This is a genomic window from Streptomyces sp. NPDC059166, from assembly GCF_042755185.1.
Taxonomy (GTDB): Bacteria; Actinomycetota; Actinomycetes; order Streptomycetales; family Streptomycetaceae; genus Streptomyces.
In genome coordinates this window covers 113551-160128 of record NZ_JBHZCI010000013.1, presented here as the reverse complement: position 1 = coordinate 160128, position 46578 = coordinate 113551, and the positions used below count along the sequence as shown (strand labels likewise).

Sequence of the window (46578 nt, the reverse complement as noted above, 5' to 3'; positions counted from 1 at the left end):
GGCGGCAACGACGACCGTGAGAAGCCGGACTCGTGGAAGCACGAGAAGCCGGAGGGCGGTGTGCACGCCGGTGGCGGTGCGCTGGCCGGTGTGTCGTCCGACGACTGGGAGAAGAAGGGGGACAAGGAGTCCGGCGGCAACGACGACCGTGAGAAGCCGGACTCGTGGAAGCACGAGAAGCCGGAGGGCGGTGTGCACGCCGGTGGCGGTGCGCTGGCCGGTGTGTCCTCCGACGACTGGGAGAAGGACAAGGAGTCCGGTTCCGGCAGCGGCACGGACGGCGAGAAGACCTGGAAGCACGAGAAGCCCGAGGGCGGTGTCCACACCGGTGGCGGCGCGATGGCGCTGTCCGGCAGCGGCCTGGCCGCCGGTTCGGTGCTGATGCTCGGTGGCCTCGGTGCCGCGGCCTACAAGCTGCGTCGCCGCAACGCCTCGGGGACCGCCGCGGTCTGATGCCCCAAGCGCGACCGTAGGAATTCTGTCGTGGCCGCCGCCCTCCCCAGGGCGGTGGCCGCGCCGATTTTCCCCTCCGCCGCCCTCGCCCGCCGTCGTCCAGCCACTCCGCACGTCCAGCCCGTACGTCACTCCGCACGTCCAGCCCGTACGCGAAAGGCAGCATCCGCATGGCCGCCCCGCAGCCGTCCGAACCAGCCCCCGCCTCCCCTGCCCTCGGCCGTTCCCTGCTGTGGCCCCTGGTGGCGGTGGGGCTGGGCTTCCTCCTCGTCTACAACTCCTTCGACGCTTCGGCAGGGGGCGCCCCGGCCCCCTCCGTGGTGTCCATCCCGTCGGTTCCGGCGCCCTCCCCCTCTGCCTCGGTACCGATGCCCGTGACCGGCCTGCCCGCATCGGATCCCGAGCGGATCCGCATCAAGTCGATCGCGGTCGACGCTCCCTTCACACCGCTCTCGATCGGCCCCTCGGGGCAGCTCGACGCCCCGCCCCCGAGCGACCCCAATCTGGTCGGCTGGTTCAAGGACGGTGCGACCCCGGGGGAGCGCGGTACCTCCGTCGTCGCGGGACACGTCGACACCAGGACGGGCCCCGCCGTCTTCCTGCTGCTCAGCACCCTCAAGGCCGGCAACACCGTCGACATCACCCGCGAGGACGGTGCCGTCGCCACCTTCGAGGTCGACTCGGTCGAGACCTTCAGCAAGGCGGAATTCCCCAGTGACCGGGTGTACGCGGACAACGGGACGGCCCAGCTGAGGCTGATCACCTGCGGTGGTGTCTACGACAAGAAGAAGAAGGACTACGAGGACAACGTGGTCGTGTTCGGACACCTCGCCGCGGTCCGGACCCCCTGACGCGCCGCGTCCGTCCGGCTCGCGCCCGTGGTGCACGGGGCGGCAGCCCGGGTGCGGCACGCGCGGTGTCCGGGCGGAGCGCCGTCCCCGCCGGGACACCGCGCCCGGCGGGAGCCCCGGCACCCGCGTTCCCACCTCGCCGACCGCGACACCGGGAAGGACTTCCGGCCGGGGCGTGCGGCCTGCCGCGCGGGCGGAGTACGTCCTGACCGGTCAGCCGCCGCTCCCGCGAGCTGCCACGGCGACCTGGTGCAGGGTGCGTCCGGTGCGGGCGGACCGAGCGTGGTAGGGATCGGGTGTGCCCGGCCGGTCGTGCACGGCCTGCCGGTCGTCGGCCTTGATCAGCAGCCAGGCCTCCGGCCCCCGGACCCCGTCCTCGTCGTCGATGTGGAACCGGGTGAGGGCGAACTCGCCGCGCAGCTTCGTGCCCTCCAGCCGGAACGTGGCGTGTCCGTTCTCCAGTGACTCGGCGAAAGGCACCGGGGCACCGTCGAGGTCATGGCTGGTCGGGCTGTAGGTGCCCTGGTCCCAGACGATCACCGTGCCGCTGCCCTGCTCGTCGTGCGGGATGACACCCTCGAACTCGCTGTACTCGAGAGGGTGGTCGTCCGTCGGCACGGCGAGCCGCTTGTCGCTCGGGTTGTCCGACGGGCCGCGCGGCACCGCCCATGACTTCAGGACGCCGCCGACCTCCAGACGGAAGTCGAAGTGCATGCGCCGGGCGTCATGGATCTGCACCACGAAACGCAGTGATCCGCTCTCGCTGTCCACGTCTGGTCCTTCCGCCGGTGCGCGGTGGGACGGCGCGCGACCGCCCGCTCTGCCCCCGCGTGCTCCCTGCCTTCTCCAGGCGTCGCCCCGGTCCCCACGATGCCTGACGTGCCGGGCCGGCATCCGGCGAGCCGGTGCGGGAGGCGGGCAGCGCCGGTCCCTCCCTCCACTGTGCTGCCGAGGACCGTCCGCCGCATCGCGAGGCCGGGGTGATGCCGCGCTTCCTCCCCACCGGTCCGTACCAACTCCTTGACTGGGGCACGGAGGCTGCCTTAAATCAAGTGTTGAACGAAACGCGTGGCGCAGCCGCGTCGCACGTTCACCTCTCGATGCACATCTGTCATGCGCATGACAGTAATGCGTGTGACGGCACTTCCCCCCACCGGAAAAGATGTGATGACTGTGCCCTCCCCCCAGGTCGCTCCGCGCCGCTCTCCGAAGCGCCGCCGTACCACGCTCTACACCGCACTCTCGCTGCTCTGCTGCTCCGTGGTCATGACCGCGCTGCCCGCCGGAGCCTCGGCCGCGCCCGGACCCCACGCCGACGCGTCCGCCCCGGCCGCCAGGACGATGGCCGTCGCCTTCGAGGACGGCTTCGACGGCCCCGCGGGTTCCGCCGTCGACGGCGGGAAGTGGCTGACCGAGACCGGCGACAACGTCTCCAACCACGAGCGGCAGTACTACACGGCCGGCACGGACAACGCCGCCCTCGACGGCCAGGGCAACCTGGTCATCACCGCACGCAAGGAGAATCCCGGCAACTACCAGTGCTGGTACGGGACCTGCGAGTACACCTCGTCCCGGCTCAACACCTCCGGCAGGTTCACCGCGACCTACGGCCACGTCGAGAGCCGGATGAAGATCCCGCGCGGGCAGGGCATCTGGCCCGCGTTCTGGATGCTCGGCGCGGACATCGGAAGCGCCGGCTGGCCCAACAGCGGCGAGATCGACATCATGGAGAACGTCGGCTTCGAACCCGGCACCGTCCACGGCACCATCCACGGCCCCGGCTACTCCGGCTCGGGCGGCATCGGCGCCGCCTACTCCCTCCCGGGAGGGGCCGCCTTCGCCGACGACTTCCACACCTTCGCCGTGGACTGGGCGCCCGACTCCATCACCTGGTCCGTCGACGGAACCGTCTACCAGCGCAGGACCCCCGCCGACCTGAGCGGCAACCCCTGGGTCTTCGACAAGCCCTTCTTCCTCATCCTCAACCTCGCCGTCGGGGGCTACTGGCCGGGTGACCCGGACGGCAGCACCGCCCTTCCCCAGCAACTCGTCGTCGACTACGTCCGCGTGACGACCGGCGGGTGAGCGCACGCCAGGTCCGGCGGCGGTGGCCGCCGCCGGACCTGGCGCCCGGCGTAGCATGATCCGCATGGAGCAGCGCACACTCGGCAGGACCGGCCGTGACGTATCGGTCGTGGGGCAGGGCACCTGGCAGCTGGGCGGGGACTGGGGCGAGGTGGAGGAGGCCGACGCCTTCGGCGTCCTCGACGCCGCCGTCGAGTCGGGGGTCACCTTCTTCGACACCGCGGACGTCTACGGCGACGGCCGGAGCGAACAGCTCATCGGCCGCTACATGAAGGACAGGCCCGACGCCGGCGTCTTCGTCGCCACCAAGATGGGCCGACGCGCCGAACAGTTGCCCGAGAACTACGTACTGGACAACTTTCGCAGCTGGAACGACCGTTCGCGCGCCAATCTCGGCATCGACACCCTCGATCTCGTACAGCTCCACTGCCCGCCGGCCGCGGTGCTCTCCTCCGACGCCGTGTACGACGCCCTCGACACGCTGGTCGCGGAGCAGCGGATCGCGGCCTACGCGGTGAGCGTCGAGACGTGCGCCGAGGCGCTGACCGCGATCGCCAGGCCGGGCGTCGCCAGTGTCCAGATCATCCTCAACCCGTTCCGCCTCAAGCCCCTCGACGAGGTCCTTCCCGCGGCGCTGGAGGCAGGTGTCGGGATCATCGCCCGGGTGCCGCTGGCTTCCGGGCTCCTGTCCGGGCGGTACACCGCCGACACGGTCTTCGCCGCCGAGGACCACCGCACGTACAACCGCCACGGTGAGGCGTTCGACCAGGGTGAGACGTTCTCCGGCGTCGACTTCCGGACGGGAGTCGACGCCGCCGCGGAGTTTGCCGCTCTCGCCCCCGAAGGCACGACCCCGGCGCAGACCGCGCTGCGCTGGATCGTCCAGCAGCCTGGTGTCACCACCGTGATCCCCGGTGCGCGCTCGGTCGCGCAGGCCCGTGCCAATGCCTCGGCCGCAGCCCTTCCCCCGCTCCCGCAGGGCACGCTGGACGCCGTACGTGACCTCTACGACCGCCGGATCCGCGCTGAGGTACACCCGCGCTGGTGACCCGAGGGGTCAGTCGTCCCCCTCGCCCCGGTCCCCGCCGGGATCCGTCACGGGTGGCGCCGAAGGCGCGTCGATGCCGGCGGTCGGTGAGGAACCGGGGTCCGGGGTGCCGGCCGCCCCGGTGTCCGGCGCGAAGATGACGGATCCGAGGTAGACCGCCGCCAGGAACGCGACCGTTCCGGCCACCGCGCTCGCCACCCGTGGACGGCGGCGGATGGCTTCCCCCGTGCTGAACCGGCGTGCCGCCGGACGGCCCGCCGATCTGGACGCGCGGGCCGGGGGCGCGGCCCGCCGTCGGCCGGTTGCCGGCGACAGCCGGTGCCTCGAAGCGCCGCCGTCCGCCGGGGCGGCCGGAGCCGGAGCGGACACCTGGGCGACCCGCGGTCCGTCGAGCGGCTGCGAGTGCCGCGGCAGAGGCTTCGGGTGTCCTCGCCAGGCGTCGGTCCGGAACCAGTCAGCGGCCTGCTGCGCGGTCGGCCGGTCCTCCGGCCGCTTCGCGAGCAGGCCGAGCAGATAGGAGTCGAACGCGGGGGAGATGTCCACGCCCCGCTGCCGCACCGGCACGGGTGGTGTGTCCACGTGCTGGTACAGCGTCGCCGTCGCCGTGTCGGAACGGAACGGCGGCTGACCGACCAGGAGCTGGTAGATCACGCAGCCCAGCGAGTACATGTCCGAAGCCGAATCGGCGGTCCGTCCGAGAGCCCGCTCAGGTGCCAGATACAGGCTGGTGCCCACGATGTGGCCGGCCGTGGTCAGTGCCGTCGCGGGGTCGTCCACGAACTGCGCGATACCGAAGTCCCCGATCTTCACGGAGCCGTCGGCGTCCAGCATCAGGTTGCCCGGCTTGATGTCCCGGTGGACGATGCCCTGCCGGTGGGCCGCGGCGAGGCCGGCGGCGGCCTGCCCGGCGATGTGCGCGACCTGCTCGGGCAGCACTCGTTCCTGACTCTCCAGCAGGTCCCCGAGGCTCTGGCCCTCGACCAGCTCCATCACCAGGAAGAAGCGGTTCTCCCAGGCACCGAAGTCGAACACCGCCACCAGGTGAGGATGACTCAGCCGCGCCGCCGTCTGCGCCTCCAGGCGGAAACGAGCGGTGGACGAGGCGTCGGCCTCGTCGCCCAGCAGCAGCTTCACCGCCACGGAGCGCCCCAGCACCTCGTCGGTGGCGCGCCACACCTCACCCATTCCGCCACGGCCGATGGGGGATATCAGCCGGTACCGCCCAGCAACCAGCACCTGTGCACACCAATCTCGAATCGTGGCCCGCTCCGACTGCCGCGGCGGTGACCCCATCGGACTCATCGCCCCGGTGCGGTGCTTCGGGGTGCGCGGCATGATCAGGATATCCGTACCCACGGCCGCAGTTCGCCCGGCCTCGGCCGGAGGGGCGGATCGGTGTCGCCCGTTCCGGCACGAAACGGCGGTTCTCAGCCGCCGGCCAGCCAGGAGAGCACCGCCTCGGCGGTGAATTCGTCCTGCCCGCCCGGGAAGAGGAGATCCACCGCGCCGAACGCCGCTGGATCCGGCGGCACTTCGGTACCGGGGACCGCCACGCAGCGCATGCCGGCCGCCAGGGCGGCCCTGACGCCCGGCACGGCATCCTCCAGAACCACGCAGGAATCCGGTGCTGCCCCCAGCCGCCCGGCGGCTTCCAGGAACACGTCCGGGGCCGGCTTGCCGTGGGCCACCTCATCGGCGGAGACGAGGACGGGCAGGTACTCCCGCAGCCCGGTGACCCCGAGCACGATCTCGATGGCGGCCCTGGACGACCCGGAGGCCACCGCCATGGCGACCCCGTTCCCGTGCAGGCGTTCCACCAGGGCGCGCATCTCGGGGAAGGCGGTGACGGAGTGTTCGGCGAGCTCCAGGTACAGGGCGTTCTTGCCGGCCAGCAACTCGTCCACGGGAGCCTCGATCCCGTACTCCTCGCGCAGCACGGTGAGCGTCTCGCGCGTGCCGATGCCGAGGAAACGCGTGTGGTTCTCCCAGCTGAAGTCCCGTACCCCGTAGCGGGCGAGGAGCCGGCGCCCCGCTTCGTAGTAGGCCGGCTCGCTGTCGACGAGCGTGCCGTCGAGGTCGAAGATGACGGAGTGGGCCGGGGGCTGCTGGATCTCCATGGATCCCAGCATGCCCGAGCGGTGGTCAGTCAGGGGCGCCCGACGTCCGCCCCACGGCCTCCACCAGCGGCAGGACGCGGTGGGCCACGCGCTCGCGCAGCGCCACCTCGGTGCGGGTCCGCACCACCCCGGGAAGCTGGATCAGCCGCTGGATCACGTCCTCGAGGTGGCCGTTGTCACGGGCCACGACGCGGGTCAGAAGGTCGCCGCCGCCCGTGGTGGAGAACGCCTCGATGATCTCCGGTACGGCCGCGAGCGCGTCCCCCACCTCGTCCAGATGCCCCTGGGTGACCTCCAGATGGACGAAGGCCAGCACCGGGTGGCCGAGAGCGGCGGGGGAGAGGGAGGGTCCCGTCCCCGTGATGACCCCGTCCCGCTCCAGCCGGTCCAGCCTGGCCTGGAGTGTGCCGCGCGCGATGCCCAGGACACGTGCGTACTCGCGCACGCTGGTGCGCGGCTGCTCGATGAGCAGCCGCAGGATACGGGTGTCGAGGGTGTCCACCGCCATGCCCGGCTGTACTCCTCCGGCTCGGTGATCGGGTCGCCCGACTCTACCCGGAGTGCCGGGCGCGACGGGCCGGCCGGGACCGGCGGGCCGGGGCCTCCCCCTCGGCCGGTGACCTGACAGGTGCTCATCGCCGGTGGCCGGCCCGGGAAGGGGCGGCGAGGGGCCCCTCCCGCCGCCCCAAGGTGCGTGTGTGAGGAGTGCGGCCGGGGGAGCCCCGCCGCTCAGACCGCGGACCAGCCGTTGTCGACGGGCAGGATCGCCCCGTTGATGTTGCCGGCGGCCGCGGACGCGAGGAAGACGATCGCGGCCGCCTGCTCCTCCGCCTGCGCGGGCTTGCCGACGTTGCCCATGTACGGGGCGAGGGCGGCCGGCCCGTGCGCCCCGCGGTCCGCGTCGACCCGGATGTTGGTCACGGTGCCGCCCGGAGCGATGGCGTTGGTGCGAATGCCCCGGTCGCGGTACATGACGGCCAGTGACTTGGTCAGGCCGGCGATGCCGTGCTTGGACGCGGTGTACGCGGCGCCCGCCGCGCTGCCCCTCAGGGACGCCTCGGACGCGGTGAAGACGATCGCGCCGCCGCCGGCCGCCAGCATGTGCGGGAGCGCGGCCCGGGTCAGACGGAACGGTGCCGTGAGGTTGATGCCGATCACCCGCTCCCACTCGTCGTCGCCCGTGTCGGCCGCCGCCGACATGCTGTCCATGACCCCGGCGTTGTTGACGAGCACGTCTATCCCGCCGAACTCCTCGACCGCGGTCGCCACGACCCGGTCGACGACCGACTGCTCCCGCAGGTCCCCGACCGCCGTCACCGCGGTTCCGCCCGCCCTCTCCACCTCGTCGGCCGCCGACCGTGCCGAGGCGCCGTCCACATCGGCGATCACCACACGGGCCCCCTCCTTCGCGAACAGCAGGGCTGTGGCCCGTCCGATGCCCGATCCGGCTCCGGTGACGACGACGCTCCGGCCGGGGGTGGCGGTGGTGACGCTCACGTGATGCTCCTCGTGTTCGTGGGTGGAGCCGCACGCTAGCCTTTATTGGCGCTGAGCGCCAAAATGGCGTGTGGTGACAGAAAACGGAGGGCGAGGTCCGTCCCGCGATGCCCGTTGACCCGGCACCCGGCTTCGCACACGGCGGTCGCGAGGCGGCGGGTCATCCGCGGCACGGGATGGGCGCGGTCGTTCCGGCGGCGCGGCCGGGTGCCGTGCCCGGAGGTCCCGCGCCCGCCGGGCATCGCGCGACAGCTCTTAGGATGAGAGCGGTGCGGGAGAGGGAGGTGACCGGAAGCCATGGACGCCGTGCACGTCGGAGGGGCTCAGGACCCCGTGGTGGCCGGGGGCGGGCCGGCGGCCCGCGGTGGAACCCGCCTCGGCCGCCCGCCGCTGACCGAACGACGCAAGGCCGCGACCAGGCTGGACATCGCCCACGCGGCCGTACGCCTCTTCGCCGACCGCGGAGTCGCGGCGACGACCGCGGAGGAGATCGCCACGGCCGCGGGTATCTCCCAGCGGACCCTCTGGCGCTACACCTCCTCCAAGGAACTCTGCGTCCGACCGCTCCTGACGTACGCGCTCGACGTCGTCACCTCGCTCATGAGGTCATGGCCACGCGACCGGCCCCTGGTGCGGGCCGTCGTCGGTGACTCGGCCTCGCTCCCCGCCTCGGCCACCGATACCGGCGCACTGCGCGACCTGGTCCTGCTCACCCGGACCGAACCGGGCCTGCGCGCCGTATGGCTCCAGGTCCACCGCGACGCCGAGGCGGTTTTCGCGGAGGTCATCGCCGAACGGACGGGACGGTCCGCCGACGACCTCGCGCCGCGGGTGCAGGCGACCGTACTCAACGGAGCGCTCCGTGTCGCCGTCGAGCAGTGGGCGGGTGGAGCGGACCCGCAGCCGTCCGAACTGCCGCGGACCATCGCCCGCGCGCTGGAGATCGCCCAGCCGGGCCTGCCCGGCTGACCCACCTCGTCCACGGACCCGAACCGGAACCTCAGGGACGTGTCCGGCCGCCCGGAGCGTCGTTGACCAGGCATGAACCTCCGGTCGCTGTCCCTCGTGCTGATCGCCCTGCTGAGTACGGCCGGCTGCGTGTCCGTCCAGCCCGAGACGGTGAGGCCCGCTCCGGCGGCCGATCCGCGCTCCGGCGCCGCGGCGGCGACGTCCGCCCCGCCTGTCGCGCCACCGGCGGCCCACGACTCCCTCGGCACCTCGGAGGAGCGGCCGGCCCACGGCAGGGCCGGGAGACGGGAGGAGGCGGAGCGGGGGAGCGGGCCTGCCCGGCAGGCGGAGGAGGCCGCCCCGCCCGCCCGCCGCGCGATCCGGGGTGCGCCCCGGGTCCAGGCGCCGCCGTATCAGGTGCCGCGCCGCGCCGACCGCCCCCGGGCCCGTCTGCCACGGCCGCCGCACGACATGCGCTCCGTCTGCGCGACAGGCCGGGGGGTCGCTTCGGCGGATGTCGTCGACCTGTGCAGGGCCGCCTACGGCCGCTGAGCGCCACACCCCCGGGCTGCCGGTGTTGGGCAGGCCGCGCGCGACGGGCGGCCGAGGTGAGCGGACCCCGGGCCTGGACGCCACCGGCTCCCCGCCACCGGCAGCGGATCCGCTCCCGAGGCGTCCCATGCGGACGGGCCAGGCGGTGCGAGGTCATCCGTCCTGGTCCGTTGGCTCTGTCATGGTGCAGCCCGGCGGGAAAAGCGTGTGCCATTGGCCCAGGTGTACCGACGTGAGTTGAACCATCAGCAGGTCGGATGCTGAAATGATGAGGTCAATGGCGCTGCGGGTCCCGACGGGGATCTCTGTAGCGCCTTTCTCATGTCCAGGCCGTCCCCTGCGCGAAAGGTGCGAGACAACTTGCTGAAGAGGGCGTTCTTCGCACCCGACCCGGGGCTGATCCGGCTGCGTTTCGCATCGCGGGCCGTGCTCGGTATAGGGCTCGCCGTCACGCTGTGCGGTGTGCTGGGGCACTCGCTGGAGGCGGCCATCGCCGGTGGCCTCGCCGCGCTGCTCGCTCTCTTCACGGTGACGGATCCGACGGTGCGCGGGCAGGCCGTGACGACCGCCCTCCTCCCTGCCGTCGGACTTCCTGTCCTCACGCTCGCCGCCCTGCTGCACGATGTCCCCGTGGCCCGCGACCTCGCGTTCCTCGCCGTCGTGGGTGCGGGGGTCTACGCGAGGCGCTGGGGGCCCCGCGGGCACTCTCTCGGGGTGTTCGGCTTCATGGCGTACTTCTCGGCACAGTTCCTGCACACCGTGCCGGACCGCCTGCCCGAGCTGTACGCGGCCGTGCTGCTGTCCCTCGCCGCGTCGTCGGCGGTGCGCTTCGGGGTGTGGTGCTACGAGCGGCGGATCCCGGTCCCGGCGGCGGTGGCGCTGCCCGGATCCGCCACAGGGCTGGGGCGGATCACCACGAGGCAGGCGGTCCAGGCGACCGCCGGAGCCGCCTTCGCGCTCGGAGCCGGACAGGTGCTGTCCGATCAGCGCTGGTACTGGGCGGTCGGCGCCACATGGTGGGTGTTCGTCGCGACGGCCTCGCGCGGGGAGACCGTGGTCCGGGGGTTCCGGCGCTTCCTGGGAACGGTGCTCGGGATCGGCCTGGGCTTCGTCCTCGCCGTGCCGCTGCACCACCAGCCGGTCGTGGTCGCGGTGGTCGTGGCGGCGAGCCTGTTCGGGATCTTCTACACCGCCGCGGTCTCCTACACCTGGATGATGCTGGCCGTCACCGTCATGGCCAGCATGCTCTACGGACTGCTCGGCGTCCTCGACACGGGACTGCTGATCCTGCGGGTGACCGAGACGGCGGCGGGCGCGCTGGGCGCCGTGCTGGCGGTCCTGCTCGTCCTTCCCGTCACCACGCACTCCGTGACCGAGGCGTGGGTCGAGCGCGCCCTGCGGTGCGTGCACACCTGCACGGAGGAGGCCGCCGCCCGGCTCGCCGGGAGCGATGACGCCGACCCGCCCCGGCGTGTGGCCGAGCTGGAGGCGATCCTGGGCCGGGTGCGGCTGTCGCTCGCACCGCTGGTGCACCCGCTCAACCCGCTCAGGGCCCGCAAGCGCCGGGCGCGCACGGTACTCGCACTCCTCGACGACTGCGCACGCGAGGTGCGCGGCCTGGCTTCCGTGGCCGCCGATCCGGAGGCATCCCACGACATCCGGCTCGCGGCCGCGTGCTGGAGGGTGGAAGCCGCCGTCCAGGCACTCACCGAGGCGGCGCCGGCAGACGCGCGGCAGCCGGGCCGCCCCGAGGACGCACCGGCGACCGAGCCTGCGGGTGCCGAGCAGGTGCTCGCCCACCTCCACGCGCTGGAGCGCGCCCTGCTCGAACTCGCCGTGCCCCTGCGCAGGCCCGGCCGGGTTCCCGCCGGCGCCTGAGACCGGCAGCCCGGCGCGGGTCGAGCGGCCGCACGGCGGACGCGGGACACCGTGCTCCCGGCTCCAGCGGCAGGTGACCTTCCCCGAACCGCCGCCTTCGCCGGGACCCGGAGTCCCCGGCCACCGCGGCTCCGGGCCCGGCTTCGCTCCGGGCGGCGACGGCCTGCCTGCTACCGTCGGCCGGGAAGATCGTGACGGACGTGAAGAGGGGTAGCGCGATGGGCGCCGACCACGCACAGCGGGCATTCATAGGGTCGTTCACCTCGGCGGGCGGCCGCGGGATCATCGTCGCGGAGGTCGACAGGGACACCGGGGAGCCGGTCGTGCTCGCGGTCACGGACGCCGTGGCCGACCCCTCCTTCCTCGCGGTCGGCCAGGCGACAGGCGCCACCGTGCTCTACGCGGTGAGCGAGACCTCCCCGGGTGCCGCAGCCGCCTTCACCATCGAGGACGACGGCACTCCGCGCCCTCTCGGAGAGGTAAGGCCGGTCGGCGGGAGCGGTCCCACGCACCTCTCCCTCGCCGCCGGGCATCTGCTCACCGCCAACTACGGGTCCGGCAGCGTCACCGCACTGCCGCTCGGTGAGGACGGTGCTCCCGGACCGGCCGGCGACGTGCTGCGCCACGAAGGCAGCGGCCCCGACGACAGCCGGCAGTCGGGCCCGCACGCACACCAGGTCCTCGCCGATCCGACCGGGGCATGGGTGCTGAGCGTGGACCTCGGCACGGATTCCGTGCGCGTCTGCGCCCTCGACCCCGCCACCGGGACTCTGCGGCTGCACACGGAAGCGGCCCTGCGCCCCGGGACCGGGCCCCGCCATCTCGCGTTTCACCCGTCCGGGCGTCACCTCTACGTCCTCAACGAGCTGGAACCGACCGTCACCGTGTGCCGCTGGGACGCCGTCGAGGGGCGGATCGAGCCTTTGGGGGAGACGCCGGTGCTGCCCGAGCACGACGATCACGGGCGGACCGCCGCACGCACCTACCCGTCCGAGGTGGTGGTCTCGCACGACGGCCGTTTCCTCTGGACCGCGAACCGGGGCCACGACAGCATCTCGGTGCTGACCCTCGACGAGTCGGGTGAGAAGGCCGTCCTGGTGGCGGCGGTCGGCTGCGGTGGCCGCTGGCCGCGCGATCTGGCCCTCGATCCCTCGGGGCAGTGGCTGTACGCGGCCAACGAGCACTCCGGGAACGTCAGCTGGTTCGCGGTGGACGCGGAGACGGGCGTTCCCGCACACGCCGGCTCCATCGATGCTCCGGCGGCCTCCTGCGTGGTCTTCGCCTGAGGGCCGCCACGGGCCGCGTGCCCCCGTCGCACGCCAGGGAGGCGCGGACCGGTTCTCCGGTCCGCGCCTCCCTGGCATGCGTGGTACGGGTCAGTGCGCCTGGGCGCCCTGGGGCGTGGCCGGGGTGATCCCCAGCGCCGTCGCGTAGAGCGACAGGACCAGCTTGCCGATGGCCGGGTAGGCACCGAGGGGCTCGGCCGTCGCGCAGCCCGCCTCCTTCGCCGCCGCTTCCAGCAGCTCCGTCCCGATCTCGGGGCCCACCAGGTACGGCGCCAGAGCGAGCTGCGCGGAGCCGGAGTTCTGCAGCTGCTCCGCGATCGACGCGACCGAACCGTCCACGTCCAGGGCCGCGGCCATCACCGGCACCGCCAGACGGGCGGCCAGCAGCATGCCCGTGATCCCTGCGGCCTGCACAGCCTCCTCGCCGCCCACCGTGGCGAGGATGATGCCGTCGGCCGCCGTGGCCACGGTGAACAGCCGTGCGCGGTCGGCGCGGGCGAGACCGGCCTCCGAGAGCCGCACGTGCAGCGCCTCGGCGAGCAACGGGTGCGGGCCCAGCACATCGGTCAGCTCGGCCTGGGTGCCGCTGTCCATGACGGCCTGCCGTATGCGCCTGATCAGGGCGCTGTCCGGACCGGCGAGCAGCGGGACCACGACGGCGGACGGGCCCGAGGGCTCGGCCACCTCACGGCCGGCGGCGACCGCCTGCTCGTAGCGCGCCGTACGCTCGGCGGCGGTGTGCGTGAGCACGGAGGCGAGCGTCGGATACTCGGCGTCGTCACCGTCGAGATAGCCGATACGCGCGTTCAGGCCGGGCAGCTCGGAACGCGCGATGCTGATCACTTCCTCCGCCAGGCCGCGCGAGGCCGGGGAAGGTGTGCCGGGAAGGGCGAGAACGAGCGCGGCGGCGCCCTCAGGTGCGACCACGGGCTCCGGGCGGCGGTGCCGTCCGGACTGGCGAGGTCGCGGCATTCGTACTGGCAGGCCGGAAGCGGGCCCAGTGGGGGTGCTCATGGCGCCGCATGCTACTGGTTTCGAGTGCCTCTCTGTTCGGGGAGGGGGCGGTCGGGCGTTATCTGTCCGTATATGTCTGTTGAGTTGCGGGGGAGGCGACTGACCTGCCCTTCTCCGGGGACGACCGCGCCGATCACCCGTCCCGCCACGGCCTGCCGTCCTGACGGCCCTGGTCAGTGCCGCTGCGGACATTCCGGTACGAACAGGAGCGACGGGTGGTGCGGTACACGCAGTCCGGGCCCCGAGAGCGCGCCGGCGATCTCCAGGGCGCCGTGCAGCGGATCACCCGCGGCCGGGACCACCCGCGCCTGGGGGACCTGTTCGGCCAGCTCCTTCCGCAACGGAGCGGCCAGCGGCTCCCCCATGCGGAACAGGCCTCCGGTAAGGGCGATCTCGCAGCCGCCGGCACGGCCCGGTCCGGGGCATACGGCGGCCGCGGCCGCCGCGATGTGGGCCGCCGCCTCGCGCAGGATCTCCGCCGCCACCGGGTCGGCCGCCGCGCAGGCCCCGACCTCCGGGGCGAATGAGGCGAGCAGTGCGGGGCGGTCCGTACGCGGGTAGAGCAGGCCGGGGAGCCCGGCCACCGGCCCGAACACCGCTTCGAGCCTCGCCAGCAGTGCCGGTGAGCCGCCGCGCCTGCCGTCGTGGGCCCGCATCGCCGCGTCGAGCCCTGCCCGTCCGATCCACGCTCCGCCGCCGCTGTCGCCGAGCAGATGTCCCCAGCCGTCCGCCCTGCGCCACTCGCCCAGATCGGTGCCCAGCGCGATCAACCCGGTGCCGGCGGCGACGACGGCCCCGGGGCGCTGCCCCAGCGCACCCGTGTACGCGGTGACGGCGTCGGCGGCCAGCGCCACCCGCCGCACACCCAGCGCGTCGGCGAGCGCGGTGGGCAGCTCGGCGCGCAGCCGGTCCCCGAGCGTCGCCATCCCGGCCGCGCCGACGGCGGCGGCGGGAACCACGGCGTCCGGTCCCGCCCGCTCCATCAGCCGCCTGGCCGCCGGGAGCAGCAAATCCAGCATGTGGCCGGCGTCGATGCCGTCCGGCCCGGTGCGCACGGGCTCGGCACCGGCCTCGGTGTGGACCGGCCCCTGCCCGTCCGCCCGGCGCAGGCCCACCCTCAGGCCCGAGCCGCCGGAGTCGACCCCGAGTACCCACTCCTTCGGGGAACCGATCACGTCACCCGCCCTGTGGCGCAGGGCTGTTCGGACGTCTCGGTCACTGCGGACCGGGTCCGGTGAGGCGACCTCATGCAAGGCTCCGAGGGGTGGGGGAGTGACGACGACGCGCAGCCTATCTCCCGTCCGGCGGACCGTACGGGCCCGGATGATCACACGGCCGGTGTGGGCCGGTAGGGTGAGGACCGTGGCAGCGCGACCGTTGAGCGAAATCGTGGAACCCGGCTGGGCCGAGGCGTTGGAGCCCGTGGCGGACCGGGTCGCGGCCATGGGGAACTTCCTCCGCGCCGAGATCGGAGCGGGCCGGACCTATCTGCCGGCCGGGAAGAACGTCCTGCGCGCCTTCCAGCAGCCCTTCGAGGACGTACGCGTCCTGATCGTGGGTCAGGATCCCTACCCGACTCCGGGTATGGCCATCGGGCTCAGCTTCGCGGTCGCACCGGACGTGCGGCGGCTGCCCGGCAGCCTGGAGAACATCTTCCGGGAGCTGCACACCGACCTCGGCCACCCGAGGCCGTCCAACGGAGACCTGACCCCGTGGACGCGCCAGGGCGTGCTCCTGCTCAACCGCGCGCTGACCACGGCCCCGGGCAAGCCGGCCGCGCACCGCGGGAAGGGCTGGGAGGAAGTGACGGAGCAGGCCATCCGAGCCCTGGTCGCCCGGGGCAAGCCGATGGTGTCGGTGCTGTGGGGGCGCGACGCCCGTAATCTCCGTCCGCTCCTGGGGGACCTGCCCGCGGTCGAGTCCGCGCACCCTTCGCCCATGTCGGCGGACCGCGGGTTCTTCGGTTCCCGGCCCTTCAGCAGGGTGAACGACTACCTGGTCCGTGGGGGAGAGCCGCCCGTGGACTGGCGCCTGCCGTGAACGGGCCCGGTGCGCGCGGGCGGTCCCCCGGTGGGATGCGGGCCGGGACGGTCCGGGCCGGTCGCCGTGCACGCGGAAATTCCCGCCGAGGACCCGCATAGGTCCGCCCGGGCGGGGAAGACGCCGGTTGACCCGAGTTCCGGTGGCTGCCCCCGCACCGCCGTGAGCATCCGGCCCCACCGGCACCCCCCCCGCCCGGTGGGGCCGGGTTCATGTCCGGGTAGTGCTCCCGGGGCCGTACGGGTGGCCGGCCGCGCCGCGATGGCCCGGACGTGCGACACCGTCCGGGCGGTGTCCGTGACCGGGACCATGCGGCTGTTAGCGTCCCCACTCCGCCGGACCGGACGGACCGGTGCGTGTCGTAGGCGTGGCAGACGCCTGAGGGGTGGTGCGCGGTGCGAATTCTCCTCGTCGGCGCGGGAGGCGTGGGCTCGGCGATCACACGGATCGCGGCACGACGGCCCTTCTTCGAGCGCATGGTCGTGGCCGACTACGACCAGCGACGGGCGGAGGCCGCCGTCGCGTCGCTGGGTGAGAGCGCCGCCCGTTTCGGAGCGATCCGCCTGGACGCCTCGGAACGGGAGGCCGTGGCCGGCGCCCTCGCCGAGCACGACTGTGACGTCCTGCTCAACGCCACCGACCCGCGCTTCGTCATGCCTCTGTTCGAGGCTGCCCTGGCCCAGGGCACGCACTACCTGGACATGGCCATGTCCCTGTCCCACCCGCATCCGACCCGCCCGTACGAGCAGTGCGGCGTCAAGCTGGGTGACGCGCAGTTCGAGCGCGCCGCCGAGTGGGAGGCAGCCGGACGCCTCGCGCTCGTCGGAATGGGTGTGGAACCCGGACTCTCGGACGTGTTCGCCCGTTACGCCTCCGACGAGCTCTTCGACGACATCGAGGAGATCGGCATCCGTGACGGCGCCGACCTGACGGTGGGCGGCTACGACTTCGCCCCTTCCTTCAGTATCTGGACCACCATCGAGGAGTGCCTGAACCCGCCCGTCGTCTACGAGGAGGAGCGAGGCTGGTTCACCACGGCCCCGTTCAGCGAGCCCGAGGTCTTCGACTTCCCCGAGGGCATCGGGCCCATCGAGTGCGTGAACGTCGAGCACGAGGAGGTCCTCCTCGTCCCGCGCAGGGTGAAGGCACGGCGGGTGACCTTCAAGTACGGCCTCGGCGACGAGTTCATCGGGGTGCTGCGCACCCTTCACAAGCTGGGTCTGGACCGCACGGACCCGGTCGCCGTGAGGAGCGGGACCGGAGTGGCCGCGGTCTCGCCCCGGGACGTGGTGGCCGCGTGTCTGCCGGACCCCGCCGGACTCGGCGAGCGCATGCACGGAAAGACCTGCGCCGGGACGTGGGTGAAGGGCACCAAGGACGGGAAGCCGCGAGAGGTCTACCTCTACCACGTGGTCGACAACCAGTGGTCGATGCGGGAGTACGGCTCGCAGGCCGTGGTCTGGCAGACCGCCATCAACCCCGTCGCGGCCCTCGAACTCCTCGCCGACGGCACCTGGGGAGGCATCGGTGTACTGGGCCCCGAGGCGATGCCGCCTCGGCCGTTCCTCGACCTGCTCACCGAGTACGGAGCCCCGTGGGGCATGCGTGAGCAGGGACAGCGACCGGACGGTTCCTGACGGCGGATCGGAGCGTCCCCGCCTGAAGTGCACACCCGCACACCGCTCCCTAGCATATGGATGGAAATATTCCGTTTTGTCTCCGGGCCGGTGGGCGAGCGAGGGAACATGGCAGAGGACAGCGCTGGACCGGCGCAGCCGGCGAGCCTGAAGCCGGACGCGATCGGCTTCGTCGACGCCCTGGTCATCGGACTGAACGCCACGTCGCCCGCCTATTCGGTGGCCGCCGTCATCGGCCCGATCGTCGCTCTCGTCGGCGTCTACGCGCCTGGAGTCCTGTTCGCCTCCTTCGTGCCGATGCTGCTCATCGCCTCGGCCTTCTTCTACCTGAACAAGGCCGACCAGGACTGCGGAACCACCTTCTCCTGGGTGACCCGGGCCCTCGGGCCGTGGACGGGCTGGCTCGGTGGATGGGCCATCACGATGACAGGGGTGCTCGTGGTGGGGTCGCTGGCCGACGTCGCCGTGAGCTTCGGGCTGATGGCGGTCGGCCTCGACAGCTGGGCGGAGAACACCTTCGTCCGCCAGCTCCTCACCGTGATCCTGATCATCGTGATGACCGGGCTGTGCGTCATCGGCACCGAGCTGTCCGCCAAGGTGCAGAACGCGCTGATCCTGGCGCAGGTGGCCTTCCTCCTCGTGTTCGTCGTCGTCGCGCTCTACCGGGTCTACGCCGGTACGACGTCATTCGACTCGGTCCGGCCCTCGGTCGACTGGCTCAACCCCTTCGGCGCGGGCGGCGCTGCCCTGACGAGTGGTCTGCTGCTGGGTGTCTTCATCTACTGGGGCTGGGAATCGGCGGTCAACCTCACCGAGGAGGTCGAGGACTCCGCCACCGCCCCCGGAAAGGCCGGTGTGTGGTCGACGGTGATCCTGCTGGTGACCTACCTGTCCGTGGGCTTCGCCGTCGTCGCCTTCGCGGGGACGGCCTATCTTGCGGAGAACGCCGACGAGGAGGAGTTCATCTTCGCCCTCCTGGCCGAGGAGGTCATGGGCGGATGGGACTGGATCGTCCTGCTCGCCGTCGCCACCTCGGCGATCGCCTCGACCCAGACAACCATCATTCCCGCCTCACGCACCGCCCTGTCGATGGCCCGCCGGCACGCACTGCCCGCCCACTTCGGGCGGATCAGCCCACGCTTCCGGACGCCCGACGTGAGCACGTGGTGGGTGGCCGTGATCGCCATCGCCTGGTACGTCGTCGTCAACCAGATCAGTGAGAACGCGCTATTCGACTCACTGACCGCGCTCTCGCTGCTGATCGCCTTCTACTACGCGCTCACCGGTGTGGCGTGCGCGGTCTACTACCGTCGCCGGCTGACGTCGAGCCTGCGCAACTTCCTGCTGATCGGCCTCGGTCCTGTGGTCGGAGCGGGTCTGCTGACATGGCTGCTCGTCCGGTCGGTCATCGACATGTCGGACCCCGCGAACTCGTACAGCGGGACGTCCTGGTTCGGGCTGGGGCCGCCACTCGTGATCGGCATCGGCATCAGCCTGCTCGGGGTTCTCCTCATGGTGGTCCTGCGATGGCGGTCCCCGGCCTTCTGGGCCGAGCGCAGGAGCGTCGTCGACCCCGCGCTCCTCGACGGCAAGGAGGTCTGAGATGTCCGTCGTGCTCGGCTACGACGAGTCGCCGGGCGCCGCACGCGCCCTGCGGATCGCGATCGAGGTGGCGAACGCCTTCGGTGAGCGCCTCGTACTGGTCTTCGGCGCGGCGGCCCCCGGACCCACCGGCGAGGAGTACGGCGCCCACCAGGAGGCCATCCGGCAGGCCGGACGCACCGGGCTGGAGCACGCGGTCGCCGCGGCAGAGGAGTCCGGGGTGGCCGCCACCGTGGAGGTGATCGACCTGAAGCCCGCCGACGCGCTGATCGAGGCGGCGTCGCGACACGCCGCCCGCGTCATCGTGGTGGGCAGCTGGGGCGAGAGCCCGATGCGGGGCGCGCTGCTGGGCTCCACCCCGCACAAGCTCCTCCACCTGTCGGCGGTCCCCGTGCTCTGTGTGCCTAGCGAGGTCTGAGCCCGCCCCGGAGCACCCGCGCGCCCCGCCCTCTCAGCCGATCACGGCCGCGCGTACGCAGAGCACGTCCGGCAGGTGCGAGGCGAGCTGCTGCCAGGTGTCACCGTCGTCCGCGCTCGCGTACACCTCGCCGTTGCGGTTGCCGAAGTAGATCCCTGCCGGATCGGCGTCGTCCGTGCAGAGGGCGTCGCGCAGCACGGTGCCGTAGTGGTCGCCGTCCGGAAGGCCCACGCTCAGGGGTTCCCAGGTCTCGCCGGCGTCCTGGGTGCGGTAGACCCGGCAGCGGTGACCGGCCGGGACACGGTCCGCGTCGGCGTTGATCGGGAAGACGTAGAAGGTGTCAGCGCGGCGCGGGTGCGCCGCCGCGGCGAACCCGAAGTCCGAGGGCAGACCCGCCCCGATGTCCTTCCAGCGTCTCCCCCCGTCGTCACTGCGGAAGACGCCCCAGTGGTTCTGCAGATAGAGGCGGTCGGGGTCGGCGGCGTCCCTGGTGACCTTGTGCACGCACTGGCCGAACTCCGGGTCCGGGTCCGGCAGGAAGACCGCGGAGACACCCTTGTTGGACGGTTCCCAGCGCTCACCGCCGTCCTCGGTGCGGAAGACGCCCGCGGTGGAGACCGCGACGGTCACCGCCCGGGCGTCCCTCGAATCGGTCAGGATGGTGTGCAGGCCCTCGCCGCCGCCGCCCGGCACCCAGGCCGAGCGCGTGGGGTGCTCCCAGAGCGGGCGGACCAGGGAGAAGGACTCCCCTCGGTCGTCCGAACGGAACAGTGCCGCGGGTTCCGTGCCGGCGTAGACGACATCGGGGGCCTCGGGGCCCGCGGGATGCAGCTGCCAGACGCGCTCCAACGACGCGTCGGTGAACTTCGGGAACTTCACGGCGGGCTGCTCCGGCTCGACCCAGCTCGCGCCCAGGTCGTCCGAGTGGAACACCGAGGGGCCCCAGTGCGCGCTGTCGCCGCCCACCAGCAGCCGCGGCGCGGCGGTCCGGGTGTCGATCGCGATCGAGTAGATCGCCTGCGCGTTGAAATGCGGATCGCCGAACTGCCAGGTGCCGCCGCGCCTTCGGCCGATGAACAGCCCCTTGCGGGTGCCTACGGTGAGCAGTACATCGGTCATGACAAGGACCTCCCGAAACGCCGTCGTGCCGGATACGGGTAAGTCTGCACCCACCCACTGACAACGGCCCGCAACGACGGCGTCCGCCCCGATCACGGATGGTCACAGGGCGGCCGGGTGCCCCTCAGCCTGCCGGCGGCGCGGTGCTGCTGCGGACCACGAGGCTCGTCGCCAGATCGACCCGGGTGGTCGCGGGCTGCTTCCCCCGGCCGAGGTCGAGCACGAGGCGCGCGGCGGTCTCCGCCATCTCGATGAGCGGCTGGCGCACCGTGGTGAGCGGGGGACCGATCCAGCGTGTCAGCGGCAGATCGTCGAAACCCACCACGCTGAGGTCCTCGGGGATCCGCAGGCCCAGTTCCCGCGCGGCCTCGTAGACGCCGAGGGCCTGGAGGTCGTTGCCCGCGAAGATCGCGGTGGGCCGGTCCGGCAGCCGGAGGAGTTCCAGCGCCGCCGTGTAGCCGTCCTCGTGGTGGAACTCGCCCTCCCGCACCAGCCGCGGATCCAGCGGCACGCCGGACGTCTCCAGGGCCGCGCGGTAGCCGTCCAGCCTGGCGCGGCTGCACATCATCCTGCTCGGTCCGCCGATGACACCGATCCGCCGGTGGCCCAGGCCTGTCAGATGGCGTGTGGCGGCGAGACCGCCCTGCCAGTTGGCCGCACCCACCGAAGGGATGTCGTCGCCCGGGTCCCCCGCCGGATCGACGACGACGAACGGGATGGAGCGGCTGGTGAGCTGGGCCCGCTGAGCCGCGTCGAGATCGGAGAGCACGAGGATGACCCCGGCGGGGCGGCGCGCCAGCACGCCGTCGACCCAGGTCTGACCGGGCGTGAGCCGCCCGGCGCTCTCCGAGAGGACCAGACTCAGGCCCTCCTCCCTCGCGACGTTCTCCACCCCTCGGACGACCTCCATCGCCCAGGCGCTGTCCAGCTCGTGGAAGACCAGGTCGATGAGCTGGGACTGCTGGGTGGCGCCACGCCTGCGGCGGTAGCCGTGACGCAGCAGCAGCTCCTCCACCTTCGTGCGCGTACCGGGGGCGACGTCGGCGCGGCCGTTCAGCACCTTCGAAACTGTCGGAGCCGAAACACCGGCGGCTCGGGCGATCTCCGCCAGCGTGGCGGTGCTCTCCGAAGGCTCGTCGGCGCGCGCCTTCTCCTGTTGGGGCTGGACCTTTGCGGGGCTCATGCACGAATCGTAGCCCGACTGCGGCCCGGCGCACGCGTCCGGGCAAGGTTCGTAAATCCTTGCTCCTGCCCTCTTGACGGGCCCGAAACACGACCGTACGGTTCCGGCAACATTCGAAAGCCACGCCGAAACATTCGACAGAGGGTGCGGTCATGCGGTCGGGGATATTCACTCAGGGAACACGTACGACGAGATGGGCCGCGGCGGGTGCGGCGCTGGCCATGGCCGGGCTGCTGGCCGGCTGCGGATCCGGGAGCGGCGGGAGCGGCGGCGGAACCATCACGGCCTATGTCTACGGCGACGACGCGGTGAAGGTCCAGCAGGCCGCCGTCGACACCTTCAACAAGACCTCCGAGGTCAAGGTCAAGCTGGTGTCGGTCCCTGGCACCGACTACGTGAACAAGCTGCGCAGCGCCATGGGATCCCCCAGCGCGCCCGACGTCTTCTTCAACTGGGGCGGCGGTTCCATCAAGCCGTACGTCGACTCCGAGGACCTGGTGGATCTCACGTCGACGGTCAACGGCGACCCCACTCTCAAGGACGGCTTCCTTCCCTCGATCATGGCGGCCGGAGGCCTCGAGGGGAAGGTCTACGGCGTCCCCATGCGAGGCATGCAGCCCGTGATGCTCTTCTACAACAAGGCGCTCTTCGCCGAGCACAAGATCGAGCCGCCCAAGACCTGGGAAGACCTCCAGGGGGCCATCAAGACCTTCAAGGCCGCCGGAATCACCCCCTTCGCGCTGGGTGGCTCGGACAAGTGGCCCGAACTGATGTGGATGGAGTACCTGCTGGACCGGATCGGCGGCCCCGAGGTCTTCAAGAGGATCCAGGACGGTGACACCGACGGCTGGGGCGACCCGGCGGTCCTCAAGACGGCGCAGACCGTCAAGGAACTCGTCGACGAAGGTGCCTTCGGCAAGAACTTCAACTCCGTCGACTACGGGAACGGCGGAGCCCCGACCCTGCTCAACAAGGGCAAGGCCGCCATGCACCTCATGGGTTCCTGGGAGTACTCGACCCAGCTGGGCAAGGCCCCCGAGTTCGCGAAGAAGGACCTCGGCTGGACCGGCTTCCCGACCGTGGCCGGTGGGGTGGGGGACCCCGCGAACGTGGTCGGCAACCCGACCAACTACTGGTCGGTGAACGCCCGGACCAAGCACAAGGACGAGGCGATCGCCTTCCTGAAGACAATGGCGTCGAAGAGCTACGCGCAGGCCCTCGTCGACAACGGTGACGTACCCACCACCTCCAACGCCGCGTCGATGCTGAGCGGTTCCCCCAACCCGCAGTTCGCCACCGACCAGTACGAAATGGTGCAGAAGGCCCCGAGCTTCACTCTCTCGTGGGACCAGGCACTCGAAGCCCAGTACGCCACGCCACTGCTCACGGAGATCAGCAAGCTGTTCGCCGGCAAGACGACCCCCGAGCAGTTCGTCGAAGCAATGAAGGCCGCGAAGTAACGATGTCCCACCACACTCCGGTCGCGAAGAGGCACGGAGACGGGAAGGCGGCCGTCGGCAACGTCGGCCGCCCGCCGGTCGCCTGGGCACTCCCCGGCATCCTCTTCTTCGCCGTGTTCGCGATCGTCCCCCTGGCGATCGCCGTCTACCTCTCGTTCTGCACATGGGACGGGCTCGACTCCCCGGTCCTGACCGGCCTGGACAACTGGACCAGGCTCTTCAAGGACTCGGAGTTCGGCCAGGCCGCGTGGCTCAGCCTCCTGCTCACCACGATCAGCTGGGTCTTCCAGACACCGGTGGCCCTGCTGCTCGGCGTCTGGGCGGCGGGCCGCCAGCGCAGCCGGGCCTTCCTCTCCGCGGTCTTCTTCATCCCGCTGCTGCTCTCCACCACCGCCATCGCGATGCTCTTCCACGCCCTGCTGGATCCCAACTTCGGAGTGATCCAGACGATCGGGCCCTGGATCGGCATCGACCCCAACGTCATGGGGTCGTCCACCGGCGCGCTGCTCGTGGTCGCCTTCGTCGGCGGCTGGCAGTTCATGCCGTTCCACACCCTGATCTACCAGGGCGGAGCTCGGCAGATCCCGGAGGTCCTCTACCAGGCCGCCTCCATCGACGGCGCGGGCATGGTGCGGCAGTTCTTCCACATCACCCTGCCGCAGCTGCGCCACACCATGACCACCTCGTCGGTGCTGATGATCGTCGGCTCGCTGACCTACTTCGACACCGTGCTGATCATGACCAAGGGCGGTCCCGGCACGGACACCACGATCCTGCCGTACCTGATGTACCGGACCGGTTTCCAGACCTACGACCTCGGCTACGCGGCGGCCATCGCCACCGCCCTCGTCGTGGTGGCCACAAGTATCTCGCTGCTCATGGTCCGCTTCAGCGGCTTCGGGGCCATGCGGTCCACCCGGGAAGGTATGTGACGAGATGTCGATCGACACCCGACCCGAGGCGCCGCAGCGCCGGATGAAGACCTCGGCGCCCCGCCACATCCGCCCCGTCCGCAGGCGCAGGCACCTGGGCAACCCGGTCGCCGGCGTCGGTTCGCTGATCTGGCTCCTGATCGTCCTGGTGCCCCTGTACACGCTGGTCTCCGCGTCCCTGATGCGTCAGGACCAGGCGCTGAACGGCGATCCGCTGGCAGTGCCCACCGACCCGACGTTCGAGAACTACCGGACGGTGCTGGACAGCGGTTTCCTCTCGCTGATCGGGAACACCGCGATCGTCGCGGTCGCCACGGTCGCCATCGTGCTGGCGCTCTCGGTGCCCGTCGCGTACGTGGCGGTGCGCACCCGCAGCCGGCTCTCTTCCCTCGCCTTCCGGACGTTCCTGCTCGGTGTGGCGATCCCGGCGCAGGCGGTGATCGTCCCCCTGTACCTCATGATCGGCAAGATGGGGCTGTACGACACCCTCTGGGCCATCATCCTCCCGACGGCCGCCTTCGCGATGCCGGTGGCGGTCCTGGTGCTCAGCGGCACCATGCGCGACGTCTCCGAGGAGATGTACGAGGCGATGGCTCTGGACGGCGCCTCTGCCTGGCGCATGCTCTGGCAGCTGGCCGTCCCGCTCTCCAAGGCCGGAATCAGCACGGTGGCGATCTTCTCGGCCCTGCAGGCGTGGAACGGCTTCCTCTTCCCGCTGATCCTGACCCAGTCCGAGGAACAGCGTGTCCTGACGCTGGGACTGTTCAACTTCATGAGCCAGTTCGGCGTGAACATCCCCGCCGTCCTGGCGGCCATCGTCCTCTCCGTCGTACCCATCTTCGCCGTCTACCTCGTCGCCAGGCGGGCGCTGATCAACGGACTGATGGGGGTGGGCGGCAAGTAGGAGATCCCCGCCGCCCCGGACCACCGCACTCATGAGAGGAACCCCTGCCGCCATGGCAATCCAGCCCGTCCCGCAGGCCCGTCCCGCCGACCCGCCCTCCGCCGTCGACGGCCCGTGGCGCGACACCTCACTCACCCCCGAGGCGAGGGTCGCCGATCTGGCCGCCCGGATGACCCTGGAGGAGAAGGCCGCCCAGCTGTACGGAATCTGGGTGGGCGCCGACGCGGAGGGTGACGGAGTCGCCCCGCATCAGAACGACATGGTCGACCCGGTCGACTTCGACGCCATCACCACCCGCGGACTCGGCCAGCTGACCCGCCCGTTCGGAACCGCGCCGGTCGACCCGGGCGTCGGAGCCGTCTCGCTGGCCAGGGCGCAGGCCCGGATCGTCGAGGCCGGCCGCTTCGGGATACCCGCCATCGCCCACGAGGAGTGCCTCGCGGGATTCACCGCCTGGGGGGCCACCGCCTATCCCGTACCACTCGCCTGGGGCGCGGCCTGGGACCCGGAACTCGTCGCCGAGATGGCGCACAGGATCGGCCACGACATGCGGTCCGTCGGCATCCACCAGGGCCTCGCCCCGGTGCTGGACGTGGTGCGGGACCTGCGCTGGGGCCGCGTCGAGGAGACCATCGGCGAGGACCCCTACCTCGTCGGCACCATCGCCACCGCCTACGTCAAGGGCCTGGAGTCCGCCGGAGTCATCGCCACGCTCAAACACTTCGCCGGCTACTCGGCGTCCGCCGGGGCCCGCAACCTCGCCCCGGTCCGGGCCGGGGCCAGGGAGATGGCGGACGTGATCCTGCCGCCTTTCGAGATGGCGGTCCGGGAGGGCGGTGTCCGCTCGGTGATGCATTCGTACGCCGAGATCGACGGAGTCCCCGTGGCGGCCGACCCGGCGCTGCTCACCGGGCTTCTCCGGGACACCTGGGGGTTCACCGGCACGGTCGTCGCCGACTACTTCGGCATCGGCTTCCTGGAGACCCTGCACAAGGTGGCCGCGGGCCGAGGCGACGCGGCCCGACTGGCACTGACGGCAGGGGTCGACGTGGAGCTGCCGACCGTCCGCAGCTACGGCGACGAACTGGTCGCCGCCGTACGGGAGGGGGCCGTGTCGGAGGAACTCGTGGACCGCGCCCTGCACCGGGTCCTGCTGCAGAAGTGCGAGCTCGGCCTGCTGGACGGGGACCGGCCGCTGCCTTCCGTACTCGCGGACACCGACCCGGATCAGGCGCGCGGCACCGTGGACCTCGACCCGCCACGCAACCGCGCCCTCGCGCGGCTGCTGGCGGAGCGGTCCTGCGTCCTGCTGTCCAACCCGGAGGGCGCTCTCCCGCTGACCGGCACGGGCCGGATCGCCGTGGTCGGACCGCGTGCCGACGACCCGCTGGCGATGCTCGGCTGCTACTCCTTCCCGAGCCATGTCGGTGTCCAGCACCCCGGAACACCCATGGGCATCACCGTGCCCACGGTGCTTGAGTCGCTGCGTGAGGAGTTCCCGGGCGCGGACATCGACCACGCGCAGGGCTGTGACGTGGACGGTACGGACGCCGAGGGCATCGGGGCCGCCGCCGAGCTGGCCGCGGCCGCCGACGTCTGCGTGGCCGTCCTCGGCGACCGTGCCGGACTGTTCGGGCGCGGCACCTCCGGCGAGGGCTGCGATGTCGCGGACCTCGCGCTGCCCGGTCTGCAGGGCGAACTCCTGGACGCCCTGCTCGCCACCGGGACCCCCGTCGTCCTGGTGCTCCTGACGGGGCGTACGTACGCCCTCGGCAGCCGGGCGGACCGGCTGGCCGGCTGTGTGCAGGCGTTCTTCCCCGGAGAGGAGGGCGGTCCGGCGCTCGCGGGTGTGCTGTCCGGGCGCGTCAACCCGTCGGGCCGCCTGCCCGTGGGGGTGCCGAACGGCACCGGGGGCCAGCCCTGGACGTATCTCCAGCCGCCGCTCGGACGGACGAGCGGTGTGAGCAATCTCGACCCGACGCCCCTCTACCCGTTCGGTCACGGGCTCTCCTACACCTCGTTCGCGTGGGAGGGCGACGGCGATGTGCCGTCCGAGCTCGGCACCGACGAGGAGACGGACCTCGCGGTCACGGTCCGCAACACCGGCGACCGCGACGGGGCGGAGGTGGTCCAGCTGTACGCCCACGACCCCGTCGCCCAGACCACGCGCCCCGAGGCTCGCCTGATCGGATACGCGCGGGTGCCGCTCGCCGCGGGGGAGTCCCGGAGAGTCAGCTTCCGGTTCCACCCGGACCTGGTCTCCTTCACGGGTGCGGCGGGACACCGGATCGTCGAGCCGGGCGACCTGGAACTGCGGTTCGCCACGTCGAGCGACGTGGCCGACGCCAAGCACACCGTGCGGCTGCGCCTCACCGGCCGGGAGCGCACGGTCGACCACCTCAGGCGCATGGTCTGCGTCCCCTCGGTCGACGCGCCACTCGCGCGTACCTGATCCCGCGGCCGCCCCGCGTACCCCTGCCGGGAGTGCGCGGGGCGGTACCGAAACTTTCGAACGCCGTCCCCGGCTGCTCCGCGGGCGGTTCCGTGTCCATGTGCCACCACGGAAAGGCATCTGTCATGCTCAAGGCAACTCGTTCGATGGCGGTGGGTACCGCCGCCGCGCTCCTCCTCTCGGCGTTCGCCCTCTCCAGCGCGGACGCCGCGACGGGCGGCCCGGTCCGGCACGGGGGCAAGGCACCGAACACGGCCCCCGGCACCCTCGGCGCGCTCGGCCTGAAGGCCGGTCTGCGGGTCGGCACCGCCGTCAACACCTCAGCCCTGGCGGGCGACGCGCCCTACCGGGCCGGAGTCGCGAAGGAGTTCTCCTCGGTCACCCCGGAGAACGTCATGAAGTGGGAGGCGGTGGAGCCCGAGCGGGGGACCTACGACTGGGCCGCGGCCGACGGGCTCGTCGACTTCGCCCGGAAGAACGGGCAACTGGTCCGGGGCCACACCCTGGTCTGGCACAACCAGCTCCCCGCCTGGCTGAACGAGGGCGACTTCACCCCGAAGGAACTGCGCGAGATCCTCCACCGGCACATCACCGACCAGGTCACCCACTTCAAGGGGCGGATCTGGCAGTGGGACGTCGTCAACGAGGCCTTCGACGACGACGGGACGATGCGGGACAGCATCTGGCTGCGGAAGCTCGGCCCCGGCTACATCGCGGACGCCTTCCGCTGGGCCCACGAGGCGGATCCCAAGGCCCGCCTCTTCATCAACGACTACAACATCGAGGGCGTCAACGCGAAGAGCACCGCCCTGTACGCGCTGGTGACCCAGCTGCGCAAGCAGCGCGTGCCCGTCCACGGCGTCGGCATCCAGGGCCACCTGGCGGTGCAGTACAGCGCTCCGCACGACATCGCCGACAACATGCTGCGCTTCGACCGCCTGGGCCTGGAGACGGCGATCACCGAGGCGGACGTACGGATCCCCATGCCGGCCGACAGCACGAAGCTGGAGGCGCAGGCCGAGGGGTACGGCGTCCTGCTCCGCGGCTGCCTCCTCACCCCCGGCTGCAACGACTTCACCGTATGGGGCTTCACCGACGCCTACTCCTGGGTTCCCGACACCTTCCCGGGCGAGGGCGCGGCCAACATTCTCGACGAGGCGTACGCCCCCAAGCCCGCTTACGGCACCCTGCGTCAGACCCTGACCCTCGCCGCCGGCCGGCACTGACCACGCCCCCCACCGCACCGGCACGGAAGAGAACACATGGCGACGAACCTCCGGATCACCGGAGTGCGCATCACTCCGGTCGCCTTCAAGGACCCGGCGCTGCTGAACGCGGTCGGCCTGCACGAGCCCTTCGCCCTGCGGGCGATCGTGGAGGTCGACACGGGCGACGGCCTCGTGGGACTCGGCGAGACGTACGCGGACGTCGGGCATCTGCGCCGCCTGCGCGCCGCCGCCGACGCCCTCACCGGCATGGACGTGTACGCACTCGGCGCCATGCACCGCAAGGTGGCCCAGGTGCTGGCCTACGACGACGGATCCGGAGGGACCGGCCTCACCGGGATGATCACCACCAGCAGCGCCGTCGACCGGGTCTTCTCCCCGTTCGAGGTCGCCTGCCTCGACATCCAGGGGAAGGCCGCCGGACGCCCCGTCAGCGATCTGCTGGGAGGCGCGGTACGCGACAGGGTCCCCTTCAGCGCCTATCTCTTCTACAAGTGGGCCGGGCACCCCGGCGCGGAGCCCGACGACTGGGGTGAAGCCCTGGACCCGGACGGCATCGTCGCCCAGGCGCGGCGCATGACCGAGAGCTACGGATTCTCGGCCATCAAGCTGAAGGGCGGGGTCCGGCCGCCCGAGGAGGAGACCGAGGCGGTGCTCGCCCTGCGCGAGGCCTTCCCCGGCACACCACTGCGACTCGACCCCAACGCGGCCTGGAGCGTGGCCACATCGGTCCGGGTCGCCCGCCGGCTGGAGGGCGTCCTCGAATACCTGGAGGACCCCGCACCCGGGCTCGACGCCATGGCCGCGGTGGCCCGGGAGACGGAGATCCCGCTCGCCACCAACATGTGCGTCGTCGCCTTCGACCACCTGGCGCCCGCGGTGGAGAAGGGCTCGGTCCGGATCGTGCTCTCGGACCACCACTACTGGGGAGGGCTGCGGCGCTCCGGGCTGCTCTCCGGGATCTGCGAGACCTTCGGCATGGGCCTGTCCATGCACTCCAACTCGCACCTGGGCATCAGCCTGGCCGCGATGACCCACCTCGCGGCGGCCACGCCGAACCTCACCTACGCCTGCGACACCCACTGGCCGTGGAAGACCGAGGAGGTCGTCGTCCCCGGAGCTCTCACCTTCGCCGACGGAGCGGTTCGTGTGCCTCGCGGCCCCGGACTCGGCGTCGAACTCGACCGGGACGCCCTGGCCCGCCTCCACGAGCAGTACATCTCGTGCGGACTGCGCGACCGGGACGACACCGGCTACATGCGGCGGATCGACCCCACCTACGAGAAGAAGACGCCCCGCTGGTGACGCCGCCGGTCCTCGACCGGCCGCCCGCGGACACGTACACCGAGGAGTTCTGATGGCCCCGCTCGACTGGGCCGCCCTGTGCGGCTATTTCCTGGTGATGCTGCTCATCGGCCTCTGGTCGCACCGCCGCGTCGGCGACGTGAGCGACTACTTCACCGGGGGCGGCCGGATGCCCTGGTGGCTCTCCGGCATCTCGCACCACATGTCCGGGTACAGCGCGGCGGTCTTCGTCGCCTACGCCGCCATCGCCTACAGCTACGGCATCACCGTCTACGTCTGGGCCTTCCTGCCCCTCGCCTTCGGCACCGCCGTGGGGGCCTGGCTCTTCGCCCCGCGCTGGCAGCGGCTCCGGCAGCGCTACGCGGTGGCGTCACCCCTGGAGTACCTCGCCAAGCGCTACAACGTGCCCACCCAGCAGGCCCTCGCCTGGAGCGGGGCGCTGCTCAAGGTGTTCGACGTGGCTGCGAAGTGGGCGTCGGTGGCCGTGCTGCTCAACGTGTTCACCGGCATGTCGATGACCGCCGGCATCCTGATCACCGGCATCGTCACCCTCCTCTACTGCACGGTCGGCGGGCTGTGGGCCGACGCGCTGACCGACTTCGGCCAGTTCGTCGTCCAGGGCGCCGCCGCTCTCGCCATGCTCTGGGTCGTGCTGGACCGCCTCGGCGACGGCCCCGCGGGCCTGGGCACCCTGTGGGACAGGCTTCCCGAGGGCCACGCGCAGCCGTTGGTCGGCCCGTACACCGCGACCTTCCTCGGGGCGTACGTCGTCGTGAAGCTCTTCGAGTACAACGGCGGGATGTGGAACCTGGCCCAGCGGTACATGGCCACGGACTCCCCGAAGGCGGCACGCCGTTCGGCCGGCCTCTCCGCCCTGCTCTACGTGATCTGGCCGGCCGTGCTGCTCTTCCCGCCCGTCGCCGCCGCGGTCCTGATGCCGGGCATCACGGACCCCGAGAAGGTGTACGCGCTCATGTCGGAGTCGTACCTCCCGGCGGGGCTCGTCGGGCTGACCCTGGCCGGGATGTTCTCCCACACCATGGCGATGGCCTCCTCCGACGCGAACGCGGTCTCCGCGGTCGTCACCCGCGACATCATTCCCGCCGTGGTCCGCCGGGCACGCGATCTGCCGCCCGCCACCGGACTGTTCGTCGCCCGGGTGTGCACCGTCGCCTTCATCAGCGTCAGCATGATCGTCGCGATCGAGGCCGACCACTTCGGCGGGGTGCTGGGCATCATCGTCGGACTGGTCGCGGCGGTGATGGGACCGATATCGATCCCGATGCTGCTGGGGCTGCTGCCCGCCTTCCGCCGGTTCGGGCCGCGAGCCGCGCTGTCCTCCTGGGCGCTGGGCCTGCTGGGGTACCTCCTGGTGAAGTTCGTGCTCGACAGCGCGGACCAGACGCTGGTGATCGTCACGCCGCTGGTGACCTCCCTGGTGGTGTACGTCGTCGTCGGCCTGGTCGCCCCGGAGCCCGACGACACCGCGGACGCGATCGTGGCCGCCCTGGCCCCGTCCTCCGGCGACGGCGAGGCGGCGACCGCCTCCGCCCGCCCGGCCCCGGCCGCGGCGCCGGGTGTCCCCGACTGAACCCTCGCGTCCCGCGCACCGAAATCTGTCAGGGGCTCACGCCCGTCCAATTTGTCATGTGTGTGAACAAAATGGGGAGCAGCATGGACAAGCACACCAGCCGCAGAACGGTCCTCGGCGCCGGACTCGGGGCCACCGCCCTCGCGGCGACACCACTCGGCTCACTGATGGGGCTCGCCGGCGAGGCCGCCGCAGCACCCGCGGGTTCCGGGAGTCCGTCCGCGCCCCGGCCCACCGATCCGGGCGCCTACATCTCGTTCACACCCAGGACCGGCGCGTTCCCCCTGGTCAGGGGCGGGCGCGCCGCACCGCTCGTGGTCAGCGACAAGGACTGGGCCGGTGTGGTCCGGGTCGCGGGCGACCTCAGGGACGACATCGAACGCGTCACCGGTGTCCGGCCGGCCCTCTCGCGGGACGCGACGCCGCGAGGCCGCGAGATCGTCCTGATCGGCACCATCGGCCGCAGCCCGCTGATCGACGGCCTGATCGCCTCGGGCCGGCTCAGGGCCTCGGGTGTCGCGGGCAAGTGGGAGACCAGCCTGCAGACCGTCGTGGAGAGGCCCTTCCCGGGCGTGGACCGCGCGTTCGTCATCGCGGGAAGCGACCAGCGCGGCACGATCTTCGGCGCGTACGACGTCTCCCGGGGCATCGGGGTCTCACCCTGGTACTGGTGGGACGACGTCCTCCCCGTCCGCCGCGACGCGCTGTACGTCCTGCCGGGGCTGCACAGCCAGGGCACCCCCGCGGTGAAGTACCGCGGGTTCTTCGTCAACGACGAGAACCCGGCGCTCGGCACCTGGGCGCCCGCGTTCTTCGGCCCCGGCAAGGCCCCCGGCTTCGAGGGCGGGTTCAACGCCGCCTTCTACGCGAAGATCTTCGAGGTGATGCTGCGGCTGAAGGCCAACTACCTCTGGCCGGCGGTCTGGGGCCGGGCCTTCGCCGAGGACGACCCGGAGAACCACGCCACCGCGAAGGCCTACGGCGTCGTGATGGGGACCTCGCACGAGGCGCCGATGATGCGGGGCATCGAGGAGTGGAACCGCCACGCCGTCGCCGCGGTCCGCGACAGCGCGGGCAACATCACCGAGCCGGGGCACGACCCCTACGGCGGCACCGGCGAGTGGTCCTTCCGCCGCAACGCCGAAGCCGTCAAGGCCTACTGGCGCGAAGGTGTCCGCCGGATGGCCGAGCAGGACTTCGAGGGCGTGGTCACCGTCGGCATGCGCGGCAACGGTGACGTCGGGCTGCCCGACGGCGACGGTATCGAGCTGATGACCGAGATCATCGCCACCCAGCGGCAGATCATCGCCGAGGAGCTCGGGGCGCCGGACGCGGTCCCCCAGGTGTGGACGCTCTACAAGGAGGTCCAGCACTACTGGGACCGCGGACTGAGGGTCCCCGACGACATCACCGTCGTCCTCACCGACGACAACTGGGCCAACGTCCGCAAGCTGCCCGACCTGGAGAACGACCCCCGGGGCGGCGGCTACGGGCTGTACTACCACTTCGACTACGTGGGAGTGGGCCGCAACTACAAGTGGGTGGACACCACTTCACTGCCCAACATGTGGGACCAGCTGCACCAGAGCGCGGCCTACGGAAACCGTGGTCTCTGGGTCACCAACGTGGGTGACCTCAAGGGCAACGAACTTCCCACCCAGTTCTTCCTGGAGTACGCCTGGAACCCCGACCGATGGCCCCTGGACGCCCTGCCCGAGTGGGAGGAGCGCTACGCCGCGCAGAACTTCGGTGAGCGGCATGCCGCGGAGATCGCCGGGATCCTGCGCACGTACGCCCGGCTCCAGTCGCGGCGCAAGCCCGAACTGCTCAACCGGAAGATCACGCTGGATCCGGCCAAGGACCCGGCCACCGACTCCTCGGCCGTGGTGTACGACGACAAGGCCACCCCGTTCAGCATCGTGGACTACCGGGAACTGGAGCGCGTCACCGAGGACTGGCGGCGTCTCGCCGCGGCCGCCGAGCGTGTCCGCCGTGTGCTGCCCGCCTCCGCCCAGGACGCCTGGTACGAACTCGTCGGCTACGCCGTGCGCGCGACCGCCAACCTCTACGCCCTGCGGGAGGCCGAGTTCACCAACCTGCACTACGCACCCCAGGGCCGCGCCCTCACGAACCGGCTGGCGGCCGACGCGGAGGCCGGTCTCGCGGAGGACTTCGCTCTCGCCCGGCGCTTCGACACCGAGGTGGCCGACGGGAAGTGGAAGGGGTTCCAGAGCCAGCCGCACATCGGGTACGGCGATGTCGAGCGCTACGGCCCCAACGCCCCCTGGCAGCAGCCGGAACGGGACAACGTGGCGCTCGCCGACGAGATCTTCCCCGCCGTGCGGCGCATCGAGCTCCCGCGCAAGGCCGAGATGGGTGTGGCCGTCGACGGTTCCGGTGCCTGGTGGCCGGCGGGCGGGGGCGCGGCCGAGGACGCGGCGCTGCCCGTCTTCAGCCCGTACCAGAGTCAGCCCGCACAGTACGTCGAGGTCTTCAACCGGGGTACCGAGTCCTTCGACTTCCGCGTCCGCACCGGCGCTCCGTGGCTGATCGCCGACCGCACCCGGGGGAGGGTGGAGGCCCAGACCCGGGTGACCTTCCGCGTCGACTGGTCCCGCGCGCCCCGGGGGGTGACGGAAGTGCCCGTCACCGTCTCCGGCGCGGGTGGTGAGGTCGTCGTCCGGGCCGTGGTGGACCGCCCCTCCCTGGAGCGGTCGAGGCTCCAGGGGTTCGTCGAGGCGAACGGTTACGTCTCCGTCGAGGCCGACCACTTCCACCGCGCGGTCGGCCGGGACGGGATCTCCTGGCGACGCATACCCGGCATCGGGCGCACCGGAGCGGGCATGGAGCCCTTCCCGGTCACCGCCTCGCGGCAGGTGCCGGGCGGCAGCGCGGCCAGGCTGGAGTACCGGGTGAGCCTGTTCACGACCGGACCGGTCACGGTCTGGGCCCATCTGTCGCCCCGCAACAACGCCCTGACGACCGACGGACTGACCTACGCGGTCTCCTTCGACGACGAGGCGCCGCAGTCCGTCGACATCACCCGGGTCACGGGCGCCGACGACGGGACCATGAACATCCAGTGGGCCCGCAACACCTCCGACAACGTCAACCGCACCAGCACTGTGCACCGCATCGGCCGGCCGGGTGTCCATGTGCTGAAATTCTGGATGGTCGATCCCACGGTGGTACTCCAGAACCTCGTGGTCGACACAGGCGGTCTCAAGCCCAGCTACCTGGGCCCGCCGGAGAGCCTCCGGCTGAGCTGACCGGAGCGGGACGAGGAGGCGGCGGGCGATGGGTATCGAGATCAGGGGCACGGACGGGCGCGGGGGGACGCTGGGAGCCCTGCCCGGCCCTGCGGACGCCCCCGCCCAGGTCACCCTGCTGCTCGGGGGAGCGGCGGGGCCGGCCTCCTGGTCCTGCTCACCGGCCGCGGCCAGGGAACTGGCCGCGGCGCTCACCTCGGCTGCCGCCGAGGCGGAGCTCGCCCGCTCGTCGGGGCCCGTCACGGTCGAGGCGTGCGCCCTGAAGCGAGGCGACGTCCGTGACGGGGAGCGCCTGATGACGGTGGAGGACGTCCGGGTGGACGGGGTGAACGTCCAGGTGACCTGGACCTCGGGAGGAGGGCGGAGCTGGAGCCAGACGTACGAGGCCGACGCGGCGATCCGGCTGAGGCGCCGACCCCTGCCCGGAGGGTGAGCGGGCCCGGAGGCGCCCTCGTAATTCGACGTTCACCGTAGTACGGTAATTTTCGTAGTACGGTGAACATCGTACGAGCGTGGCCGGGGGCCCGGCCACGCCGCCCGCCGTGTCCCGAGGAATCGGAGTCCCCCCGTGAGTGCACTGTTCGAGCCCTACGCCCTGCGGTCGCTGTCCGTCCCCAACCGCATCTGGATGGCCCCCATGTGCCAGTACAGCGCGGCGACGACCGGCCCCGACACAGGTGCGCCGAACGACTGGCACTTCACGCACTACGCCTCCCGCGCGGCGGGTGGCACCGGCCTCGTCCTGGTGGAGGCGACCGCCGTCGCTCCGGAGGGCCGGATCAGCGCCGCGGACCTCGGGATCTGGAACGACCGCCAGGTGGAGGCGTTCCGCCCGATCACCGAGTTCCTCGCCTCCCAGGGCACCGTGCCGGGAATCCAGCTCGCACACGCCGGGCGGAAGGCATCGACCGGCCGCCCCTGGCTCGGCGGGTCGCCCGTCGGCACCGACGACCCCGAGGGCTGGCAGCCGGTGGCTCCGAGCGCCCTGGCGTACGACGACGGCCACACCGTGCCCCACGAGCTGAGCACCCAGGAGATCCAGGAGGTCGTGCGGCAGTTCGCCGACGCCGCGCGCCGCGCGCTCGACGCGGGCTTCCGGGTCGCCGAGATCCACGGGGCGCACGGCTACCTCATCGGACAGTTCCTCTCCCCGCACAGCAACCACCGCACCGACGCCTACGGCGGCTCCTTCGAGAACCGCACCCGCCTGGCCCTCGAGGTCGTCGACGCCGTACGCGAGGTCTGGCCGGAGGAACTCCCGCTCTTCTTCCGCATCTCCGCCACCGACTGGCTGACCGAGAACGAGGACGACCCCCGCGAGGGGTGGACCGGCGACGACACGGTCCGCTTCGCCCGCAGCCTCCTCGCCCACGGTGTCGACCTGCTGGACGTCTCTACCGGCGGGCTCGCGCCGAAGGCCCGGATCCCCGTGGGGCCCGGCTACCAGGTCCCGTTCGCCGAGAGGGTACGGACCGAGGCCGGTCTTCCCGTCGCCGCGGTGGGGCTGATCACCGATCCCGTCCAGGCCGAGAAGATCCTCGCCGACGGCAGCGCCGACGCCGTCCTGCTCGGCCGCGAACTGCTGCGCGATCCCTACTTCGCCCGCAACGCCGCACGCGCGCTCGGTGGAGAGGTCGCCGTACCGGAACAGTACGGCTACGCCGTGTGACACCTGCCCTGTGGGTACGCTGAGCGGCGATGTTCACTCCTCAGGGCCCCACGCTCCGCGAACTGGCCGTCCAGGCGCTCTCCTCGACGATGCGCGGCTACGACCTGCTCGCCCCGAAGTTCGATCTGACGCCCTACCGGACGCCCGCCCGGGTGCTGGACGCGGTCGCCGACGCGGTCCGGCCCCTCGGGCCCTTCGACCGGGGGCTGGACGTCTGCTGCGGCACCGGGGCGGGCGTGGGCGTCCTGCGCGGGCTGTGCCGTGAGCGGGTGACCGGAGTCGACTTCAGCGCGGGCATGCTCGACGTGGCGAGCGTCACGCACCTGAGAGCCGGGGGAGGCCCCGCGGTGGACTGGATCCGTGCGGACGCCCGGGCCCTGCCCTTCCGGGCCGCCTTCGATCTGGCCCTGAGCTTCGGGGCGTTCGGTCACTTCCTGCCGGACGAACGCCCCGTGCTCTTCCGTCAGGTGTACGACGCGCTGCGTCCGGGCGGGGTCTTCGCCTTTCCGGTGGGCGCGCCGCCACCGGTGGGTTCACGCGCCTACTGGTCACTGCTCGGCTTCGACCTGGCGATGCGGGTGCGCAACGCCGTGTGGCGCCCGCCCTTCGTCATGTACTACCGCACGTTTCCCCTCGCCGGCGTGGTCGACGACCTCGTGCGGACCGGATTCACCGTGCGGCTGCTGCCCCTGGAGATCCTCGGCCGCAGGCACGACGGAAGCCCCCGGGCGCGTCTGGTCGTGGCGGGCCGTGGATAAAACTACGACGACTCTCGTACAATGAAGCTCCCGGTACGGACTGGAGCCATCGTGACGTCGAACGCAGCTCGCGTGCTCGCGCATCCCTCACGTGAGGAGATCCGCGTCGAGGGCGTGCTGCACGCGCTCTCGGATCCCGTCAGGCTCCGGATCGTGCGTCAGCTCGCCGATGCGGACGACGAGCAGGCCTGCTCCCGCTTCGATCTTCCGGTGTCCAAGTCCACCACCACCCATCACTTCAGGGTGCTCCGTGAGAACGGTGTGATCACCCAGTTCTACCGGGGCACGGCGAAGCTGAGCTGTGTCCGCGCCGACGACCTGGACGCACTCTTCCCCGGGCTGCTGGACAGCGTCCTCGGGGGAGCGGCGCTGCAGGCCGAGCGTCTCGGCGAGAGCTGACCCGGCGGGGAGGTGGGCGCTCCCGCACGGAACGCCGTGCACCTGCCCACTCGCCCGCGTTCACCGTGCGTTCGTCAGGGCAGCAGCAGTGCACGCATCCGTTCGATCTCCACGGTCTGCTGGGCGACGACGTCGTTGGCCATCTCCTCCACCAGGACGTTGTTGCCGTCCGCGAGGGCTTCGGTGGCCATGGTGACCGCGCCCTGATGATGGGTGATCATCAGCTCCAGGAACAGCTGGTCGAAGGCCTTGCCCCGCGAGTCGCGCAGCTTCTCGATCTGCCCGTCGGTGGCCATCCCGGGCATGGTGGAGTGGTCGTGCTCCCGTGCGCGTTCCTCGCCCCCGTTGTTCTTCAGCCAGCCCTCCATGGCGCCGATCTCCGGCTTCTGGGCGGCCGAGATGCGCTTCGCCAGCCGCTCGACCGATGAGGAGGACGCCCGGTCCGGGACCAGGGCGGTGAGTACCAGCGCCTGCCGGTGGTGCTCGATCATCATCGAGGCATAGCGGAAGTCGGCGGAGTTGGGAGTGTCGTCCCCGGCCTCCTTCGCCGCCTCCTCGGCCGACAGCTTCCTCGCCGGCTCGCCGGGCTTGCCCGGGGCGATGACGGCGGGCCCGTCGTCCGCACCGGCCTTCGCCGAGCTGCCACCGTCTCCGTCGCAGCCGCCAAGGGCGAGCGCCGCCGTGAGCAGCACCGCCGCGCGCAGCAGTGTGGTCCGACGGTGCATCAGCATGGCGACCTCCATGGCCATATGAGTGTGTCGCAACCATCCCAACACTTCCACCGGCCGGTGATCGGAAACTTTTATTACGTCTCTGTTGCCATCTGTTGGTGTGTACATGGAAAGGGCGATACTGCCGGGGTCCAGGAACCGTTCGACGACGGACGGATACAAGGGAGGACACAGTGACCTCGTTGCACACCACCAGCGTGCGGCGCAGACGCCTGGGTGTGGCGGCCGCCGCCGCCGGGCTCATCGCCACCCTGCTCACGGCCGGACCCGCGGCCGCGACGCCGGACCCGGGCGACACCTCCGCCAACCGCAGCGGAGTCTCCGTGAGCGAGCAGGCGGATGTCAGGGCCGCCATCGAGAGCGGTGACGTACCCGGGGTGGACGAGATCGTCCACAGCGACAACATCGAGCACCTCGTCAACATACCCAAGGACGCGCTCCAGGGGCTCAACACCGACCTCGCCTTCCAGGGCGGCTACGCGTTCGCGGGCAACTACGACGGCTTCCGGATCTTCGACATCCGCAATCCGAAGAAGCCGAGGACCGTGGCCCAGGTACTGTGCCCGGGATCCCAGAACGACATCTCGGTCTCCGGGAACCTGCTCTTCCTGTCGACGGACTCCTCGCGGAGCGACAACTCCTGCGCCAGCACGACCCAGCCGGCCACGGAGAAGTCCTCCTGGGAAGGCATGAAGGTCTTCGACATCAGCGACAAGCGCAACCCGAAGTACGTCGCCGCCGTCGAGACCGCCTGCGGTTCGCACACCCACACGATCGTTCCCGAGCGCAGGGACGTGTACATCTACGTCTCGTCCTACTCGCCCAACGAGACGTTCCCCGACTGCCAGCCGCCGCACGACGGGATCTCCGTCATCAAGGTGCCGCGCAACTCCCCTGAGGACGCCCGGATCGTGAACTTCCCCGTCCTCTTCCCGGACGGCGGCAACCCGGGTGCTCCCACCAACCCCGGAGTCTCGAAGACCACCGGATGCCACGACATCACCGTGCTGCCCTCCCAGGACCTGGCGGCCGGGGCGTGCATGGGCGACGGCCTGCTGTTCTCCATCAAGGACCCGGAGAACCCGAAGATCATCGACCGGGTGCAGGACAACGTCAACTTCGCGTTCTGGCACTCGGCGACCTTCAACCAGGACGCCGACAAGGTCGTGTTCACCGACGAACTCGGCGGCGGCGGCGCGGCGACCTGCAACGACGAGATCGGCCCGAACCGCGGGGCCGACGGCATCTACGACATCAAGGGCAGGGGAGACCACCGCAAGCTGGTCTTCCGGAGCTACTTCAAGATCGACCGCCCGCAGGCCGACACCGAGGTCTGTGTCGCCCACAACGGCTCGATCATCCCGGTCAAGGGCCGTGACCTCATGGTCCAGGCCTGGTACCAGGGCGGAGTCTCCGTCTGGGACTTCACCGACTCCTCGAAGCCGAAGGAGATCGCGTACTTCGAGCGCGGCCCCGTCTCCACGGACGCCGTCACCACGGCCGGCCCCTGGTCGGCGTACTACTACAACGGCTACATCTACTCCAACGACATCGCCAAGGGCTTCGACGTGCTGAAGCTCGACGACCGCAGGACCGACCCGGCGAAGCGGGTGCGTCTGCCGGAACTCAACGTGCAGACGCAGCCGGAGTACTTCCGGCACTGATCCGTGCCGCACCCGCGGACGAACGTGTGCATGCCCCGCCGGACTGTCCGCCCGGCGGGGCACGCGCACTTCATTGACCCGGAGGGCGCGCGGGGACATGCTGTACCCCTGCGTTCCGGCGATGCGGGGGATCGCCGGAATCCAGCACTCCCGCCGAGACTCAGGCGGCGGGCCGGACGCTCGTTCCCGCGGCGGCGGCCCACTCCACGAGCAGCCGGCGGTACTCGGTCTCCTCGTCCGGGGACAGGAGTCCGCCCGCGCGCTGCCACAGGGTGCGGATCTCCTCGTTGACGACGGAGACGGGGCGCGCGACGGCGGACGGGTTCGGATGCGGGGACATGTGCACCAAGCTAAACCCCCTTCGGGCCGCGGACCCCGTCCGGAGGCAGGGATTTCCCTCACACCGTCTGCGGGAATCCTTCACGAACGGTGTCCTCCGGGCGTCTCACCTGCCATTTCCACCAGCCTCAGCGCTCGGAGCCCGTCCGGGCGTTCTTCCACGGGCAGGTGGTCCACGAAGCGCACCTCGCAGCCCAGCGCGGCCGCGCCCCCGTCGGCGTGGCGGTCGTCACCCACCATGACCACGTCCGCGGGATCGAGGTCCAGCCCGGCGCACGCGATACGGAACAGCTCCGGAGCGGGCTTCTGGACACCGTGCTCGTAGGAGAGGACGTACCCGTCCACCAGCGCGTCCAGGCCGTGGGCCCGGAAGACCGGGCGCAGGTCCCAGCCGATGTTGCTGACCACTCCGACCGTGACGCCCGCTCGGCGCAGTCCGCCCAGCACCTCCGCGGCGTCCGCGTACGGCTGCCAGGCCTCAGGGCTCATGTGGCGTTCGTACAGCGCGTCGTAGAGCCCCGGGTCCGGAAGAGCCACCTGACGGGCCAGGCCGGTATAGGCCTCACGGTGCAGCCGCGCGCTGCGGTCGCGTTCGGCCCAGGCGGACGCCAGGCCCGGCGGAACCCGCTCGGGAGGCGGCCCGCCGGGCAGTGCGCCGGCGGCCGTCAGTTCGCGTACGAGCCCCTCGAAGCGGGCCGGCCGAGTCTGCACGCCCCGCGCGTCCAGGACGGCGCGCAGCCACGCGGCTACGGGCTCGATCCGGAAAAGGGTTCCGGAGAAGTCGAAGAGTGCGCCCTTGATGGTCATGGAGCCGATGATCACGGCCTCTGCCGGTCCTCACAAGGGGGCTCCGGGTGCCCCGCGGAGCCCCCTTGTGAGGACCGCCACCCGGAGCAGGCGCAGTACCCGGCGAGCGAGAGGGCGGTCACGGCCCCTCCCAGCAGCACACCGCCCACCACATCACTCAGCCAGTGCACACCCAGGTAGACACGGGTCCAGGCCACCCCGGCCACCGAGACGACGGTGACCACGAGAGCCCCCCACCACGGGGACGACGGCGCGCCGTGCAGGCGCAGCAACCACATCAGCAGCCCACAGGTCACCGCCGCGGTCATGACGTGGCCGGAGGGGAAGGCGGCGTAGTGGGCCGTGTCCACCGGATCGGCCCACTGCGGACGCTCCCTGCCCATGGCGGCCTTCACGCCCTGCTGCACCAGTGTCGCCAGGAGGCTGGTCGCGGCGATCCACCCGGCGAGCAGCCGTGATCCACGCCACCACAGGACGACCACGACAAGGGCGGTCACCGCGCGCATCGTCCAGGGGTCCCATACCCAGTCCGTCAGCACCCGGTTGACCCGGACCATGTCCGGGTCGGCCGATGCCCGGCGGTGGAGGGCCTCGGCCACCGTGCGGTCCAGTGACAGCAACGGCCGCCAGCCCGTAGCGACCAGGACGAGCAGGAGGAGCGACAGCGCGGCACAGACGGCGCCGGTGACGAGGAGCGGAACCCGGCCGAGCGGAGGGAGGGGCGATGAGTGCATACGGGCGATCCTCGTCCACCGTCCGCCCGTGGTGTCAGCGCAGGGCGCTGAGTCCCGGCACGAAAGCCACCAGCAGCGGAACGACCGGTACCAGTGCCGCGGCGGCCGTCAGGCGCAGCCGACGGGCGGCTGTGAGCCGCTCCACCGGGGTGAGCAGGCGGTTCACCCTCAGCGGCACCTGGGCTCCCGCTGCCGGGGCCGGACCGAACACCCCGCGGTCCTCGTTGAGTTCGACCAGGGCGAGAGCGATCGTCAGACGTCCGAAGCGCCGTGAGGCCACGTCGTCCGCGGCCAGCTCCACGAGACGGTGCATCTCGTCCCGGAACGCCGCGAAGAACGGAACCTGCGGGAAACCGGTCGCCAGGGCACCCGACGAATGCAGAAGCCAGTCGTGGCGAGCCTGGGCGTGTCCCTGCTCATGCGCCAGGACGGCATCCAGCTGACGTCCCTTCAGGCGGCTCAGCGCCGCCGTGGTGATGACCAGTTGCGGCGCCGAACCGGGCAGCCACCACGCGTCGGGCCGGTCGCCCTCCAGCACCACGAGGCGGCCGTCGCCAGGCTCCTCGCCGGGCAACAACGGAGCGCGGACCAGGAGTTCGGAGCGCCGCCGGCGGCGCCGCACCCGCGCCCGGTGGATCTCCCGAACCAGCATCGCCGCGGTCCAGAGACCGCCGAGCGCCAGCAGAACGGCGATGACCGCGGACCACGGCCCGTACGCCCCCAGCGCGTACGCCTCGACCACTCCGTGCGGTGCCGGTGCGAAGACATGGCCACGCACCGCCTGCCAGGCGGCGGCCGCGCTGAAGGTCATCGAGAGCCCGAACGACAACAGGACGCCCACCACCACGCACTGCCACACCCACAGGGCCACGACCGGCTCACGCTCCGGCCACCTGGCCCGCGCCATCAGGCCGGGGGCCACGACGGCGGTCAGGGCACCGAGCAGCAGCAGTGCGAGGGAGACCAGCATGGCGTCACCCTACGAGGGCGGCGGGTGCCGCGGTACGGCCGCGCACACCAAGTGACGTACGCCACGGGGCGGCAGGGCCGCTGTCTCAAAGGGTGAGCAGCATCGCGAACATGGCCGTCCCCATGGCCAGTCTGCACGCCAGGGCCAGCTCGGGACGCCTGCCCCAGCCCGCCCCACCTACCGCAGCCGCACCAGCGCCCACCGTCACGCCGGAGGCGGGCGGGATGAGCCGCCCAGCCGAGCGCAGGACGTACACCGCGTAGTAGGCGAGGAGGACTCCCGTCAGCAGCGGGACGCCTCCCGCGGATCCGCCGGCCCCCGCTCCGTGGCCCGCGTGGCCGGAGCCCGCGCCATGGCTCATGCCCGGGGCCATGGCCAGCGCCATGTAGACCATGGCGAGCGAACCGATCAGGTGGTGCAGATGGTGTGCGCCCTTTCCCGCGCGGGCGGCCGCGTGCAGCGCGGCGGCGCCGAACACCACCACGTACACCAGCCAGGCCCATCCCGGAGGTGTCAGTACGGCGGCGGGCAACGCCATCGCCGCCATTCCGAACCCCATCAACGCCTCGGCCTGCGCCGCTCCGCGTTCCCGCGCGGCGCCGTCGCGGGTCCGCAGCAGGCAGTACGCCCCCGTGGCCCCGCACAGTGACACGAGCAGCCAGCCGGACAGCACCGGTCCGTGCACGGTGAACCTCCCCCTACGGCGGATGATGACGCCGGTGTCGTCCCATCGATGCCCCGTTCCCTCCGCTCGTACCGGGGCGCATTGGGGTACTGGGGAGCGCGCCAGTGCCTGCGGGGGGCGTCCGGCGACCGGGTTAGTCTCGGGAGGGCACCACGGCGGCACTACACGGGAGAAGAGCCACATGGACATCGCACCGGCCACGGCACGGGCAGAACTGACCTTCCGCGACGCGACCGGGAGCGACGTCCCCGCACTCGTCGAACTCGTCGAGAGCGCCTACCGCGGTGACGCCAGCCGTGCCGGATGGACCACGGAGGCCGACATACTCCAGGGGCAGCGCACCGACGCCGACGGTGTCAGGGAGGTACTCGAGGGCCCCGCCGGCAAGATCCTCATCGCCCAGCGGGACGGTGCGCCGGTCGCCTGCTGCCAGCTCGAACACCGCGGGGAATCCGCCTACTTCGGCATGTTCGCCGTCCGTCCTCAGCTGCAGGGGGCCGGCCTCGGCAAGGCGTTCATCGCCGAGGCCGAGCGCGTGGCCCGCGAGGACTGGGGTGCGAAGGAGATGCACATGACCGTGATCTCGGTGCGCAAGGAGCTCATCGCCTGGTACGAGCGCCGGGGATACAGCCGTACGGGAAGGATGACGCCCTTCCCGTACGGCGACGAGCGGTTCGGCATCCCGCAGCGGGCGGACCTCGAGTTCGAGCTCCTGGTCAAGCCCCTGTAGGCCCGGCCGTGCGGCGAACCGCCGCGCACGCGCGCCGTCCCACACGTTCTCCGGGCATACGCGCCGTCTCGCGAGCCCTCCGACGTGCGCGCCGTCCCACGCGCCGTCTCACGCGGTGAAGCGGCCGGCGCGCCGGATCTCGGGGAAGTCGGTGGTGGCGCCGTCCAGCCCCAGGGCGCGGACCAGCCGGAGGTGGTCCTGTGTGTTGACCACCCAGCCGATCACCTTCAGTCCCTCGGCGTGTGCCCGCTCCACCACCTCGAGCGTGAGGCGCCTGATGTTCAGGGCCAGCGTCTGCGCACCGGCCGCCTTGGCCCGGTCCACCACGTCCGCCTCCCAGCGGCTCGCGATCAGGACCGTCCGCACTCCGGGGACCAGCTGCTTGATCTCGGCGACCGCCTCGTCGTGGAACGAGGACACCTCGACCCGTCCCGCCAGATCCCGCCTGATCATCACGTCGGCCAGGGCCCGTGCTGCCGCCACGTCCTTGATCTCGGCCTGAAGGGGGGCGCGGACCGCGTCCAGCACCTCCTCGAAGACCGGCACCCGCTCTCCTTGTCCGGCGTCGAGCTCCCGCAGCTCCGCGAGGGTCTTGGCGGCGATCATCCCGGTCCCGTCGGTGGTGCGGTCCACCGCGGCGTCGTGCATCACCGCGAGTGCCCCGTCCTTGCTGAGATGGAGATCGAGCTCGATGGCGTCCATGCCGGCCTGCTCCGCGTGTGTGAACGAGCGCAGTGTGTTCTCCGGCTCGACACCCATGACCCCGCGATGGCCGATGGTGAGAAAAGTCAAGGATCTCCCGCTTCCGTGCGTCGTGTGCGTCCCCCGCGCGGCTCCTACCCAAAGGGAAGCAGTTCTTGCCCGCCGGACGGCCGCTTCGGCGGCGGGGCGGTGGAAGAAGTTGCCGAGTCCACGTGTGGCAGGAAAAATATCGGTGAACAGGTTGAGCGGCAGGATAATTTTCGGATCCCCGCTTGTCTGAAGGAACCGTCCGTGGATACGGTTGCTTCACGCGAGGTTCTCCCGTGAAGGAAGTGTCATGACGGAAATTCTTGAGCAAGCCACCGCTGTCGCCAGGACGGCCACCGCACAGCGGGTCGTCGAGCACCCGGCCTGGCCCGCGCTCAAGGGTGCCGTCGAGGAGTTCCGCGTCTGGCAGTCCGAGGACGGCTCCATCGACTTCGAGGCGGACGGCGCTCCCTCCGCCGCCGCGGCCGGCGCCGTCATCGACCGGGTGGTCGGCGCGGTCGAGCAGCTCTCCCCGCTGCTGCCGCACGACGAGGAGTACCACCGCGCACTCGTCGCCGACCTGCGCCGATGGGCTGCCGACGGCTTCGGCGTCCCCGACTTCCTCGACTCGCTGCTGGCCTTCCAGCCCGCCAGGAGCCGTGCCGACGGCCTGCAGCACCTGGTCGTCTTCGCGATGTACACGCAGAACGGCAACCCCGACCGCAATCTCGAGGCCGTCGTGCTGCGGATGGTGTGGCCGGAGTGGCTCGCGGACCTCGAGGCCACGCGCTACGACAACCCGCTCTTCTGCGGCATCACGTTCGAGGACTTCACGGCGGGCTACGACACCAACTCCGCCGTGCTCTTCCCCGAGACCATCGCGGTGCGCGAGGCACCGGAGCGCTTCAGCTGGGGAGGCATCTTCTGCGACCGGGAGGCCGCCCGCTTCCGCCGCGTGACGCAGGAGGCCGTCGAGCTGCTCGGACTGGAGCTGCCGGACGACATCCGGGAGATGCTCGGCGACCAGACCCGCTGCGAGCAGGCGTTCGTCCTCTGGGACATGGTCCACGACCGCACCCACAGCCACGGGGACCTGCCCTTCGACCCGTTCATGATCAAGCAGCGCCAGCCCTTCTGGATGTACGGCCTGGAGGAGCTGCGCTGCGACCTCACCGCCTTCCGGGAGGCGGTGAGGCTCGAGGGTGACGGCTTCGGCCAGGGCCGCGACGTCCAGTACGCCGTGCTCTTCGACCGGATGTTCCGCTTCCCCGTCACCGGTGAACGTGTCCGCAACTACGACGGCCTCGGTGGGCAGCTGCTCTTCGCCTACCTGCACAAGCACGACGTGGTCCGCTGGACCGACAACACACTCAAGATCGACTGGGCCCGTGCCCCGCAGGTCACCAACCAGCTCTGCGGCGAGATCGAGAAGCTCTACCGCGACGGCATCGACCGGCCCAAGCTGGTGCACTGGTTCGCCGCGTACGACCTGGTCT

42 protein-coding genes and 1 pseudogene (1 of these 43 only partly in view) are annotated in these 46578 nt (G+C 71.4%); 27 read left to right on the top strand and 16 right to left on the bottom strand.

Annotation, left to right across the window (positions count from 1 at the left end):
- Positions 1–453 (top strand): annotated as a pseudogene (locus tag ACFXOA_RS12860) (hypothetical protein); the annotation flags it as partial.
- 170 nt (positions 454–623) lie between these two features.
- Positions 624–1304, top strand: coding sequence for a class F sortase (locus tag ACFXOA_RS12855; protein WP_385025948.1), 681 nt, complete (start codon positions 624–626; stop codon positions 1302–1304).
- A gap of 213 nt (positions 1305–1517) precedes the next feature.
- Here ACFXOA_RS12855 and ACFXOA_RS12850 read toward each other — a convergent pair whose 3' ends face one another.
- Positions 1518–2075: a DNA polymerase ligase N-terminal domain-containing protein gene (locus ACFXOA_RS12850; RefSeq protein ID WP_385025945.1), complete on the bottom strand. Its 558-nt coding sequence runs from the start codon at positions 2073–2075 to the stop codon at positions 1518–1520.
- Between the two features lie 396 nt (positions 2076–2471).
- Here ACFXOA_RS12850 and ACFXOA_RS12845 point away from each other — a divergent pair, with 396 nt between their 5' ends.
- Positions 2472–3389 (top strand): family 16 glycosylhydrolase, encoded by a 918-nt coding sequence (locus tag ACFXOA_RS12845; protein ID WP_385025942.1) that lies wholly within the window; start codon positions 2472–2474, stop codon positions 3387–3389.
- Between the two features lie 55 nt (positions 3390–3444).
- Positions 3445–4437, top strand: coding sequence for an aldo/keto reductase (locus ACFXOA_RS12840; protein ID WP_385025939.1), 993 nt, complete (start codon positions 3445–3447; stop codon positions 4435–4437).
- Positions 4438–4446: 9 nt separating this feature from the next.
- On the opposite strand, the gene ACFXOA_RS12835 is transcribed toward ACFXOA_RS12840, so the two are convergent.
- The 4 genes from ACFXOA_RS12835 to ACFXOA_RS12820 all read right to left on the bottom strand — a co-directional run bounded on the left by ACFXOA_RS12835 (position 4447) and on the right by ACFXOA_RS12820 (position 8051).
- On the bottom strand, positions 4447–5622 hold the full coding sequence (locus ACFXOA_RS12835; RefSeq protein ID WP_385025975.1) for a serine/threonine-protein kinase: 1176 nt from the start codon (positions 5620–5622) through the stop codon (positions 4447–4449).
- 242 nt (positions 5623–5864) lie between these two features.
- Positions 5865–6554: an HAD family hydrolase gene (locus ACFXOA_RS12830; protein ID WP_385025936.1), complete on the bottom strand. Its 690-nt coding sequence runs from the start codon at positions 6552–6554 to the stop codon at positions 5865–5867.
- 25 nt (positions 6555–6579) lie between these two features.
- Positions 6580–7062 (bottom strand): Lrp/AsnC family transcriptional regulator, encoded by a 483-nt coding sequence (locus tag ACFXOA_RS12825; RefSeq protein ID WP_385025933.1) that lies wholly within the window; start codon positions 7060–7062, stop codon positions 6580–6582.
- Positions 7063–7283: 221 nt separating this feature from the next.
- Positions 7284–8051, bottom strand: a complete 768-nt coding sequence (locus ACFXOA_RS12820) for an SDR family NAD(P)-dependent oxidoreductase (RefSeq protein ID WP_385025930.1) — start codon at positions 8049–8051, stop codon at positions 7284–7286.
- 297 nt (positions 8052–8348) lie between these two features.
- Here ACFXOA_RS12820 and ACFXOA_RS12815 point away from each other — a divergent pair, with 297 nt between their 5' ends.
- The 4 genes from ACFXOA_RS12815 to ACFXOA_RS12800 all read left to right on the top strand — a co-directional run bounded on the left by ACFXOA_RS12815 (position 8349) and on the right by ACFXOA_RS12800 (position 12715).
- Positions 8349–9020: a TetR/AcrR family transcriptional regulator gene (locus tag ACFXOA_RS12815; protein WP_385025927.1), complete on the top strand. Its 672-nt coding sequence runs from the start codon at positions 8349–8351 to the stop codon at positions 9018–9020.
- Positions 9021–9092: 72 nt separating this feature from the next.
- On the top strand, positions 9093–9551 hold the full coding sequence (locus ACFXOA_RS12810) for a hypothetical protein (RefSeq protein WP_385025924.1): 459 nt from the start codon (positions 9093–9095) through the stop codon (positions 9549–9551).
- Between the two features lie 360 nt (positions 9552–9911).
- Entirely contained in the window at positions 9912–11429 is a 1518-nt protein-coding gene (locus ACFXOA_RS12805; protein WP_385025921.1) for an FUSC family protein, read from the top strand.
- A gap of 218 nt (positions 11430–11647) precedes the next feature.
- Positions 11648–12715 (top strand): lactonase family protein, encoded by a 1068-nt coding sequence (locus ACFXOA_RS12800; RefSeq protein ID WP_385025972.1) that lies wholly within the window; start codon positions 11648–11650, stop codon positions 12713–12715.
- Between the two features lie 90 nt (positions 12716–12805).
- Here ACFXOA_RS12800 and ACFXOA_RS12795 read toward each other — a convergent pair whose 3' ends face one another.
- Positions 12806–13729, bottom strand: a complete 924-nt coding sequence (locus tag ACFXOA_RS12795) for a sirohydrochlorin chelatase (RefSeq protein ID WP_385025918.1) — start codon at positions 13727–13729, stop codon at positions 12806–12808.
- A 173-nt stretch (positions 13730–13902) separates the two neighbouring features.
- Positions 13903–14904 (bottom strand): N-acetylglucosamine kinase, encoded by a 1002-nt coding sequence (locus ACFXOA_RS12790; RefSeq protein ID WP_385025915.1) that lies wholly within the window; start codon positions 14902–14904, stop codon positions 13903–13905.
- Between the two features lie 187 nt (positions 14905–15091).
- Between ACFXOA_RS12790 and ACFXOA_RS12785 the strand changes: the two genes are divergently transcribed.
- The 4 genes from ACFXOA_RS12785 to ACFXOA_RS12770 all read left to right on the top strand — a co-directional run bounded on the left by ACFXOA_RS12785 (position 15092) and on the right by ACFXOA_RS12770 (position 19426).
- Entirely contained in the window at positions 15092–15769 is a 678-nt protein-coding gene (locus tag ACFXOA_RS12785; protein ID WP_385025912.1) for a uracil-DNA glycosylase, read from the top strand.
- A gap of 395 nt (positions 15770–16164) precedes the next feature.
- Positions 16165–17406, top strand: a complete 1242-nt coding sequence (locus ACFXOA_RS12780) for a saccharopine dehydrogenase family protein (RefSeq protein WP_385025909.1) — start codon at positions 16165–16167, stop codon at positions 17404–17406.
- Positions 17407–17514: 108 nt separating this feature from the next.
- A complete protein-coding gene (locus ACFXOA_RS12775) occupies positions 17515–19008 on the top strand; it encodes an APC family permease (RefSeq protein WP_385025906.1) in 1494 nt (497 codons plus the stop codon).
- Position 19009: 1 nt separating this feature from the next.
- Complete coding sequence (locus tag ACFXOA_RS12770; protein WP_385025903.1) at positions 19010–19426, top strand: universal stress protein; 417 nt, start codon at positions 19010–19012, stop codon at positions 19424–19426.
- Between the two features lie 33 nt (positions 19427–19459).
- On the opposite strand, the gene ACFXOA_RS12765 is transcribed toward ACFXOA_RS12770, so the two are convergent.
- The gene (locus ACFXOA_RS12765) at positions 19460–20545 is read right to left on the bottom strand and encodes a WD40/YVTN/BNR-like repeat-containing protein (RefSeq protein ID WP_385025900.1); all 1086 of its coding nucleotides are present in this window, start codon (positions 20543–20545) and stop codon (positions 19460–19462) included.
- A gap of 124 nt (positions 20546–20669) precedes the next feature.
- A complete protein-coding gene (locus tag ACFXOA_RS12760) occupies positions 20670–21728 on the bottom strand; it encodes a LacI family DNA-binding transcriptional regulator (RefSeq protein WP_385025897.1) in 1059 nt (352 codons plus the stop codon).
- 215 nt (positions 21729–21943) lie between these two features.
- Here ACFXOA_RS12760 and ACFXOA_RS12755 point away from each other — a divergent pair, with 215 nt between their 5' ends.
- From ACFXOA_RS12755 to ACFXOA_RS12700, 12 genes are all read left to right on the top strand, one after another.
- On the top strand, positions 21944–23188 hold the full coding sequence (locus ACFXOA_RS12755) for an extracellular solute-binding protein (RefSeq protein WP_385025969.1): 1245 nt from the start codon (positions 21944–21946) through the stop codon (positions 23186–23188).
- Between the two features lie 2 nt (positions 23189–23190).
- Positions 23191–24120 carry a carbohydrate ABC transporter permease gene (locus ACFXOA_RS12750; RefSeq protein WP_385025894.1) on the top strand — a complete coding sequence of 310 codons (930 nt, stop codon included), beginning with the start codon at positions 23191–23193 and terminating at the stop codon, positions 24118–24120.
- 4 nt (positions 24121–24124) lie between these two features.
- Positions 24125–25024: a carbohydrate ABC transporter permease gene (locus ACFXOA_RS12745; protein WP_385025891.1), complete on the top strand. Its 900-nt coding sequence runs from the start codon at positions 24125–24127 to the stop codon at positions 25022–25024.
- 52 nt (positions 25025–25076) lie between these two features.
- Positions 25077–27476, top strand: a complete 2400-nt coding sequence (locus ACFXOA_RS12740; protein ID WP_385025888.1) for a beta-glucosidase — start codon at positions 25077–25079, stop codon at positions 27474–27476.
- 125 nt (positions 27477–27601) lie between these two features.
- On the top strand, positions 27602–28702 hold the full coding sequence (locus ACFXOA_RS12735) for an endo-1,4-beta-xylanase (RefSeq protein WP_385025885.1): 1101 nt from the start codon (positions 27602–27604) through the stop codon (positions 28700–28702).
- Between the two features lie 36 nt (positions 28703–28738).
- Entirely contained in the window at positions 28739–30007 is a 1269-nt protein-coding gene (locus tag ACFXOA_RS12730) for a glucarate dehydratase family protein (protein WP_385025882.1), read from the top strand.
- 52 nt (positions 30008–30059) lie between these two features.
- Complete coding sequence (locus ACFXOA_RS12725; RefSeq protein ID WP_385025879.1) at positions 30060–31598, top strand: sodium:solute symporter family protein; 1539 nt, start codon at positions 30060–30062, stop codon at positions 31596–31598.
- An 83-nt stretch (positions 31599–31681) separates the two neighbouring features.
- A complete protein-coding gene (locus ACFXOA_RS12720) occupies positions 31682–34867 on the top strand; it encodes a glycosyl hydrolase 115 family protein (protein WP_385025876.1) in 3186 nt (1061 codons plus the stop codon).
- Between the two features lie 28 nt (positions 34868–34895).
- Entirely contained in the window at positions 34896–35300 is a 405-nt protein-coding gene (locus ACFXOA_RS12715) for a hypothetical protein (RefSeq protein WP_385025873.1), read from the top strand.
- 135 nt (positions 35301–35435) lie between these two features.
- Entirely contained in the window at positions 35436–36536 is a 1101-nt protein-coding gene (locus tag ACFXOA_RS12710; RefSeq protein ID WP_385025870.1) for an NADH:flavin oxidoreductase/NADH oxidase, read from the top strand.
- Positions 36537–36565: 29 nt separating this feature from the next.
- The gene (locus tag ACFXOA_RS12705; RefSeq protein WP_385025867.1) at positions 36566–37294 is read left to right on the top strand and encodes a class I SAM-dependent methyltransferase; all 729 of its coding nucleotides are present in this window, start codon (positions 36566–36568) and stop codon (positions 37292–37294) included.
- Between the two features lie 51 nt (positions 37295–37345).
- Complete coding sequence (locus ACFXOA_RS12700; RefSeq protein WP_362543185.1) at positions 37346–37693, top strand: helix-turn-helix transcriptional regulator; 348 nt, start codon at positions 37346–37348, stop codon at positions 37691–37693.
- Positions 37694–37767: 74 nt separating this feature from the next.
- On the opposite strand, the gene ACFXOA_RS12695 is transcribed toward ACFXOA_RS12700, so the two are convergent.
- Entirely contained in the window at positions 37768–38418 is a 651-nt protein-coding gene (locus ACFXOA_RS12695; protein WP_385025967.1) for a DUF305 domain-containing protein, read from the bottom strand.
- A 179-nt stretch (positions 38419–38597) separates the two neighbouring features.
- On the opposite strand from ACFXOA_RS12695, the gene ACFXOA_RS12690 reads away from it, so the two are divergent.
- Positions 38598–40088, top strand: a complete 1491-nt coding sequence (locus tag ACFXOA_RS12690) for an LVIVD repeat-containing protein (protein ID WP_385025863.1) — start codon at positions 38598–38600, stop codon at positions 40086–40088.
- A 160-nt stretch (positions 40089–40248) separates the two neighbouring features.
- On the opposite strand, the gene ACFXOA_RS12685 is transcribed toward ACFXOA_RS12690, so the two are convergent.
- The 5 genes from ACFXOA_RS12685 to ACFXOA_RS12665 all read right to left on the bottom strand — a co-directional run bounded on the left by ACFXOA_RS12685 (position 40249) and on the right by ACFXOA_RS12665 (position 43623).
- A complete protein-coding gene (locus tag ACFXOA_RS12685) occupies positions 40249–40428 on the bottom strand; it encodes a hypothetical protein (RefSeq protein WP_385025860.1) in 180 nt (59 codons plus the stop codon).
- Between the two features lie 80 nt (positions 40429–40508).
- Positions 40509–41234, bottom strand: coding sequence for an HAD family hydrolase (locus ACFXOA_RS12680; RefSeq protein ID WP_385025857.1), 726 nt, complete (start codon positions 41232–41234; stop codon positions 40509–40511).
- 11 nt (positions 41235–41245) lie between these two features.
- On the bottom strand, positions 41246–41968 hold the full coding sequence (locus tag ACFXOA_RS12675) for a phosphatase PAP2 family protein (RefSeq protein WP_385025854.1): 723 nt from the start codon (positions 41966–41968) through the stop codon (positions 41246–41248).
- 34 nt (positions 41969–42002) lie between these two features.
- Complete coding sequence (locus tag ACFXOA_RS12670) at positions 42003–42938, bottom strand: M56 family metallopeptidase (protein ID WP_385025851.1); 936 nt, start codon at positions 42936–42938, stop codon at positions 42003–42005.
- 85 nt (positions 42939–43023) lie between these two features.
- Positions 43024–43623 (bottom strand): DUF5134 domain-containing protein, encoded by a 600-nt coding sequence (locus ACFXOA_RS12665; RefSeq protein ID WP_385025848.1) that lies wholly within the window; start codon positions 43621–43623, stop codon positions 43024–43026.
- Between the two features lie 181 nt (positions 43624–43804).
- Here ACFXOA_RS12665 and ACFXOA_RS12660 point away from each other — a divergent pair, with 181 nt between their 5' ends.
- Positions 43805–44353 (top strand): GNAT family N-acetyltransferase, encoded by a 549-nt coding sequence (locus ACFXOA_RS12660; protein ID WP_385025845.1) that lies wholly within the window; start codon positions 43805–43807, stop codon positions 44351–44353.
- Positions 44354–44461: 108 nt separating this feature from the next.
- Here ACFXOA_RS12660 and ACFXOA_RS12655 read toward each other — a convergent pair whose 3' ends face one another.
- Entirely contained in the window at positions 44462–45112 is a 651-nt protein-coding gene (locus ACFXOA_RS12655; RefSeq protein WP_385025963.1) for a glycerophosphodiester phosphodiesterase, read from the bottom strand.
- A 280-nt stretch (positions 45113–45392) separates the two neighbouring features.
- On the opposite strand from ACFXOA_RS12655, the gene ACFXOA_RS12650 reads away from it, so the two are divergent.
- Positions 45393–46578 carry the 5' portion of a DUF6421 family protein gene (locus tag ACFXOA_RS12650; protein WP_385025842.1) on the top strand. Its footprint extends 212 nt past the window's final position, so the window shows 1186 of its 1398 coding nt (coding positions 1–1186); it begins with the start codon at positions 45393–45395; its stop codon lies beyond the right edge, outside the window.

Coding starts and splice junctions, on each gene's coding strand:
- ACFXOA_RS12855 (WP_385025948.1), top strand. CDS start 624: ATGGCCGCCCCGCAGCCGTCCGAACCAGCCCCCGCCTCCCCTGCCCTC.
- ACFXOA_RS12845 (WP_385025942.1), top strand. CDS start 2,472: ATGACTGTGCCCTCCCCCCAGGTCGCTCCGCGCCGCTCTCCGAAGCGC.
- ACFXOA_RS12840 (WP_385025939.1), top strand. CDS start 3,445: ATGATCCGCATGGAGCAGCGCACACTCGGCAGGACCGGCCGTGACGTA.
- ACFXOA_RS12835 (WP_385025975.1), bottom strand. CDS start 5,622: ATGGGTGAGGTGTGGCGCGCCACCGACGAGGTGCTGGGGCGCTCCGTG.
- ACFXOA_RS12830 (WP_385025936.1), bottom strand. CDS start 6,554: ATGGAGATCCAGCAGCCCCCGGCCCACTCCGTCATCTTCGACCTCGAC.
- ACFXOA_RS12825 (WP_385025933.1), bottom strand. CDS start 7,062: ATGGCGGTGGACACCCTCGACACCCGTATCCTGCGGCTGCTCATCGAG.
- ACFXOA_RS12815 (WP_385025927.1), top strand. CDS start 8,349: ATGGACGCCGTGCACGTCGGAGGGGCTCAGGACCCCGTGGTGGCCGGG.
- ACFXOA_RS12810 (WP_385025924.1), top strand. CDS start 9,093: ATGAACCTCCGGTCGCTGTCCCTCGTGCTGATCGCCCTGCTGAGTACG.
- ACFXOA_RS12800 (WP_385025972.1), top strand. CDS start 11,648: ATGGGCGCCGACCACGCACAGCGGGCATTCATAGGGTCGTTCACCTCG.
- ACFXOA_RS12795 (WP_385025918.1), bottom strand. CDS start 13,729: ATGAGCACCCCCACTGGGCCCGCTTCCGGCCTGCCAGTACGAATGCCG.
- ACFXOA_RS12775 (WP_385025906.1), top strand. CDS start 17,515: ATGGCAGAGGACAGCGCTGGACCGGCGCAGCCGGCGAGCCTGAAGCCG.
- ACFXOA_RS12770 (WP_385025903.1), top strand. CDS start 19,010: ATGTCCGTCGTGCTCGGCTACGACGAGTCGCCGGGCGCCGCACGCGCC.
- ACFXOA_RS12765 (WP_385025900.1), bottom strand. CDS start 20,545: ATGACCGATGTACTGCTCACCGTAGGCACCCGCAAGGGGCTGTTCATC.
- ACFXOA_RS12760 (WP_385025897.1), bottom strand. CDS start 21,728: ATGAGCCCCGCAAAGGTCCAGCCCCAACAGGAGAAGGCGCGCGCCGAC.
- ACFXOA_RS12750 (WP_385025894.1), top strand. CDS start 23,191: ATGTCCCACCACACTCCGGTCGCGAAGAGGCACGGAGACGGGAAGGCG.
- ACFXOA_RS12745 (WP_385025891.1), top strand. CDS start 24,125: ATGTCGATCGACACCCGACCCGAGGCGCCGCAGCGCCGGATGAAGACC.
- ACFXOA_RS12740 (WP_385025888.1), top strand. CDS start 25,077: ATGGCAATCCAGCCCGTCCCGCAGGCCCGTCCCGCCGACCCGCCCTCC.
- ACFXOA_RS12735 (WP_385025885.1), top strand. CDS start 27,602: ATGCTCAAGGCAACTCGTTCGATGGCGGTGGGTACCGCCGCCGCGCTC.
- ACFXOA_RS12730 (WP_385025882.1), top strand. CDS start 28,739: ATGGCGACGAACCTCCGGATCACCGGAGTGCGCATCACTCCGGTCGCC.
- ACFXOA_RS12725 (WP_385025879.1), top strand. CDS start 30,060: ATGGCCCCGCTCGACTGGGCCGCCCTGTGCGGCTATTTCCTGGTGATG.
- ACFXOA_RS12720 (WP_385025876.1), top strand. CDS start 31,682: ATGGACAAGCACACCAGCCGCAGAACGGTCCTCGGCGCCGGACTCGGG.
- ACFXOA_RS12715 (WP_385025873.1), top strand. CDS start 34,896: ATGGGTATCGAGATCAGGGGCACGGACGGGCGCGGGGGGACGCTGGGA.
- ACFXOA_RS12705 (WP_385025867.1), top strand. CDS start 36,566: ATGTTCACTCCTCAGGGCCCCACGCTCCGCGAACTGGCCGTCCAGGCG.
- ACFXOA_RS12695 (WP_385025967.1), bottom strand. CDS start 38,418: ATGCACCGTCGGACCACACTGCTGCGCGCGGCGGTGCTGCTCACGGCG.
- ACFXOA_RS12685 (WP_385025860.1), bottom strand. CDS start 40,428: ATGTCCCCGCATCCGAACCCGTCCGCCGTCGCGCGCCCCGTCTCCGTC.
- ACFXOA_RS12680 (WP_385025857.1), bottom strand. CDS start 41,234: ATGACCATCAAGGGCGCACTCTTCGACTTCTCCGGAACCCTTTTCCGG.
- ACFXOA_RS12675 (WP_385025854.1), bottom strand. CDS start 41,968: ATGCACTCATCGCCCCTCCCTCCGCTCGGCCGGGTTCCGCTCCTCGTC.
- ACFXOA_RS12670 (WP_385025851.1), bottom strand. CDS start 42,938: ATGCTGGTCTCCCTCGCACTGCTGCTGCTCGGTGCCCTGACCGCCGTC.
- ACFXOA_RS12660 (WP_385025845.1), top strand. CDS start 43,805: ATGGACATCGCACCGGCCACGGCACGGGCAGAACTGACCTTCCGCGAC.
- ACFXOA_RS12655 (WP_385025963.1), bottom strand. CDS start 45,112: ATGGGTGTCGAGCCGGAGAACACACTGCGCTCGTTCACACACGCGGAG.